Source organism: Xenorhabdus mauleonii, assembly GCF_900113945.1.
Taxonomy (GTDB): Bacteria; Pseudomonadota; Gammaproteobacteria; order Enterobacterales; family Enterobacteriaceae; genus Xenorhabdus; species Xenorhabdus mauleonii.
In genome coordinates, this window is the sequence record NZ_FORG01000010.1 from 1 (window position 1) to 57,671 (window position 57,671).

Genomic DNA, 57,671 nt, shown 5'->3' on the forward strand with positions numbered 1-57,671 from the left:
TATAGGTCATAGCGCATTTTCCTTTGGCGAGAAAGATGCCTACTATAGCAACTGGCCGCCTTTCTTAGAAATTGCACTTATTAGGCGAATCCAAGTTTTAAATAGCTCTTAATAAATTCACAAAAAATCACTCCATTGAATGATTTTTCAAAAAGAAAAAATACAAACTAATTATTTGTAACGGAAAACAAATTTACGTTTAAAAGGCAATAATTAAATATCTAGATATATATTTTCTCTTGGCTAATCGTTTTATTTTATTTTTTATAAAAAATATCTCTAAAATCCATTTTTAATGGAGAAATAAACTAAAAATATCACTTTGTGATTTTTGACACATTTATTTGATTGAAAATTAACCAGCTAATGCCACAATAGATTGTCTCATATTTTCTGTTACTCCCCCAATAACCTGTAAGTTATTCATTCAATAATGGCAGCGCATATGTCAAAAAGAATAATAATGAGGCTGATTGGCTTTGGATGGGGCGGATTCATCATATTATCTGCACAAGCAGAACCACCGCCTTCTGGGTCAATACCCCAGCAAATACAACATATGGATACCTCTTCGGCGGCACTGGATAGCCAGCGTCAGCAACAAAAAGAACTGCTCGATGAGGCTCGACAACAACGGGAATATTTGCAAAACACGGTGTCATTATTTCCGCCATCTTCTGATCCAGTACCAGATACAGACACGAAGTGTGTGAAAATTAATGAAATCGAATTTCAGCAGGCCGAGTCATTATCTGATGCCGTTCAACGCATACTGGTTCAGCCTTATTTGCATCACTGTCTCACCTTATCTCAGATTAAGCAGTTGGTCCGTTCAACAACCAACACTTATATTGCGCAGGGCAATATCACTTCGCACGCCCAGTTACCTGCACAAGATCTCTCTACGGGTAAACTCCTGATCACGGTAACTGAGGGAAAAATAGAAGCAATTGAAATTGACGGTAACCCTCCGCGTATGACAACAATGCTGTTTCCCGACAAAGTAGGCCGTATTTTAAACTTACGGGATATTGAACAGGGTTTAGAGCATCTTAATCGCCTCAGTTCTTCCCGTTATACAATTGATATTCTACCCGGCACGCAGACAGGCTATTTCCTTATACACATTCGACAACAACCAGGTCATTTTCCGGGTAAGCTCCAGTTCAGTGTGGACAACAATGGTCAGAAAGAAACCGGGGAATATCAAGCCAGTGCCGAACTGATTTTGGATACACCATTAGGCTTAGGGGAGCAATGGTCAGTATCTTGGGCACAGGATACCGATTTTCGGTCAGCGCACTATAGCCGTAATCTGACAGTGTCTGTCAACATACCGTATGGTTATTGGAGTACCCGCTATCACTATTACTCCAACACCTCACGGCAGGCACTCAGGATCAATGATAAAAAATATCCCTATAACAGTGAAAACCAGACTCACCAGCTGGATATTAGCCGTATCCTTTATCGTGATGGTAAACAAAAACTGGGCTTACAGATCGGCGGTCGTTATAAGTCTGTCAATGTTGGTATTGCCGATCAGAAAATTTCAGTCTCCAGCCCAATTGTTAAAACGGTTTTTCTCAGTCCCCAATACAGTACAGTGCTGGGACAAGGCTATTTTACACTAAACCCCTCGCTTGAATACGGCACGGTGGTGACCGAGCCACCGGTCGTAACTCGCAATAAGTCCCGTAAATTCAACCTCAGTAGCAGCTATTACTGGCCTTTTGCAGCAAACGCTGCCTATTTTACGTCCTTTTTTAGCCAACTCAGCCCAGATGATTTGCCTTCTCCTGAACGATTATCGCTGGGAGGGCTGTACTCCGTTCGCGGATACAAAGCACAGTCCCTGAGTGGTAACCAAGGGGGCTACTGGCGTCAGGAAATCACCCATCAATTGAAAGACGGCCCATTTGGTTTGCTGACACTGACAGGCGCACTAGATTATGGCTATCTGGCGGGGCAGCGTCGTTACAATACAGAAAATATTCACTTACTGGGCACCGCGTTGGGTGTCACTCTGACACAACATTCCATGTCATCCCGATTCATGGTCGGAAAACCTTTGTATTACCCTGATTTCCTGAAACCGGATACTTGGTCGTTTTACGCCGCTTTCTCATTTGAATTTTAAGTTAACTCTAATAAGAAAAGGTTACCATTATGGCTAAACAACATCTTCCCAGAATGAAGTACCTGAGTTATCTGCTGATTTATGTGATGGGTGTGTTGCCATTGCACCCAGCAATAGGCGCTGGAATTGAGTCTGCCAATAATCAAACTCAGGTTATCCAACAAGGCAATATTCCCATCGTCAATATCGCCTCACCAAATAATGCCGGCGTTTCCCATAATACCTATCAAGATTTTAATGTCGGTGCAGCAGGCAGCGTATTGAATAATGCAACCAATGAGGTTCAATCTGTATTGGCAGGGCAAATTGGGGCAAATCCGAATTTCAAAGGAAAGGCGGCCGATTTGATTATTAATGAGGTAACTAGCTCTGGTTATGCCAGGCTGGAAGGTCAACTGGAGATTGCCGGGCAAAAAGCCAATCTACTGATTGCGAGTCCGAATGGAATTGACTGTAACGGTTGTGGTTTTATCAATGTGCCATCCGTCACCTTATCGACAGGGAAACCCGTGTTTGCACCGGATGGTGCATTACAGGCGCTGGAAGTCAAAGGTGGCTCCGTGTCTATTAACAACAACGGGCTTGATGCAACCCCACAGGATTATGTGGATATTATCACCGAACAACTGAATTTGGGTGGCAAAATTCAGGCTAAAAACCTGGCAGTTACAACGGGAAAGAACAAAATTGATTTCGAAAAAGCGCAGATTATTCCTTTGCCGGGAGAACAGAAGTTCATGGCGTCTATAGATACCGGGGATCTGGGGGGAATGTATGCAAATAAAATCCGACTGGTCAGTACTTATGCCCCGGGGGGGATGCGCCTCGCCAATGTTGCGACCCATATGGATGATATCACCCTGATATCGGATGGAGAAATTTTAGCACGGGGTGATATCACTGCTAAAACCGATCTTAACATCAGCGCTAAACGCGGTGTACTGATGCACCCAGAAATCAATGTAAAGGCAGGGAAAGATATTACGATTGCAGCGCTAGCGGTCCTTAACGCGGGTAAGGTGAGTGCAGAAGGAGGGGATATACGTTTATTTGCTAATGAATTCAATAATATGAACCCATACAATAAAGAGCGTGTTCGGGATAAACAAGCTCTTCTTCAGGCCAAAAATAACATATGGCTGCAAAAAGACGCACAAGGAAATGCAGCCCAATTCATTAGAAACACCACAGCGACCTTGCAAGCTCATGAGGGTGATATTGTTCTTCGTGCTAAAGAATTCAGTAGTACACATGGCGGCATTCTTAGCTCAGGTGCACATGCTTATATTAATGCGAATAACTTGTTGAATGTTAACAGCAAACTCATGGCAGGAAGAAATCTCATCTTGACGGGGAACACGTTTGGGAGTAATGCAGGGGAGCTTGTGTCTCCTGAGGGTAATATCGTGGCTGATTTCGGCAATGAATTTACGGGATCAGGATCAATGAAAGCAATGAATGTTTTGCTAAAATCCCCACAAATAAATATTAATTATCAGGCAGTTACAAACGACTTTTCGGCCCTGTCGGACAACTCTATTAAAATCAAGGACAGTGTATTAGGGGCAAACAATAATTTCATGTTGGCAGGGAAAGCGCTTATCGAAATTGATAACGCAAAGATTTTGGGCCGCAATGTGGATGTGATTTCAAGTAAAGGCGCTCTTCATTTTTTGAACAATAATACGCTTATGTCTTTAGGTGCGAGTCTGGGATTATCCTCAGCGCGTTCGATAGAAATCGATCCAAACACAAAACTGAGCGCGACAGATATCTCACTTTTTTCATCTGAGGGCGGGATTAAGCTGCATAATACTAAATCGATTGTGTTGAGAAATAGTTTAAAGCTCAGTGCAAGAGATAATATTACCGCTAATGATGGGTTATTAACCTCTAATAATATTGAGCTTTACTCCCAGCAAGGAAGTGTTTTTTTACCCCGATTGCATGTTTTTGCTCTCAATAATTTAAGCCTATTTTCAAAGGGCCCTATCACGGCCGAAAAGCTTCAAGCGGATAATATTTTCTTAAATTCAGCGGGTACCATCGATATTAACCGTGCTGAGGCCACAAAAAATTTATCCATTACAACAAACCGATTGAGCGAAAGAGGCAACTGGAAAGGTGAGAATGTTGAATTTCATTTCCCCCGGGAGCATTTTTGGTTACAGCCTTCTTTGCATCCCATTTCAGCGCGAAATCTGACTATCTCTGCGGGGCAGGGGCTGTATGTAAAAGAAAAATTACCTAATTCTCTGCACAATGTTACGTTAATCGCAGGCAACGATCTTCAAATTAATTCTTCAGCCCCTGAACCTTTCTCAGAGGTGACAGGCAATATTAAGTTATTGGCCAGAAAAGATATTAATAGTGATGTTCCTGTTTTTGCTAAAAATAATATAGAATTAGTGGCTAATGAAGATATTCGCCTTTCACGTCTTCAAGCGAAGAATATTATTTTAAATGCAGGTAAATACCTTAACGCTTTCCATGCAGAGGCAACAAAAAATTTATCTTTAACAACCCATGATTGGGGACAAAATAACTATTGGAAGGGAGAGAATGTTGAATTAAATTTCCCTCGAAATAGTTTTCAATTAGATTCTCGTAACGTAAGCGTTTCAGCCAAAAACTTGACGGTTACTGCGGGAAAGGATCTGAAAGTCACTGAAAAATTATCATATCCTCTTCATAATGCTACGTTCATCGCAGGCAATAATCTGAGTTTCTCCCCAAAAATACCTTATTCTGGCGAAGGGACAACCTTATTGGAGGCATCAGGCAATATTAATTTATTGGCCGGAAATGATATCCATGCAACAAAAACCAACTTGATTGCAGGTCAACAAATCACCTTGAACGCGGGTCGTGATATTCTCATGCGGGATGACAATGCGGATGGAGCCTCCAATCTACTCCTCGAGGAAAGTAGCGGGCGTATTATATCTGGTGCTACCAAACTGATTGCCGGTGATAATCTGCAACTCAATGCAGGAAGAGATATCCTTGCCAGAAGTGCCTCATTAACATCGAAAGCAGGCGATATCTTCATGAATGCGGGTCATAACCTGGCACTGTCGGCTTTTGGGTACACAGACCTAAGCCATAACTATAAGTACCTGTCTACCCACCTCAATGCTGCCCGGAACTTGACGTTAGCTACCGCTGGACATTTATCAACATCAGGTGTCAACCTAACTTCCGGTCATAATATGGCAATTACTGCCGGAGGAAATATTCGTTTTGAATCGGTACAGGAATATCAAGAAGAGAAAAATAGTGCGCGTACTCTACAACGGCCGAGTCAGCTTAACAGCGGTGGTGCATTAAAGATTACCTCTCAAGGGAGTATTTTATTTCAGGCCACCTCGTTAATAGCCAAAGGAATGATGGACATAGCAGCAAAAGGGGGGGTTCTCTACGCACAAGCCATGAATGAGGATTACCAATGGGAAGAAACAAAGAAAAAATGTAATAGTTTCTTGGGTATTAGATCCTGTCGTGTTTTTGGTTCGAAAACAGAAACTCACAGAAAAGTAAGTTCAACAAATAAACCCACTGAGTTTATCGCAGGGGGTGACATTAATTTAATGGCCAAAGATGATGTGACACTGGAAGCCAGTCGGATTGAAACCAACAAAAACGCTAAAATCACCAGCCAGACAGGGCGCATCAACTTTAAGGCCATGCCGAATACCGCGTTTGAACAAACCGTTTCAACATCAAAAGGTTTTTTTATTACCCATCAAGATAAAGGCAGAGATGAAACAGTTTGGGCCATTCCTTCTGTACGTGTCGGTGGCACATTGACAGTGGATGTTGCGAAAGGGATCAGTGCCGATGCCAAAATGAAAGAAGGACAAGCACTGGAAGAGGTATTGACAACACTGGGTAACACACCCGGCACTGAATGGCTGAAAGACTTGAAAGGGCGCGATGATGTCCAGTGGAATTTGGTGAAGGATGCGTACATTAGCTGGGATAAGAAAAGTGAACAGTTAAACCCGGTGGCGGGCGCGGTGATTGCGATCGCCGTGGCAGCAGTCACTTCCGGCTCCGGCCTTGCGGCGTGGGCAGGTAAAAGTGCTGTCGGGGCGACCGGAGCCACGGGTGCCGCAGCAAGCGCGATGTATGGGGCTGCTTACGGGGGCATGATAGGATTGACTACCCAAGCAGCTGTTGCTTTAGTGGAGAATAAAGGCAACCTGAGCGGCACACTAAAAGCGCTGGCAAAAAGCGATTCGGTGAAATCGTTGGTAACCCGAATGGCTGTAGGTGGAGCATTAGGTGGCTTAGACCACGCTATGGGATGGGGAAAATTAGTCGAAGATACAGCGCCTAATACAGCCATTGTCAATCCTGTCGACGTGCAGCTTCCATTATTGAATCATGGATGGGGAACAGTAGCTCAACGAGTCGCTGCACACTCTATCGTCAGTTCAATGTTGGGCACCGCGATGAATGGTGGCAGTTTTGCGGATAATCTGAGAGCCGAATTATTGAATAATCTAGGCAGTCAAGCACACGCTTATGGTGCCGGTTTAATTGGCGATAAAGGCGATATTCTCGGACATCCTGGCAAAGCAGTCAGCCATGCTGTACTCAGTGGTATGGTGGCTGAAATCACAGGCGGAGATGCGAGAGGTGCTGCTGTTGGTGCCTTGGCAGCGGAACTGGCAGCGATATCGCTGGGTGAAAATACGATTAAAGCTGAAGAGTGGGGAAAAACAGCAAATACACAAGCCCAAATTATCCGCGTGTTAGGCGGTTTTGCCGGAGCTGTAGTCACTGGTGAAGTGAGAGGCGTGAATAGTGGTGCCACGGCAGCCGAGACGACTTTCCGCTATAATTATTTAGCTCATCATCAAAAGGAACTGCGGGATAAAGAACTGGCCGCCGAATCCAACCCCCTGAAGAGAGGACTTATCCATATCAAATGGGGTCTGACCAGTGCAAACCAAGATGGCGTCGCACTGGCGGGAGTTGTGTCAGGCGTGCCGGAGGAACTTTCGGATACGGTAGTGGCCATTTTGGGGGCTGCGGCCAATTATAAAGAAACACTGCAAGCGTTAAAAAAACTGATGAATAGTGACAGTATCCTGAGTACTGTTTATCAAGCAGAAAAAGCCGATTTCATCAAACGGCTGGATACCATTGAGCAAGAGTATGAAAGAGCCGGTCTGATTGGTGCGTATAATCACGGAGTGGAGACAGGGAAATTAATCGCGAAAATGATTGGCTACGTAGCCGTGGTCAAAGGGGGAGCGTCAGCAGCAACCAATACATTCAGAACAGCCGGCAGCAAATTTTCAGGTCTGAAAAATACGGAAGGAATGGTCAGTATCAGAGATGTCGTTCGTATTGAGAAAGACGGGAGCAAAACGTCAATGTCATGGACAGAAGGAAATTACAAGCAAGGCTACCCGTTTGAGGATTTTGTGGGGAAAGAGTTAAAATTGCCAGAAAGTGCGCGCTTACCTTATGGTTCTGAGACGTTTGATTATTTTACACCTAACCGTCAGGCAATTAGTGTAAAAACGTTAAATACAACGACGGCTTCTAGATTACAAAAACCGGAGCAGATAAGCAGCCAACTAAATGGGTATATTAATGAGATGGTCAAATTTGAAAAAACGACTAAAGGTGAATTCAAAATAAATAATGATATGATCAAGCAGAAAACCCTGTATCTTGCCGTACCAGAGAAAACCACATCCACGCAATGGGCTGAAATTAATAAATCCATTAGTTACGCCGCAGATAAAAACATTGATGTCAAAGTGACTGTTGTAAGAGGTGAGGCCCCATGATTGAAGATACTGGCTTAGGTTTTAATGCATCCATTAATTTTAATGGAGATTTTTATTATGTGAAAACATGGTCAGGCTATCACTTTTTAGTTGTGGATCATGAGGCAGAAGTACTTTTTTTACCCAAAGATGCTAATGATAAAATATTAGGTGACGCAGTTCGACAGGCATTATCCCATAGCCGTATTATCGATCCATATAGAGATATTGATTTTTTTCACCGTGATATGATCGAAGCTCGTTATAAAAACTGGATTGCAGAAGCAATGGAAAAAGGTGGATATAAAACTAAACGGGCATTATTCAAAAAAATGAACCTGTGTCATGTAAAACAATTAGACGGCAAACTAACAATTACGCCAGAGGCTCATGAGAAACTTGATACTTGGGGAGGAAAAGGCATGTCAGCTGATTGCAATATCACCCTCCCAGATAATGTTACTGATGAAGAATTGGGCCAAGCAATAAAAGAAGCCTTTACCCGCTGTAAAAGCTTTGTTTACCTGCCATAAAATTCGCCGCATAGCCCCCATGATAGTGAAATGGGGGCTAACATTTAAGCCGTAAAGTCTGGCTGGCAATCAATTTTGCTCCACGGCGGTTTGCATACCTTCCAATGCAATGTTTTTTCCTTGATACTTTAAATCATTACTCCCTTCAACAATCGGGAATGTGCCCTTGCATTTTGGGCAGGTGACTAAATCACCTTTAGCCGCAACAGGCACATCCCGATAAACATAGCCACCGATAGCAGTAACAACCTGACCACCATGATCAGTCATGCCATTTAATCGAATAACGGATTTACCTGCCATAGCTTATACCTCTCTCAGTAACGGTAGAAACTGCAAATCCCGCAAGCAAATTTCGATATCATTGGCTTTATTGATATGCTCTTTATTTTCTATGTCAAAGACTTCTTTTGTAGTGATAATCAATGAACCAACCCGATCTTCTTTATCAGGGATAGATAAAATTTAGGTCATTACTCCAAAGAGTTAATAGGATATTTATCGATGGCGATTTTCCTGATGCATATTTTGGTCGGTTCATTACTCTTCTTTAGTGCTGATATAGATGTTTTTCACTTCAGAATACGCATCCAATATCATCTTATGGGTTTCACGTCCAAGCCCTGATTTCTTATAACCCCCGAAAGGAGTATGAGCAGGTAATTCGTGATAAGTATTAACCCACATACGGCCTGTTTTTACGGCCTTGGCTACGCGAATGGCCCGATTAATATCCTGCGTCCACACCGCACCAGCCAGCCCATATTCGGAGTCATTGGCCATTTCGATAACTTCGTTTTCATTGTCGAATGGAATGACACACAACACTGGCCCGAAGATTTCTTCCTGTGCAACCTGCATGTCATTGGTCACATTAGTCAGAATAGTTGGATGAATAAAGAAGCCATCATCATACCCTTCACCAGTCATGCGTTTTCCGCCAGTCAGAACGGTTGCTCCTTCCTGTTTTGCCAGATCGATATAACTCAGGATGGTGTTCATCTGCTCTTCGCTAACCTGACTGCCCATTTCAGTTTCTGAGTCCATTGGATCACCGACCCGAACGGATTCAAAAACAACTTTCAGTTCTTTCAGGAATTCATCGTGAATATCTTTATGCAGGAACAGGCGGGCACCAGATTCACAAGCCTGCCCTTGGTTCAGCAAAATAGCATTGGCTGCATATTTAACGGCCTTTTTCATGTTGGCATCTGGAAAGACGATATTGGCAGATTTGCCGCCCAATTCCAGCGTGGCCGGAATAAGTCTTTTCGCGGCGGCGGCGGCAACGTTGTAACCAACTTCTGTCGAACCGGTAAAAGCGACCTTGTTAATACCTTCATGGTCGAGGATTGCTTGGCCGACAACTGAGCCGCGCCCCGTGACAATATTGACAACGCCCGCTGGCAGAACTTGATTCAGGATGCGCCCTAATTCAAGTAGTGTTATTGGTGTCAGGCTTGCAGGATTGATGACAATGGTATTACCGGCTGCAAGGGCAGGGGCTATTTTCCAGGCCGCCATCAACAAGGGGAAATTCCATGGAATAATCTGCCCGACTACACCGATCGGCTCTCTGATGACCAAGCTCAATGTATCACTGTCGATAACATCACTTGCATCAGAATGAGCACGGATAACGCCAGCAAAATAGCGGAAATGATCAACAGAAAAGGGAATGTCAAAATGACGGCACAGAGCTTGGGTCTTACCACCATCCAATGTTTCGAGGACAATGAAACGTTCTGCTTCTGCTTCCAGTAAATCGGCGATTTTCAGTAATAGAGATTGCCTTTCTGCGGGAGATGTTTTGCTCCATGCTGGCAGGGCCTGTTGCGCAGCCTTGACGGCAAGTTCAACATCTTCAGTATTACCGGCTGCATATTCTGTCAGCAATTCCCCCGTTGCAGGGTTATAGCTTTTCATTGTATTTTTTGAAACGCTATCGACCCATTCTCCATTAATCAACATCTTATAATATTTTACGGGCAACAGTTCTTTGGCAATATCATGTAGCTTTTTCATTATATTCTCCGGGTACTGTGTTTTTTGTATATGCTAGGTCATATATTCAGGCGTGATTATCGGATAAAGTCTTAATTTTAAGAAAGTATGAGTTTAAATTTAAGAGTCCTATATCAATAAATGGAAAAATAAGCACATGCTTTATCGTTGTGATAATAGAGATATAAAACAATTTTTCATAAAATAATATTTATTGGCGGGATTTTCTTATTTTGTTGTTATTTATGAAGGTTGTTATTTTAGGTTATGATTTTTTTAGATGATTGTTATTGATGAACATGGCTATTGATAAACATGGCTATTGATATAACCTGTTATTCTGCGTATTTGCTATAGGAATATGCCCACTTAAAAAATAAGCAGGCATCAAACAATTAAGTGCTATTTTGCCGTTAGCCAAAAGACACCACTGCCATCAAGAGCGGTAAATGTTTTATGGACATAGATATTGTCGGCGTGGGGATCTATATCTTGGAACAGATCGGGATGCAGCCACTTCGCAATAGCTTCTACAGCAATAATATTGAATGGCGTATCATAGTATTGGTGATAAACCGCCATAACGTGTTTTTCACGATATGATTTCAATACATTTAATTTGGGACGAGAGAGCAATTTCTGGAAACGTTTCTCTGCCGTTGCCAATTCACCGGTGTAACCTAATGGAACCGATTGGCTATTTTCATGAACCGTATCCCAATTAGCCACAGTCATCAGATAGTAATCAGGGTTGGTCGTTAATAACTGTTCTTCATTAATTTTACCTCCCATACCAGAAAACCATTTGCTGCCCATATTATTGGCACCGGCGGCGGCAACAAACTCTCCAAAATTATTTGTAGCAAAGGTATTGCAGCAATCTTCCGCTCCCCGCATACCAGCATGGCGCTCAATAAAAATGCTGGGGAGCTGTTGGGGAGATAATGTTGCAATACGTTTTTTGATCAAAGACAAGCGATTTTCATAAAACTGGATAAATTTATTCGCGTTTTCTTCTTGCCCGAAAACTGTTCCCAGTAATTTCATGCTTGGGACAGTATTAGACAAAGGGTGTTGGCGAAAATCAATGAAGATGACAGGGATACCGCTCTTTGCCAATAAATCAACGGTGTTGCTACTGTCTAGTTTTGATTTTAAGCCGATATCGAAAATAACCAGATCAGGATTATAGGTTAAGGCTTTTTCAATACTGAAATCACTTGTGTAGGGGTTAGGAAATACAGGGATTTTCCTTAACTGAGGAAAGTCTTTTTCATAAGCGGTGGCAAGGTCAGGGGCTTTTTTTTCCAGAGCATTATCCCATGCGACAATACTCTTCAATGGCTCTGAGGGGTGCAAGATATTGAGTGCAATCAGAACACGGCTATCTGCCAGCATGGCTCGCTCAACGGGAGCGTTGATAACCACTGTTCGCCCGGCAATATCTTTGACGGTAATTTTTTCTGCCTGAGCGTATATCGGTAATAAAACGAGAAAAGCTGACAGAAGGTATTTCATTAAATAATGAATAACAGACATATTGATCCTTTTAATTTTAAGTTACATTAATAGTGAAATAAATATAACTTACTGATATTAAATAAAATTAATTCATTAATCTGTAATGTGAAATTTATAACGCCTTTTGTTCATATAGTGTTCAAGAAAGCCATGCTATTTTTGAAAGAGACTGAATAGCCATCGGAATGTTTCAAGAACAGTAAGGTCTTTCAGAAGACAGAATGTACTTTGAGAGCGGCATTTCCTGTTAAATTGAACGTTGGCAACGTATTGGAATTTTTTTCAAAATAGATGATAACGGTTATTATTCAAACTAATCAACGAATTTTACAATTTGACGAAATCAGTTTTCGTTATAGCGGTATGATTCTGCTAAAACTGGGCAAAAATGATGTGCATATCAGCATGGCAAAGCTATAAATAATTTAGTCATAAATATTCAAAATTTAATAAGAAAAATAGTTATTAAGACAACTTATTTATTCTTGTTCTGCTATTATTATCACTATCGGTAAGGGATGGGGTTGGTTATGAAAAAATTGTTAGTAATTTGTTTGCTTGGTTTTGCATTAACGGGGTGTGACAATCAACTTAAGATTGATGGTGCCAATGAAATAGCCTTGAAAACATCCATTGAAAATATCAGAGATACTTTATCAGAAGATAAGAAATTGAAATTTGATGAATCATTGTATATTACGATGCTGAATAGTATTAATTTCGATGATTTATTCAAAGACAATAAGAATGGCAATATTAATCATAAAGATATAGAGCAATTGGAACAGAAATATTTCCATTATCTTAATGGTAAAACGGCTGATCAAATCATTGCGGAAGCTGAGAAAATCAAAGAAACCAAGGTGGTTACCCAATAAGTGTTGTATTGGTGGATATCCGTTGAGCTAAGTTTTCAAGTGCCAGTTTTTAAATAAGCAATTTCTAAATAAGATGACAAAATGACAAGATGTTTCTGGCACCGGAGCATCTTGTTGGTTGCTTTGTTATTTGAAAAATAGTTATTTAGAAGATAGTTATTTGGATAATTATTTTTTGGCTGGCTCCAGCTTTTCCCCACATTGCCGACAAATGTAACAGCTTTTCCCTTTGAGAATTTTATTATGTTGTCTGATTGTCAGCTCATGTTGCTGACAGCGACAACTGTAATTGAATATTTGGCTACGGACAGAATGAACCGAGAACTGATGCGTTCGGTTCGCAGGCACTTTAAGCACAACTTCCATGATAAAACGCCACTCTTTTCCATGCGGCGCAACTTTGCCAAATTGATGATACGCCAGCAAATGAGCCAGTTCATGCGGGATCACTTCATCAATAAATGCTTGCTGGTTTTCTATCAATAAAACAGGGTTTAACCGAATTTCCCACTGTTGTAGCCGGGCGCTGCCTGCGATTGTACCGCGTTGCCGATAATTGATCTCAGGCTCGGGAAAGGTTACTTGCAGAAAATCACTTGCTTGTGCCAGTTTTTGTCGCATTGTGCGCATAACTGCTTGCTGTAAGGAAAGCGGAACTCTGACGGATTTCATCACGGTTACATACTTTATTTATACCCGATGGGGTTCGTGTTGTATCGAGGTGTCATGGGAGTGACAAAGATACACTTGAAAGATGACAAATATATTTTTCACTAAAAAAGCCCGCAGTGCATAAGGGCAGTGCGGGCTACATGAATTAGCAAAGGATTATTTTAATCCTGCTGCTGAACGTAGAATTTCAGCTTTATCTGTTGCTTCCCAAGGGAATTGCTCACGACCAAAATGGCCGTATGCCGCAGTTTCACGATAAATTGGTTGCAGCAGATTCAACATTTTAATCAGGCCGTAAGGGCGCAGGTCAAAGAACTCACGTACCAATTGAATCAGTGTTGAAGTAGATACTTTCTCAGTACCAAAAGTTTCAACCATGATAGACGTTGGCTCTGCAACACCGATCGCGTAGGAAACCTGAATTTCACAGCGATCTGCCAGACCTGCAGCAACGATGTTTTTAGCAACGTAACGAGCGGCATAGGCAGCTGAACGGTCAACTTTAGAAGGATCTTTACCTGAGAATGCCCCACCACCGTGACGCGCCATACCACCGTAGGTATCTACAATGATTTTACGGCCAGTCAGACCACAGTCACCCATTGGGCCACCGATAACGAAACGGCCGGTTGGGTTGATGAAATATTTAGTCATCGGAGTCAGCCATTCGGTTGGCAGAACTGGCTTGATGATTTCATCCATTACCGCTTCTTGCAGCGCTTTTTGGTTAATCTCTTCTGAATGCTGGGTAGAAAGCACAACGGCATCGATACCAACAATTTTGCCATTATCGTACTGGAATGTTACCTGGCTTTTTGCATCCGGGCGCAACCATGGCAATGTACCGTTTTTACGGACTTCTGCCTGACGTTCAACCAAGCGGTGTGCATAGGTGATAGGCGCTGGCATCAATACATCAGTTTCATTGGTCGCATAGCCAAACATCAACCCCTGATCACCAGCCCCTTGCTCCAGAGGATCTAATCGGTCGACACCTTGATTGATATCAGGGGATTGTTTACCGATCGCGCTGATAACTGCACATGAATTGGCATCAAAGCCCATATCTGAACTGGTATAGCCGATTTCGCGCACTGTGCGACGAGTGATCTCTTCAATATCAACCCAAGCACTGGTAGTGATTTCACCACCAACCATGACCATGCCAGTTTTAACATAAGTTTCGCAGGCAACACGAGCCTTGGGGTCTTGTTCTAAGATAGCATCAAGAACAGCATCAGAAATCTGATCAGCAATTTTGTCTGGATGTCCTTCTGAAACAGACTCAGAAGTGAAAAGGTGTGTAGTCATTATATTTCATTACCTTAAATATAATTTGGTTTAAGGGTGGATGGTAGTATAAGGGGGGATGTTTTACCATCTAGACGGCTAATTTTAATTGACTCTGGCTAAGGATACCAGTTTTTTTCATTTTAAATATCTTTCACCGTATAATTATTTTGGTTTTTCAACCTGAAACTGATAGAAAAATAACTCAATTTAGATAAATTTCATTTTGCATTTTTGTTGGATTACAGGTATAAACTGCGCGCGTAACATAAGACAGTTTTGTACTTGAAGTTACGGCGCTTGCAGGAGATTTCCATATGTCCTGCTTCTCAATTGAGAAACGGCTTGCGACAGGTAAGCCATGTGGGGGTGAATGGGGTTATGAACCATTATCTGCTGATTGCCAACGGCCAACAGCCACATTATGCCATTGATGTATCCACATCTTGTTCCTTCCTTTTAAATATGAATTCATTTCGATGTTACCCGTGTATACCTACCCTTTGAAAAACAACGGGTAAATGCGCAGGCAATATCGAGCTGGCATCATACTGCCACACAGTAAATATATTGTTTAGTTCCCTCTAAACGTACCTATAATTTAAGAGCATGCTGTTCCCTGACATTTTTTAATGCGCAAGATACGCACGATAAAACAGTGCCTTGGGTTATTGACTTTACAGGTGAAGGCAAACCTCGACTCCATGAAGGAGACTGCCATGAATGATAATATCGCTCGCAAAATGCGACAGACTTACAATATCGCATACTGGGGCGGCAGCTATTACTATGTCAATGATCTGGGTAATGTCAGTGTTTGTCCAAACCCTGATTTACCGGGAGCTCAAATTGAACTCGCTGATTTAGTGAAAAAAGTTCAAGAAGAAAAGGAACAGTTACGTTTACCTGCATTGTTTTGTTTTCCCCAGATTTTGCAACACCGCCTGCGTTCCATTAATGCAGCGTTTAAGCGTGCACGCGAATCTTATGGCTATAAAGGGGATTATTTTCTGGTTTATCCGATCAAGGTTAACCAGCAACGCCGTGTGATTGAAACACTGGCAAATGCTGATGAACCCGTCGGGCTGGAAGCAGGCTCCAAAGCGGAATTAATGGCAGTATTAGCTCATGCAGGCATGACCGGTACAGTCATTGTGTGTAATGGCTACAAAGATCGTGAATACATCCGTCTGGCATTGATCGGTGAAAAACTGGGACATAAAGTGTATCTGGTCATCGAAAAAATGTCTGAAATTGAGATGGTATTGGAAGAAGCAGAACGCATCAATGTGATCCCACGTTTGGGGGTTCGGGCACGTCTTGCCTCCCAAGGCTCTGGCAAATGGCAAGCCAGTGGCGGTGAAAAATCCAAATTTGGTCTGGCGGCAGCACAAGTATTGCAACTGATTGAGACGCTACGCTCTGCAGGGCGATTGGATAGTTTGCAACTGCTGCATTTCCATTTGGGTTCTCAGTTGGCGAATATTCGTGATGTGGCAACAGGTGTGCGCGAATCAGCCCGTTTTTATGTCGAATTAGCTAAATTGGGTGTAACAATCCAATGCTTTGACGTAGGTGGTGGGTTGGGTGTCGATTATGAAGGCACGCGTTCCCAATCAGAATGCTCAGTCAACTATGGCCTAAATGAGTACGCGAATAACGTGATTTGGGGCATCGGCGACGCATGTGAAGAACACGGTTTGCCTCACCCAACCGTCATTACTGAATCCGGTCGCGCACTGACAGCTCACCATACGGTATTAGTCTCCAATGTGATTGGGGTTGAGCGTAACGAATTCACGGAAACAACCGCGCCGGCAGAAGATGCAACACGCCCCCTGACCAGCCTGTGGGACACTTGGCAGGAAATGCAGTCTGACGGTAGCCGCCGTTCCCTGCGTGAATGGTTGCATGACAGCCAGTTTGATTTGCATGATGTACATACTCAATATGCCCACGGCATGTTGTCTCTGACTGAGCGGGCATGGGCTGAAGAACTGTATTTGAATATTTGTCGTCATATTCAGCAGGATCTTGACCCAAGCAACCGTGCGCACCGCCCAATCATTGATGAATTGCAGGAGCGCATGGCAGATAAATTCTACGTGAATTTCTCACTATTCCAGTCAATGCCAGATGCATGGGGTATCGATCAGTTATTCCCTGTCCTGCCGATTGAAGGGCTGGATAAGCCGCTGGATCGTCGTGCTGTCCTATTGGATATTACCTGCGATTCAGACGGCACCATTGATCATTATGTTGATGGTGACGGTGTGGCGACAACCATGCCAATGCCGGCTTATGATCCGAATAACCCGCCATTGATTGGCTTCTTTATGGTCGGCGCATATCAGGAAATCTTGGGCAATATGCATAACCTGTTCGGGGATACGGCTGCCATTGATGTTTATGTGTCAGAAACGGGTGAAGTCACTTATCAGCAGAGCGAAGAAGGTGATTCCGTCGCTAATATGCTCCAATACGTCAAATTGGAGCCACAGGTACTGCTCACCCGCTTCCGTGATCAGGTTAAATCAACGGATTTGGATCAAAGTTTACAGGAACAATTCCTGCAAGAATTTGAAAGCGGCCTATATGGTTACACCTATTTGGAAGATGAATAATCTTCTTGCATAAACAAGCCGCGCGCCACTGCTGCTACTTATAATTGGATAACGTGAACGGGTGGCGCGGGCTTTTGAGGATACATCATGAGTATTAGCTCCTTAGGAAATCAAATTGATAACTCTTTGGTTTCGAATGCCTTTGGTTTTCTGCGTTTTCCATTGAATTTTCAGCCTTATAGCAGTGATGCTGAATGGGTGATTACCGGGATCCCATTCGATATGGCGACATCGGGGCGTGCGGGCAGCAGACACGGGCCTGCCGCAATTCGTCAGGTATCAACTAACTTGGCATGGGAAAGCAGCCGCTGGCCGTGGAATTTTAGCCTGCGCAAGCGCCTGAATGTGGTGGATTGCGGTGATCTGGTATTTAACTTCGGTGATGCTCAGGACATGAGCGATAAGTTGCAGGCACATGCCGAAAAAGTGTTGGCATCGGGCAAACGGATGCTGTCTTTTGGTGGTGATCATTTTGTTACTTTGCCGCTTTTGCGGGCCCATGCTAAACACTTTGGCAAAATGGCGCTGATTCATTTTGATGCTCATACCGATACTTACCCTAACGGTAGTAAATTTGACCATGGTACGATGTTTTATCATGCGCCAAATGAAGGGCTTATCGATCCTCAACATTCCGTACAAATTGGTATTCGCACTGAACACGATACAGATAATGGCTTCACGGTGTTGGATGCCGGTCAGGTGAATGATCGCGGTGTTGAAGATGTTGTTGAACAAATCAAATCCATCGTAGGCGATTTACCGATTTATCTGACATTCGATATTGACTGCCTTGATCCGGCATTTGCTCCGGGGACAGGAACGCCAGTCATTGGTGGATTGACGTCAGATCGCGCATTGAAAATTTTGCGTGCCCTGCAACCGCTGAATATTGTCGGCATGGATGTCGTGGAAGTGGCTCCGGCTTATGACCAATCTGAGATTACTGCGTTGGCGGCGGCAACCATTGGCTTGGAATTACTGTATTTGCAGGCGTCAAAGAAAGCCGTTTAGCACACATGCAGTAAACGGATAGCTATTCTCGTTTGAGAATTTAAGGCTCACTTTTTAAGTGGGCCTTTATTATTTTTATTTGGAATAATATAAAAAGATGCGCCATTCTTAACTGTTAACAAATAAAAAATAGAGTTATTTTTCTTATTCAATAAAATCAATTGGATATAAAAATCAATGGTGCATAATTTTGATTCTGAAGCTATATAAATATTGTAAAAAGCAATAGCTCCAATATTGGTCAGTAAAAAATCAACGTTTTGTTTCAACAACTCTCGTACTAAGGAATAAGACAAATGAAACTAAAAAAAGTCAGTATGATAACCAGCTTTATATTTGGAATGAGTGTATTTGGTGCTCTAGCGGATGTAAATAAACCAACATCGGTGGAAGATAAAATTCAAATTAATTTTGAAGGAGAAATCATTGAGCCACCCTGCCAAATTTCGCCAACACAAGGAAAATTGCCCGTTAAATTTGATGTTGTCAGTCCTGAGTTTTTAAATAATGATTTTACTAATGAGAAAAATATAGTAATTGATTTTACTTGTAAAAGCAGTACCTACACAAATGTTACTTTGACATTTTTGGGTACTACAACCGCAAAAAACACTGAATTGGTTACGGAAAATGGCACTAATGTTGTGATTAAATTGAAAGATGAGAAAGGTCACGACATTATTTTTGGTAATGAGATGGGTTCTGAAAAATTAACGGGCGATGACTTCAGTTTGAAATTTACGGCGAGTATTCATAAGTCGACTGATAGCACTGTAGGTGCAGTTCAAGCTGGGAAATTTACAGGTGTAGCAAATGTAATGATAAAATATAGTTAAATTATATTGCAAACAACACTAAACATTTCATTAAACCAAAATATATAAGGTTTAAGTGGAACGTTAGACATATTCACGCACGAAATTTATCTTTATTACACAGCTTTCACAGCAATTAAAATCTATTTAATGCTAAGGAAAAGCCATGAGTAAAATAAATAAAAAAATAATACTTTATTCGTTTTTGTTTTTTTTGCTGGTAGCCATAAATAATGGAAAACCAAGAGCAGAAGAGAGCATAGAGTTTTATACCGATCTGTTGGATACAGAAGATAAACAACATATCGATTTATCACGCTTCTCTCAAGCTGATTATGTTATGCCGGGAAGGTATCAATTAACTTTTAGGGTTAATGGGCAAAGTATTTCAAAGGACACTGTTATTCCCTTTTACTCACGGCAAGTAGGGGAAAAAATAACATCAGAAGCCTGCATTTCTCCCTTGTTACTGGATAAAGTGGGATTAACGGAACGTATTCAGAATCGTATTAGCTTATGGCATGAAGGACAATGTGCAGATTTTTCTGTCCTGGAAGGGGTGAAAGCATTCGCAGATATGCCAGAACTGCAATTCAACCTTATCATTCCGCAAGCCTACTTAGAATATACCGATCCTTACTGGACTCCGCCATCGCGTTGGGATAACGGTATTCCAGGTTTATTGTTGGACTATAATGCGGATGCAACCCTGAGTAAGCCTGAACATGGAGGACATTCTCAGTCAGCGTGGATTAATGGAACTGTGGGAGCAAACTATGGTGCCTGGCGCTTACGGAGCAATTATCGGGGGAATTACAGCTATACCGCTGGGCAATCGAGGCAAAAGAGTACCTCGTTGGACTGGGATCGCATTTATCTGTACCGCGCATTACCCGCGTGGCGTTCAAAGTTGACGATTGGTGAATCGTCTTTTAGCTCTGATTTATTGCAGAGTTGGAGTTATACAGGACTGGCGCTTACCAGTGATGAACGTCAATTACCGCCAAAATTAAGGGAGTATTCCCCTGAAATTAATGGCATTGCGGATACCAATGCCAGAGTGACGGTCTCACAGCAGGGACGAATACTCTATGACAGCACAGTGCCAGCCGGGCCGTTTTCCATTAAGGAACTCAGTAGTTCCATTCGTGGAGAACTGGATGTCAAAGTCACTGAACAAGACGGTCAGGTAAAAACGTTTCAGGTTAATGCGACCTATGTGCCGTTTTTATCCCGCCCTGGTCAGTTTCGCTATAAATTTTTCTTGGGCCGCTCAAGGTATCAGTCCCATCAAACCGAAGGGCCAATATTCGGGGCGGGGGAAATAAGTTATGGCGTATCCAATTACTGGTCAGTTTATGGCGGAAGTATTATTGCGGGAAAATATAATGCGGCAGCATTAGGCATTGGTCTTGATTTAATGCGACTGGGAACCTTATCTCTGGATGCTACGCAGTCAATGGTCAAAACATTCCGAGATGAAGGAACCCAAATCGGGCGTTCATGGCGATTTAATTACGCTAAAAGTTTTGATGATATTGGTGCGAATATCTCTTTTACCGGATACCGTTTCAGTGAAAGTGACTACACGACCATGCAGCAATACCTCGATGAGCGTTATCGGAACTATACCTATAAAAATAATAATAAAGAGACATATACATTATCTTTGAGTCAGTATTTTTCTGAACAAAAGTTATCAATTGGTGGTTCTTATCATCGTCAAACTTATTGGGATCGAAATGATTCGACCAATTACAATCTTCGGGCAGATAAATATTTTTCGGCTTTTGGGGTAAATAATATTTCAGTGGGTATATCCGCAGCCCGGAACCGTTATTCTGATACCAATAAAGTTAATGATGAAATTTTCTTGCGTTTGTCAGTTCCTTTATCGTCGGGAAGTGTGAGCTATAACGGTTCTTATAATAACCAGCAATTCTCCCATACTGCCAGTTATTACAACCAAACAGAAAGAAATAATACCTATAGCCTGACTGCGGGAGTCACTCACAGCAAAGAAGGACAAACGGATGCACAACTCAGTGGTTATTACAGCCATGTAGGTGGAATAGCAAATACATCAGTCAATATGTCGGCAACCCAAGGGCGTTATTTTTCTGTCGGCGGTTCGGTTTATGGCGGCGTGACGATAACACCTGAAGGAGCGGCATTGCATTCAGGAGGATTTAATGGAGGAACCCGTTTGCTAGTGGATACGGAAGGTATTGCGAAAGTCCCTATCGATGATGGCCGAGTGATAACTAACTATAAGGGATTTGGGGTTGTTACAGATATCAACAGTTATTATCGAAATATCACTACTATTGATGTTGATGAGCTGACTGCTGATATGGAAGCACGGAATGCTGTTGTGGAATCGTTTTTAACCGAAGGCGCAATTGGGTATCGCAAATTTGATGTCGTGAAAGGTAAGCGTTTATTTGTGGTATTGAAATTGCAAGATAATGGTTCCCCGCCGTTTGGTGCCAGTGTGCGTAATGAAAAAGGCCATGAACTGGGGATTGTCAGTGATGGCGGGGTGGCGTGGATCAGCGGAATTCAACCAAAAGAAAAATTAACAGTGAATTGGAGTAAAAAAATATGTACGGCGGAATTACCGGAGCATATCGACTCTCTGTCACAGGTTTTATTGCCCTGTACTGAGCAAGAACAGATAAATATAAATGGATAAGGAAAGAACTGAAATGCTGAAAGCAAAATATCTGATAAAAACAGTAATTGGTGGTTTTATCGTATGTACGTTTTCAATACAGGCTGCAATTTCACTGGACAGGACGAGAATTGTATTCCCCGGCGATAAGCAGTCTATTGCATTGAATATTGAAAATGAGAATCAAGAGCTGCCTTATTTAGCTCAGGCTTGGTTAGAAAATGAAAATCAACAGAAAATAACCACCGGGCCGCTGGTTGCCACTCCGCCGGTACAACGTTTACAACCGGGGAAACGGGGATTGGTTAGGCTGGAAGCGACTCCTGCCGCCAATTTAATGGCTCAGGATCGTGAATCGTTATTTTATTTCAATTTGCGGGAAATTCCCCCCAAAGGTGATCAAGACAATGTATTGCAAATTGCTTTGCAAACTAAAATTAAATTGTTTTACCGCCCGAAAGCAATACAAAAAGAGCCTAATGCTGTCTGGCAGGATCAATTGATTTTACACAAGATATCCGGCGGATATCGCATTGAGAATCCGACCCCTTATTACATCACGATGATTGGTATGGGGAATAATCAAGAACAATCTGCGAAAGGGAAATTTGATACGGTGATGTTGGCTCCGTTTGGCAGTGAAACCGTGAAAAGAGGGCAATATACTACACCTAATCTGACTTTTATTAATGATTATGGTGGGCAGATTACACTGCAATTTCGATGTGATACAGACAGGTGCATTACGGGTGAAAATAAAAAATCGGATAAAAACAAAAAGCAGGATATAACATCATGAACCGTTATATCTGCATGGCTTTATTTTTCCTGCTGTTATGGAGCCGATGGGGGGATGCCAGACATATTGATATTACGGTGAAAGTGGCTTTACGGGCACCCACTTGTACCGTAACGAGTGAGGATAGAAAAAAATTAATCACAGTTTCATTTGGGGCAATGAGTGTTTTCGATGTGAGCACAAAAAAAAATGAAAAAGAAATTAAATTAAGAATCGAGTGTGATAGCTCTTCACCAAAAGATAAATTACTAAAGATGAGAGTGAGTGCAACACCATATGATAAAAGTAATACAAAGGATAATAATATTATGAAAACTTCAATGGATGGATTAGGGATTGGGTTGACTAAGGGGAGTAAACCTGTTTCTTTGAATAGTTGGATTGAAATTGATGATATTAATATTCACGAATGGCAACCGGGAGGCGTAATAACGTTAACAGCAAGCCTAATGCCAATAAAGCCCGATATATTAAAGTCGGGGGTATTTAATTCATCAGCTAACGTGGTTTTAAATTATGAATGATGAACGTCATTAGCCACAATTCAAGAACAATTTTATTTTTTGGTAAAGGTATCTGGTTAGGAGTAAGTGTGAAAAAATTTAATTTTATATTTATTTTTTGTTTGTTGATTGCTTATCATGATTTTTCTTATTGTAATACAGGGGGTTGGCATTTTTATATCTCATCGGGGAATTCTAATTTTAATGGTAATTATGCCGGGGTGAGCCCCAGAGATGGAACATTACCAATTAAATTTGAGCTTCCATCCCAAGTTTTTGGGAGAGTTTCTATAAATAATGCTAATAAATGCACTGATAAAGTTAAAGTAAATAATTACGCCGTTTTGAATTTGGAGAATAGTGTGAAATTCAGATTCAATGGCGCTGTGTATAATGCTAATTTGGCAATGAGTGACAGTGATCTGAGTATAATAAAAAATGAAAATTATTATTATGAAAATCCTGGCTTTGTTACCATTTTGAGTAATGGTTATTATTCTGATGTTAACTGTATGAAAAATAATTCATATCAATCATTTGAGAATAGAATTAAAATGCCAGGGTCCATAAAATATAAAATAGAAGGTGAAATCCCATTTGGGGTTCATAGAGGTAGTATAGTTATTGGTAAATTAGGATACTATGGAGAACCCACCCCTCAAGCATATTGGGAAAAGTATACAAAAAGTCTATCTTACGGCACAATTTTAAACCTAAATTACATCATCAATATCACTAATTCATGCGCTGTAGTACTACCTGATAAAATAGCTCTTACACATGATAGTTTAACAACGACGAATTTTGAAGATCACAATATGGCATATCAATATCATATTCAATGTCAGAGTCCTGTTCCGGTTAATTTTTCTCTCACTGCTAATAATACAGTTAGTACGTTCGAGGATGGTAAAATAAAATTAAAACTACCATTTAATAATCAAGGTGTTGAAAGTTTATTAGTTTTAGAAGGATATGATCCAATGTTGAAAGGTAAGAACAATATAGCCCAAATAAAGGTGGGTTCAGGGGGCGAGTTGTTAACCTTAAGCAGTACATTAATAAAAAAATTGGATGTTGTAACCCCTGGAACCTATTCAGCGAAAGCAGTATTAGAAGTATGGATAGATTAACTGTGTTTACAGCAAAATCACCCACTTATTCGTGGTGATTTTGCTGAACGGTTTACGCCACAATATACGTCAAGACTTGCTGTTGTGGCATCAACACAAACTTTCCATGAAATGGTAAGCCAGCCTGATACTGTTCGGATAATGTTTGCAGTAGTTTGATGCTTACAGTGTGGGAATGGCAATCAATTGCAGTAATTTCAGCCGCATGAAAATCAAAAAAGCATTTTACGTGGGGATAGAGTGCCTTAAACAGACTCTCCTTGATGGAAAATGCAAGCGTAAATGCCTGTTCTAAGGTTAATGTGCATACCGTCAATAATGCTCTTTCGGCATCATTAATAATGCTGGCGGAAACATTCTCGATCGTATCAGGTTTGATTTCCTGCTCAATATCGATACCAATAATTCGGTAGTGATCACAAGAAGCGGCAAAAGCAATAGCACAATTGGTTGAATGCGAAATAGAACCGCAAATGTTGTCAGGCCAGATGGGAGAGCGATCCACCGCGTTGGTTACCTGAAAATGTGGATAGTTCAGATGATTCAATACGTACTGTGTACAGTAGCGGGCAGCCAGATACTCAGAACGTCGTTTGTTAACCGCTTTTTGCAAGTTGACGGGAAACGTGATGCCATGTTCATCAAATAATGTATCTCGGTAGAAAGCCTGAGAAAAATAAGCCAGCATGACTTGAACATCCGGATGTTCAGGCAATGAGCCGGTTTGTAAATCTGCGAAAAAAGGATCATTTGCAGAAGAAGCTTGGACAGAGGTAAAGGTAATTTTTTTCATCATCAGTTTTGATTGTTGGGTAACAGATTGCTAAAAATGATTGTCCGCATTCTGCCATACTTTAATTTCGGTTCACTAATGTGCAGACTCTTTTTATACTCTCGTAGCTATCATTTTTAAAAAGGGCTTAATGTGGAAATATTAGTGACAGGCGGAATGGGGTATATCGGCAGCCATACCTGTGTTCAAATGATGGAAGCAGGCATGACGCCAATCATCATTGATAATCTGTGCAATGCCAATCGTGAAGTACTGGCTCGCATTGAAGCGTTAACGGGGACGAAGCCTCTGTTTTATGAAGGCGATATTCGTGATGAGCCATTTCTTGATACCATTTTTTCCCGCCATAACATTCAATCCGTGATCCATTTTGCAGGTTTGAAAGCCGTTGGCGAATCGGTTGACAAGCCTATCGAATATTACGATAACAATGTCAACGGAACGCTGGTGCTGGTGCGCAGCATGCATAAAGCGGGTGTAAAAAGTATCATTTTCAGTTCATCTGCCACGGTCTATGGCGATCCCGATGTCGTGCCCATTACGGAAGACTCCACAGTCGGCAATACCACCAATCCTTACGGAACCAGTAAATATATGGTCGAGCGTTGCCTGTCTGATCTTCATCATGCAGAAAGTGATTGGTCTGTTGTGCTGTTGCGCTATTTTAATCCGGTTGGCGCGCATCCTTCAGGCACAATGGGCGAAGATCCACAAGGCATTCCCAATAACTTGATGCCTTATATCGCTCAAGTTGCGGTAGGTCGCCGGGAAAAACTGTCTGTTTATGGCAATGATTACCCGACACCTGATGGCACAGGAGTTCGCGATTACATCCATGTGATGGATTTGGCTGATGGGCATATCGCGGCATTGAATGCCGTCGGCAAGAAATCAGGCCTGCACATCTACAATTTGGGCACCGGAAAGGGCACCAGTGTGCTGGAAATGGTGGAAGCCTTCAGTCAGGCTTGTGGTAAACCGGTTCCCTATGAAATATGTCCCCGCCGTCCGGGAGATATTGCTGAATGTTGGTCAAGCCCGGAGAAAGCCGAACGTGATTTAGGCTGGAAAGCTCATCGGACGGTGGTTGAAATGACGGCAGATGCGTGGCGTTGGCAGTCCCAGAATCCTAATGGCTATAAATTGAAGTAGAAAGAAACTGAAGTAGAAAGAATTGAAATAGGACGAGCGGAAATAGAGCGTTTTTTAATCGTCTGTGGGATGTGGTGCAAACAGAGAGGCCCCCATGATGCCAAAGATGCAATTCAATCCAATTGATTATCCACATCGACGGTATAACCCTTTGACGGGTAAATGGGTTATTGTGTCACCACATCGAACCAAACGTCCGTGGAGTGGAATTGATGAAAAACCGCTCCACAGCTCGTTGGAAAGTTACGATCAGCACTGTTTTTTATGCCCGGGAAATCCCCGTGCTTCCGGTGACATCAACCCAAATTATCCGGATGTCTACGTATTCCAGAATGATTATTCAGCCTTACTGCCAGAGCTTTTTGATTTGCCTCCGGCAGATAATCCATTATTTAAAATTGAGCCGGTAAGTGGTGTTTGTCGGGTACTCTGTTTTTCTCCTGATCACAGTAAAACCTTGCCAGAGCTGCCGTTGGCACAAATCCGCCGGGTTATTGATGAGTGGAACGCGCAGATTGAAGAGTTGGGCCAGCGTTATATTTGGGTACAGGTTTTTGAGAACAAGGGAGAATTGATGGGTTGTTCGCAGCCTCATCCTCACGGGCAGATCTGGGCCAGTGATTTTCTGCCTGATGAATTACTCCGTAAAGATGAATTATTGCGGCAATATTATCGCCAGCACGGCACGAACTTATTGGTGGATTATGCCGGGGCTGAGCAGAAAGATGGCTCACGGACGGTTGTGGAAACAGAACATTGGCTGGCCGTTGTGCCTTATTGGGCAATGTGGCCGTTTGAAACGATGCTGCTGCCAAAGGCGCATATTCGCCGAATGAGTGAATTGACGGAAGCACAGCGTGATGATTTGGCTGTTGCTCTGCAAAAATTGACCAGCCGATACGATAATCTCTTCCAGTGTGCATTCCCTTATTCAATGGGCTGGCATTTTGCCCCCTTCATTAATAATGCCGACAGGCTTGATGCAGCTTCCTCTATCTCCTCCCAAGCCGCTTTAACTGACCAAGCATGCCATATGGAACATTGGCAATTACACGCGCTGTTTTATCCGCCGCTGTTGCGTTCAGCCACTGTACGTAAGTTTATGGTGGGTTATGAGATGTTGGCGGAGGCGCAACGTGATTTGACGCCAGAACAAGCTGCCGAGCGGCTGCGTGCAGTCAGCGATATTCATTTTAAAATGCGCTGATGCTTGATAAAGAGCGTATCGGTATAGAGAGAGGAACGCACTGTAATGAAACGTTTAATCCAAAATGTGACTGAATCATTTAATGCGGCATTTCTTTATTCTCCAACCCATTTCTTTCAGGCGCCGGGGAGAGTGAATCTGATCGGTGAACACACCGATTATAACGAAGGTTTCGTTCTGCCTTGTGCGATCAATTACCACACTGTCGTGGCCGCTGCCAAACGCGACGATACTAAAATTCGGGTTGTTGCCGTTGATTACAGTAATGAGCGCGATGAATTTGATCTGGCCCAGCCAATACTTTTTCAACAAAAGAAAATGTGGGCAAATTATGTTCGTGGGGTGGTGAAGTCTCTGGCAGAAAGCGGTTATGTATTTGGCGGCGTAGATATCGCAATCAGCGGCAATATTCCGCAAGGTGCGGGCCTGAGCTCTTCTGCATCGTTGGAAGTGGTGATTGGGCAAACATTTAAATCGCTTTATCAGCTTGATATCAGCCCTGAAAAGATCGCATTAAATGGACAACGGGCAGAAAATCAGTTTGTTGGTTGCAATTCCGGCATCATGGATCAGTTGATTTCAGCATGCGGAAAAGAGCGCCATGCCTTGCTGATTGATTGCCGAACCCTGGAAACTCAAACGGTAATCATGCCGGATGAAATGGTGCTGCTGATCATCAATTCGAATAAGCGGAGAGGGCTGGTAGACAGTGAATACAACATACGTCGGCAGCAATGCGAAGACGCTGCGAGTTTTTTCGGTGTAAAGTCATTACGTGATGTCTCTCTTGAAGATTTCAATGCCAAGCAGGCGCGGCTTAATCCATTGCTTGCCAAACGTGCCCGCCATGTGATTACCGAAAATTTACGCACCTTGGCAGCAGCAGATGCTTTGAGGGCCGGGGATTTATTGCGTCTGGGCCAGCTTATGGCCGAATCGCACATTTCTATGCGGGATGATTTTGACATCACTGTTAGTGAAATTAATGCGTTGGTGGCGATTGTAAAAAATGTGATTGGTGAGTATGGTGGAGTACGGATGACAGGCGGCGGTTTTGGTGGTTGTATCGTCGCAATGTTGGCCCCTGATTTAGTGGAAAGTGTGAAACAAGCTGTCGAACTTCAATATGAAACTAAAACAGGCCTGAGCGCGACGATTTATGATTGTCGGGCAGTCAATGGAATGAGTCTTATCTCCCCTCTCCTTGTTTAAATTTTGTCTTTTCAATGCAACACCTGAAATTAACCATGATGAAAGGAGTATGTTGTGAATACAGATCTACAGCAAACAGCGTTGCTGCAACAGTGGAGAAACGTCGATAACTATCTTCAAGACGCACTGTTACATCCATCTCCTAATCTTGATAACACCATTGAATACAGCAGAAGTCAGGGATTGCCTGCCATCGATGTCTCTCCATTGCAAGGGAAGTTTTTGCAAATGATGGTTCAGATTAGCGGTGCAAAACGTATTCTGGAATTTGGCACTTTGGGCGGATACAGCTCTCAATGTATGGCAATGGCATTGCCTGACGATGGCGTGTTAATCACCTTGGAAAAAAATCCCGATGTCGCTAAGGTGGCCCGGCATAATATTGAAAGATCGCAGCTCGACCACAAGATCAAAATTATCGTGGGTGATGCGAGAGAAACGTTGCCAACACTGCATGAAGAAGAGCCATTTGATTTGATTTTTATTGATGCCGATAAGGAAAGCAGCTTGGTCTATCTGGATTGGTCCATCAAGCTGGGACGGCCGGGCAGCATTATCATCCTGGATAATGTGGTCCGTGACGGTGCTATTTTGCATGAACAGCGCGACCTATCCACTGACGGGATTCGTCAGGCGTTGGATTCTATGCTTAATCGCCCTGAAATTACTGTGACGGCTTTACAAACTGTGGGTGAAAAAGGGTGGGACGGGTTTGCTTTAATGCGGATCAATACGAATAAATAATCTGCCCAATGAATTTTAATTTTCAGTAAAGCGTAGCGTGCAAAACGGATGGTTTATTGTTTATAAACCATCCTGAATAAACTAGGCAACGATAGTATTATTATTTTTTGGCTTCAGTTTTGGTGGTGGGGGTTGCTTTTCGTGCGTTTTGGCACGCTTTACGCTCATCTGGCTCACGTTTTTTGATGATTTTTGCTGTTTCATCCTGAGTAGAAAGAGGGAAGCCCATATCATCATAAGCGCCCATGCCAATTAAGCGGTAACCACTGAGCGGGCCATCCACAGGAATGCGAAACTCTTTTTTCTCCCCTGCTGCCAATGACTCAAATGGATGCACGACCAATTTGCTCGGCTCACATTTATCATTCAGGGGTAAAACAGCGATATATCCCCCAGCTACAGGTTGATCACCTTTGTTTTGCAGTGTGCCGCCCACGAAGAATTGGCCATTGGCCCCGAGTCCCATATGGAACAACAAATGTGCTTCTCCTTTTGCCCACAAAGCAGGTGTAAATAAACTACTTGCCAGCAAGATTGCACTATATACGCAATGACGTAATGCATGGCTACGTGATAAAGAACCACGGCTTTTCATTAGGATTCTCCTGTTTGTCAATGTATAACGTTTCCCAGCATGAAATAGGTATTACAGCGGTCGGCGGAAAAATCAAGTTATGTGGTTACAGGTGTACGCAAGGATCCTTTATCTTGGTATTTTTGCTGGACATAATTTTTTTATATTTGTCTAAATGTAACCTTGCGATATAACTCGCCAAGGTGTGGTTGCATGTCAGCCCTGAGGAAATATCCAAGCCATCCGGCGTATTGATATTGGTGATATGCAGCAGTGAAGAGTAGCCACTGATTTCCAGGGGAAGGTGTGGGATCAGATCATCAACGTAATTGAATATCTCGTAGTTGGCTGCGCCATGACAAAAATTTTCCTGAATGCTGAAAGAAAATACCTGATTTCCTGGGCGCGGGCAGGCAAATAAACAGGCATAATGATGCTGAATCAACGGTGCAATATCGTACATAAGGTAAGATGCCAGCGCAGAGCCAAGGCTGTGGCCCGTTATTGTTATGTTGAATCCGCCCCTTACTTTAATAAAATTGGCAAGCCCATCAGCTAAATTGAGCTGATTATAATTAGGGTTACTGTAATTACGGTAAGAGGCAAGCTCCCGAGGCTGGAATCTCAATGAGTTATATATCTGGAAAAAACCTTCATGCACTTGTTGATCTGGTACGTTGTTCCACGGTGAGATTAATTCTGTATCTATATCACGCAAGATCTCCATCAGGTTGCTTGTATCCGTCCCACGGATAGCAACTGCATACTTTCCTCTTGCACCTTTCATCTCGGCAAGATATCCATAGCAGACAGTTGTAGGCAATTGGAATAACTTTTTCTTATTCGTATCCGGATCCGTCGAGACAGACAGATCATTTCCCCAAATATAGCCGACAAGCTCCCATTCATCTTCTTCAATCCGTGGATCAGGGACGGGTGTTGGATTGTTGTAATATTGGCTATTCATATCCGATGCATACAGCACTAATGCAGCAAATTCAGCAGCTTCTTGATATGTATACATAATAACCTCTTTTTATTGTTGTAATTTTATTATTCATATTATGTTATTTTATTGTAGCTTATTTATTTTTCTTTTGGTTGTCGGGGATCGGAGTAGAAGATGAGAAGATAGAAAAATGGGGAAAATAGAAATAGGAAAGTAAATGAAACCAATAAGAAAGTGGTTTAAAAAACGACAAATATAGAATTAATTACCTTTTGTTATATGTAGTTTTTATTTGTTCTTTCAAATTGATTACGGCACAGCGTTATCCTCTCCCAACCTATATTCTCTTTTAATCTATATTCTTTTTTAATCTAAAAGTTTTATTTGTGAATCTTACCGATAATCAAGAGGCTAATATGGCAGCACCGCGTTCGGTTCTTGAACTGATAGGAAATACACCGTTACTGGAACTCACTCATCTGGATACGGGGCCTTGTCAGCTGTTTATTAAGCTCGAGAACCAAAATCCGGGCGGGTCGATTAAAGATCGTGTTGCACTTTCAATGATTGAGCAGGCAGAAAAGCAGGGAGTCTTGAAGCCGGGGGGAACTATCATTGAAGCTACGGCGGGCAATACAGGCATAGGGCTGGCATTGGTTGCCGCGATGAAAGGCTATAAATTGATTTTGGTTGTGCCGGATAAAATGAGTAGGGAAAAGATTTATCACTTACGTGCTCTGGGAACCGATGTACGCCTGACGCGCTCTGATGTGGGGAAAGGACATCCAGAATATTATCAGGATTATGCGTTGCGGTTATCGAAAGAGATTAGCGGCGCATATTATATTGACCAATTCAACAACCCCGCTAACTCCATAGCCCATACGACAACAACCGGCCCCGAAATCTGGCAGCAGATGGAACAGAATGTGGACGCCATTGTAGTTGGTGTAGGGTCTGGCGGCACGCTCGGCGGACTTAGCCAATACTTTAAGGAAGTTTCTCCTGAGACTGAATTTATCTTGGCTGATCCAAAGGGGTCGATTCTCGCCGATTATGTTGAACACGGCCACTATGACGATGCGGGGAGCTGGTTTGTTGAAGGCATTGGGGAAGATTTTATTCCGCCTCTTGGTGATTTTTCTCAAGTACGCCATGCTTACCGCATTACAGATGCAGAAGCTTTTTCCAATGCACGTAATTTATTGCTGACAGAAGGCATATTGGCGGGTTCCTCTTCGGGAACATTGCTGGCTGCCGCATTGCGTTATTGCCGGGCACAAACGACACCTAAACGCGTGGTGACATTTGCTTGCGATAGTGGCAACAAATATCTGTCGAAAATGTTTAATGACTATTGGCTGCTGGAACAAGGCCTGTGTTCCCAGCCGCAGGAAAATGATCTAAGCGATTACATCACTTACCGTTATCGTGATGGTGCGACGGTTTCTGTTGCACCGCAAGATACACTGCAAATCGCATATGGTCGCATGCGTTTGTATGATATTTCACAATTACCCGTGATCGAAAATGATCAAGTCGTCGGTATTATTGATGAATGGGATCTTATGCATACTATTCAGGCTAATTCCCGTAATTTTTCTCTATCCGTTACTGAGGCAATGACCAGCCAAATACAGACTCTTAATAAAAAAGCACCATTAGCGCAATTGATTGCGACCTTTGATGCTGGTCATGTGGCGCTGATTGTTGATGACAATAATCAATTCCTTGGCCTTGTTACCCGTACCGATGTGTTGAACGCATGGCGTCAACAACTTAATTGATCTCTTTCAGGAATAACTTAATGACCCAGTTTGATAAGACTAAGACTCATCATATTAAATTCGACACCAAGAGTGTCCATGCAGGCTATGTTCCTGATCATACAGGTGCTGTCATGCCGGCAATTTATGCAACATCCACTTATGCTCAGCCTGCACCGGGGCAGCATACGGGATATGAATATTCCCGCAGCGGAAATCCGACGCGTGATGTGCTGGAAAAGGCAATTGCGGAGCTGGAAAATGGAACGCGTGGTTATGCGTTTGGCTCTGGTTTAGCAGCCAGCTCCACTATTCTGGAATTATTGGATAAAGACAGCCATATCATTGCAGTAGATGATTTGTACGGTGGCACTTACCGTTTGCTGGAAAAAGTACGTCGTCGCACTGCGGGACTGCGGGTTACTTATGTTGAAGCAGGGGATATTGCAGCATTGGAAGCTGCCATTCAACCTGACACTAAAATGATTTGGGTGGAAACCCCGACCAACCCACTGCTGAAATTGGCGGATTTAGCGGCTATCGCAAAGATTGCCCAGCGCCACAATATCATTAGCGTTGCGGACAATACCTTTGCCTCGCCTTATATTCAGCGTCCGCTTGATTTGGGCTTTGATATTGTTGTTCACTCTGCAACTAAATATCTGAATGGTCATTCCGATGTTGTAGCGGGCCTGGCAGTCGTGGGCAACAACGCTGAATTGGCGGAGCAAGTTGCTTTTCTGCAAAATTCCATTGGCGGTATTTTGGATCCATTCAGTAGCTTCCTTGTATTGCGCGGTATCCGGACACTGGCACTGCGGATGGAGCGTCATATTGCCAGCGCAGAGAAAATTGCGCATTGGCTGGAACAGCAGCCGCAGATTGAGAAAGTGTACTACCCTGGCCTGACTTCTCATCCGCAGCATGAATTGGCAAAGCGTCAGATGCAGGGGTTTGGCGGCATGATCTCCATCGTGCTGAAAGGCGATGAAGATTATACGCGTCGGGTTATCCAAGAACTGCATTTATTCACTTTGGCAGAAAGCCTAGGCGGTGTTGAAAGCCTTATTGGTCAACCTTTTACCATGACCCATGCATCCATTCCTTTGGAAAAACGTCTGGCAGCAGGAATTACCCCACAATTAATCCGCATTTCTGTTGGTATTGAAAATGTAGATGATTTGATTGCTGATTTGGCTCAGGCGTTTGAAAAAGCAGCTTTGTAATAAAAAATATTGTCATAAAAAATAAAGTAAGCAAGTAATAATCAAAAAGTGCGCCAGCCGGTTTTCTCCCGGCTGGCGTTTTTATATGATCCCGAATGGATTTCAATTTGCAGTATTGACCACAAAACGATAATTTTAAGATAACAGGTTATATATACTTTAGGGTACATAATTAGCCAGATTAAAAGAGGGTATTGATTATGGCAATTCTAGACATACTCACCATTCCAGATGAAAGGCTGAGACAAAAATGTGTCGATGTCACTGATTTTGACAAAACTCAAACATTGATTGATGACATGCTGGAAACCATGTATCACACCGACAATGGTATCGGTTTGGCAGCACCGCAGGTTGGCCGGAAAGAAGCCGTATTAGTCATTGATCTTTCTCCAAACCGTGATCAGCCGATGGTTTTGGTTAATCCGAAAATTGTTGAAAAAGAACGCCGTGTCGTGAATCAGGAAGGCTGTTTGTCGATACCTGGATATTACGCGGATGTTGAACGGTTTGAAAAGGTGAAAGTAGAAGCTTTGGACAGGCATGGTCAACCGGTGACTATCGAAAGCGAAGATTTTTTATCGATTGTTATGCAGCATGAAATTGATCACTTACAAGGCATTATTTTTATTGATTACTTATCACCGCTAAAAAGACAAATGGCACTTAAAAAAGTCAAAAAATATATTAGTGGTAAAAAGTAGCAGAAAGCGTTAGCTGTTACTTTATGATTTCATATGATTATTATTTTAATAAATTATCACACATCTTAATATTATGGTTTTATATGTTACTGTTATCTAAATTATTAATGATAACCATGAGTAATAAAGATTAAAATTACTTAATTGAAGTAAGTAAAGTTTTTGAAAGACGAAAAATATATCTGATGGAGTTTAAATGATTTGGTGGTAATCCTACAAGCAGGGGAAATATTGTGAGCATGACAACTGATACAACGTACTATCAACAACCTAATTTTTCCATTGATTTTAATCTGATAGATACAACTGATGCTAAATCAGGTAATTATTTAATGATACTGGATGCCGAGGGACTCAGAAATGCTCAAGTTTCCTCGGTGAAAGTCGGCAGTAAAATGGAGTATGTCCAGATTTCATCAACGGCCAGTAGCAATGAACTAGCGTGCGCTATTTATATCAGAAATCAAAGCAATCACAGTTACCCGTTGATTGGCACCATGTACATTAACTACCACCCATTATCCGGCATTGTGGATATTACCTCAGTAAAGGTTTCTACAGAATCTCAGCTGGATATTGATGTTGATAGGGTGGACCACGCAAAATTTGATTTTAAACTAACAGCGAAACAAAGTGATTATACCTTATGAAATTCGAGCCTTACCGAAGCGGCAAGGGAATGAATTTCCAATAAATTTCACATCACAGTAGGTGGCCATTTGGCGGGCCACCCAATATATAATTTATTATTCCATAATAATCAATTATATATTAAGAAAATCTATATCTTTTGAAGTTCATTGAGTATACGTTTAAAAACGTACGTTATTATTTGGTTAGTTATTTAAAATATAACTAAATAACGTAGAGTTTAATAGGTGATGTTATATTGATAACTACATGTCATGATTGATAAATTTACAAATTTAATCAATTCATTAATGTGTTAAAAGGTAAATGATATGGCACGCAAATATGCAAAAATTAACCATAATAGTGAAATAAATGCAACTGTATTTATTGAATATCCATCTAATAAAAACCCAAAGGGCAAATTGGGTCTGTGTATTGGCAGAATTATTGATGAAAATGGTAGGCTTCTGGATATGGCTTCTCTTGAAAGATTAAATAGAATTGTGAGTTTTGAAAAACCTAATTTCCCAGCAGGGCTGGACTCTTTTACTGAACGCCACAAATGGAGCAAAGATAATATCTGGGCCGGAAGAGCATTTACGGCTCCAGTAAGTAATTTATTTAGCACTGATATTAAAAAACTGGTGAACAATGCAGATGAAATATACGAAATAACAAATTTAGATGAAGAGAAGATGATAATGCGACAACATGAAGAAAAAATGAAAGAAGGTAATATTATGGAGTTCAATAGTGATTATATTGTGCATAGGGTTCTTTATGCGGGAGGAATATGGAGCTTATTGTCATCATTTGACACATTTATAATAGGCAGACATAATAACCCTGTGAAATTCATAGGAAAATTGTGTAAGATTCTGTGTGACAAAAAATATGCACGGGCACGCGGAAGTAAAGAGTGCACAAGAAATAATGGTCGTATTATGAGTTTTCTTCATAATGCATTTAAATAATATTTACTGGAGCAGTAAGTAGGTAAATAACGACATATTTAATATGCTTTTTAAAACTAATCTATTTCACTAATAGGCACCATATGATGGTGTGCTGCATTATTTATTTATTTTTTAAGTCTATTTTTTATGGGAAAGATTGAATTGAGAGCTAGTTTTTGTTGGTGAAAGCGTTTACATCTGAGTAACTTTATTTATACATAATACTTACTCTTCAAGATTGGTCATTAATAAAAAGGTGTCTACGCCACAATGATTTCTAATGTAAAAAAATAATAATGTAGAAGGTAGAGTTATGTCGTTCTCTTATCTAATTATTAACAATAAGGATTAAGTGAATACGATAGTATTTATTGAATATCTGTCTGATCATCATTTATCTGGCAAATTTAATATATACTGGCAGTATTCTGGATTTCAATGGTTAATTGAAAAACAAGATAGCCTCTCAAACACAGAGGATCAAAAACTGTCACATTATAAAAATGTAAGGCAAATATGCCTGACTCTAAAAAGAGAAATGACGCGCCAATAATGGGGCTGTAAAGTTTTTCTTCAAATAAAACCCCCTGGGTAGGGTCATTATTGGTTGACCATATTCTCCAATGGCTTCTGTTAGTGCTTTGCTGTTGGCTGCTTTGGGGCGCAATTGCAATACTTCACCATGACGGGCGGTGATACTCTCAATTTTGCCCAACACAATGAGATCCATCAGTTCTTCCCAATCACGCCTGAGCAATTCTTCCTCAATGGCGTTCGGGCTCCAAAGCAATGGAGAACCAATCCGTCGTTCAGAAAGCGGAATGCTTCTTTCTCCTTCAACGGGGATCCACAATACGCGAGATAATTTGCGCCTGACATGACAGTTTTCCCATGTAATTCCACTGTTGCCTGTTAGAGGGGCGACGCAAACAAAAGTTGTTTCCAATGGCGTGCCCTTATTGTCCACAGGGATCGTTTTCAACTCAATGCCGAGATGCTCAAAATCTTGCTCAGGCTTACTTCCTGCACTGGCACCTAAATAGTACTCAAGCAGCATACCTACCCAACCTTTGTCGCGTTTTAAATTGGGAGGGATAGGGAGGTTAGCGAATGCTGCAAGTTCTCCCATGGATAAGCCAGCCAAAGCGTGGGCGCGTTCGAGTAATTGTTGTTCGTTTTCAGGTGGTGCCGGTGGTGTGAAGTTCATGTGATTGAGTATATTTTTATCTGGTTAAAAAATGCTCATGCGAATAATTCAAAGTCATTATTAACTTATCATTGCCATGATTGCTTTGATAATAGCATGATATAAAAGATTTTTTCATTCATGTTCTCTACATTGGAATGAAAGTTATTATGATTGTTCACCTATTTACAGAGATAATAAACAGGATCTTACACCATGTTATCCACAGATTTATGGGATAAGTGATAAAAAGTGAGAGCACTGGTTTGATTTACAGCCCTAATGGATCTCGTTTTCTACAAAAATAGGCGATTTTTGTTTAACTAAAAGGCATATCCTGTGGATAAAATCGCCACTGGTTGATATTTGCTCAGTATGAGCGACGATAAAAATTTAGAGGAGTGATCCGTATTGTAAAAAGGGGTATAAAATGTATTAACGTGATGAAAAATAATGATTATTTGTTTTTATGCATGGACGGGCATAAAATACATAATAAAAGTATACCCGTTTTACCCCTTACTTTTTCACATACATATCCACAGAAAAAGTGAATAAAATGGTTGTTATCAGGCAATAAATGTTTATAACTTTAGCTTTTTCTGTGAATTAACCCTCCGAGGGAGTGAACCAAGCAGATTTGAAATCGAACCATCCGAAGGTGTTCATTTTTACTCCTTTCATGCTGCGTTGACCCTGTAATTCCAGCCAATGATGAAATAATGGGTGCAACAAGTGTTGATCAATGATGTTTTTGCACCATGTTTCAACGGGGAGATTGTTTTTTCTCCATAGAGAAACTTCCTTGGTTAAATCACTTCCCAAACATTTTTTCAATAATGGCATCTCATAAAGAGTGGCAAACAACGAAAAATCCAACGGTTTGTAAAAATTCGCGGTTGCCAGCCAGATATCACTTTCAGCATCGCCATTGAACCATGTGTCGTAATCGACAATTTTTATGACTAAATCAACGCCATATTCAGCCAGAATAATTTTCAGGATCTGGCTTATCGTATGGTATTCATGGTGTTGGTGATACAGAGTCACAGTCAGCGTTGTGATATCGGATGGTTTGGGATGTGTTGGTACTAATTTGCTGTGATGCCAGCGCAATAATAATCCATAGGCAGGTGACCAATGGCGCTGGTAGAAAGGATCACAATGTGCCAATAAATTAATGGGCGTGAATAGGCTGCACAGCCAGCCACGGACGTCCTCTCGAGAACACTTGGGAGAGCGTTGGTCGTTAAGCAGAAAATAACAGCCTTCTTCCATTCGGCTGTCCAGTGAATTGTTGCTGCTGTTGTCACTTTCCAAATGCAACGTGGTACAAACCAGCTTCTCCGTCAATTCAGGGTGTATCCAGATATTCACTTCATCCAGAAGCGCCCTGAAACCAAAATAGTGATCGAATGCCTTGATTTTGAGTTTTTGCGCATCGTTGGCAATAACCTGATAAGGCCCCGTTCCTATGGGAAAACGGGAAAAATTGGGCAGTGTCTTCCATTCTTGCGGCAAGATCATGGCATGAGGGCTTCCCATAAGAAAATCAAATCGTGAATCGGCTTCATGGAGGAAAATATCTACAACATGCGGAGTATCGGACGTAACATTTTTAATATGAGAGAAAAGCGGAAGGGTTTTCAGATGTTCCAGAGAGCTGATGATATCTGTCATTTGCAGCTCTCGCCCATGATGGAAATGGATGGCAGGGCGAAGATAAAAACGCCAGTGGTTATCCGTCATTTTTTGCCAATGATGGGCCAGGTCACCTTCTATTTCCTCTTTTTCCTCATTTATCCGGAGCAACCCATTAAATATTTGGCGAATAAGGTGAACTTCAGAGCGTCGAAGGGGCGTACTGGGCAGTAAATTGGGAAATGGCCGGTAATAAATGATGCGCAGAGTATTTTTCCCTTGCCGAAAGTTACGCTCAAGTTGGGATAATACCATTTGGCGCACTGTATCTTTATCTCCCATCATATGGACAAGCTGCTCTATGTTCTCCTGTTCAAACAGTTTTTCCGCCTGTTGCTGCTGGAGTTCTAATCCACTGCGCAGGAAATGCAGTTGGGAGCGCTTTCCCCGTCCTGCTTCGGCATCCCATTGCAACCAACCAACATGCTGCATGTTATTGAGTAGAGAACGGACATGGCGGCGTGAGCAATGCAGGATATCGGCCAGAGATTGCAGGGTAGTTTCAGCCTTTTTACCTTGATAGTGCTGCCATAATCGAATGAACTGTTGTTGCAAGCGAGGGCTCGACATAAAAGAGGAACTCCACTGGTTTTTTCATCAATTTTTGTTTTCTTATTTAAGCGGATAATGGGGTGGAATTAAAGTAGTTCAGGAGAGAGAAGGTTTCTCTCTGGCTCCCGATTTTTTTGAGTAATGGTATCTTGCCAGCCAGTAAGTCATCTTACTGGCCTTTTTCGTTAGGTATTAAGCGGGGAAAAAGCTCCCTCGATATTACGCAGTTAGCAAATCGAGTATTCAGGAATTATGTTCAGCAATAATATAGTGGGCGATGATATCCCCCATTTCATCGGTAGTCACGGCTTTGCCGGCACCTGCCAGATCTGCGGTACGATAACCTTTTTCCAAAGCATGGTTGATGGCCTGCTCAATAGCGTCTGCGGCATCATTGCGCTCAAAACTGTAGCGCAGCAAAAGTGCTACAGATAAAATTTGCGCTATCGGATTGGCGATATTCTTGCCTGCAATATCAGGTGCCGATCCCCCCGCGGGTTCGTATAAACCGAAACCTTTTTCATTTAGGCTGGCCGAAGGCAGCATTCCCATTGAACCCGTGATCATGGCACATTCATCAGACAAAATATCGCCGAAAATATTGGAACACAGCATGACATCAAACTGAGCCGGGTCTTTAATCAATTGCATGGTAGCATTGTCGATGTACATGTGATTAAGCTCAACATCGGGATAATCATTGGCAATTTCGCTGACAACTTCTCGCCATAGTATTGAACTTTGCAAGACATTTGCCTTATCAATTGATGTCACTTTATTCCGGCGCTTGCGGGCAGATTCAAAGGCAATGCGTGCGATCCGCTCTATTTCAAAACGATGGTAAATTTCAGTATCAAAGGCACGTTCGTATTTTCCTTCGCCTTCACGCCCCTTGGGTTGCCCAAAGTAGATGCCCCCAGTCAGTTCACGGACGCATAAGATATCGAAGCCTTTCTCAGCAATATCTTGGCGAAGCGGGCAAAAAGATTCCAATCCGGCATATAAACGTGCCGGTCGTAAATTGCTGAATAGCTTGAAATGCTTGCGCAATGGCAATAACGCTCCACGCTCCGGTTGTTTCGCCGCGGGTAAATGTTCCCATTTGGGGCCGCCTACGGAGCCAAACAAAATAGCATCAGCTTTTTGGCAACCCGCAATAGTCTCCTGAGGGAGCGGGCTGCCATGGCGTTCGATAGCAATCCCGCCGATATCGTATTCACTGGTTGTAATACGCATATTGAAACGATGGCGGATAGCTTCCAGTACTTTATAGGCCTGTTTCATAATTTCAGGCCCAATGCCATCCCCCGGCAAAACAGCAATGTGGTGGCGGGTTTCCGGCTTGACTGACGTTATCGTATTTGAAGGCATAATTAGGCACGCTCCTCAGTGTTGTTCTCATTACCTGCTTGGTGTTTGGAGATACGCTGCTTTTCTTTTTCTACTTGCTCTGCTTGCCAAATGCTGTTCAATACGTGGATCATGGCCTTGGCGGACGATTCTATGATGTCAGTTTCCAATCCCATACCGTGGAAACGGCGACCGAGGTATTCGACGATAATATTCACCTGACCGAGAGCATCTTCCCCATGACCTTTGCCGGATAATTGGTAAGAGATCAATTTGAGCTGATAGCCTGTAATACGGCTGATAGCCTGATAAATGGCGTCAACCGTACCATTTCCTGTAGAGGCTTCAGATTTGACGTCATCTCCGCAGGCCAAGCGTACAGTTGCGGTAGGCACGACATTGGTTCCGGACTGGATGCTGAAATAATCCAGACGGTAATGCTCATTCTCTTGTTGTTGCTGGTTGATGAACACCAAGGCTTCCAAATCGTAATCGAATACTTGGCCTTTTTTATCCGCCAATTTTAAGAAGGATTGATATAAGGTATCCAGATCGTAATCATGATCCTTATAACCCATTTCAGACATACGATGTTTTACGGCGGCACGTCCAGAACGTGAAGTCAGGTTTAACTGAGTATCTTTCAGGCCGATGGATTCCGGTGTCATGATTTCGTAGGTTTCACGGTGCTTCAGCACGCCATCTTGGTGAATGCCGGAAGAGTGGGCAAATGCATTGCTGCCTACAACCGCTTTATGAGCCGGGATTGGAGTATTGCAAATTTGGCTGACTAACTGGCTGGTACGGTAGATTTCCTTGTGATTGATATTGGTATGCACACCCAACATTTGCTGGCGTGTTTTGATAGTCATGATCACTTCTTCCAGTGAACAGTTGCCCGCTCGCTCTCCCAATCCGTTGATTGTCCCTTCAACTTGTCGTGCGCCTGCCTGAATGGCGGTAATGGAGTTTGCAACAGACATGCCCAAATCATCATGGCAATGAACAGATATGATGGCCTTATCAATATTGGGTACGCGATTAAATAACGTACTGATAATTCCGCCGAACTGATAAGGCGTTGTATAACCAACGGTATCAGGAATATTAACGGTTGTAGCACCGGCTTTGATTGCTTGCTCGACAATTCTGCATAAATTGTCAATATCTGTTCGGCCTGCGTCTTCACAAGAAAACTCAACATCATCGGTGTACTTGCGCGCCCGTTTAATGGAGCGGACAGCCATTTCAACGACATCGTCAAATGTTCTCTTTAACTTATGGCTGACATGCAGATTGGAGGTTGCCAGCACCATGTGCAGGCGGAAAGCTTCAGCAACTTTCAAGGCTTCTGCGGAGACGTCAATATCATTATCAACACAACGTGATAAGGCACAGATCCGGCTATTTTTAATTTCGCGGGCAATGGTTTGAACGGATTCAAAATCACCAGGAGAAGAAACGGGGAAGCCTGCTTCAATGACGTCGACTCCCAATCTTTCTAATGCATAAGCGATTTGAAGTTTTTCTTTTACAGTCAAGCTGGCTTGTAATGCCTGTTCACCGTCACGCAATGTTGTATCGAAAATAATAACTTGCTGGCTCATGTTGTTGTGCTCCTGTCAAATTGGCAATGATGTTTTGTTTTTAGGCGCCGAGCAGGCAAAAAAAAACCGCGCGGTGCGCGGGTTTTTTTTGCTTTCTGTGGGGGTTAGCCTAATTTTGTTTCTCACCCACAAGCATACCGCGCACATTAAAGGCGATAAGTAGTAGACTTAGTAGGTGAGTAGAGTGAAACATGTAAGCTAACCTTTGTTAATTTGTTAAATGAGTTTTAACTATCAGTGTATTTTTTTATAAATACGCCATTTGAAAAATAATGTCAAGCTGCACGGGAAGAAATCTAGAGTGAATCATGCTCGTAACTGGTTATTTTTTACTCTATTTTTGGTGCGGGTGACTATTTTTTACATTTTTAGTGATGTTTTTATCTATTTTTCATATCTATATATGAAGTAGAATCAGACCCTGATGGATGATAAATACGATGTCTGTTACTTTGCTAAAGCTGCTTGATGCGATTGTTTTAATCAGATTGTCTTAGATTTGAACACTCAAATGCGATTAGCTTTTAATAAGGATACGAAGTTTTAAAGGACAAAGATTAAGATGGATGTTAATCATGATGTGACAGGGTTAGATAAAACATAACCATATAGAATATTAATAAATTGTATCTCGATATATTGGAAGAACTAATTACTAATTAATACTTTGAATCATTTTCCTGATAGATAATATTAATAGAAGGTTCTGATAATTAGTTGGAATATAGCCATTTTATTATGAATTGTTTCTACTCCTCATTTTGCTATTACGAGCTGATTGCCTTTAGGCGTAAGTTGTTAATGTAAATCGAGTCATTCTATTCATATATAGCGCATTAATATTCATGCTTATAAAAATATTACGACTAAGTAAATGAGACTGCATTGGTTATGCATATTTATTTTTGTACAAGAACGGAGCTCAATTTACTTTTCAAGAAATTGGAATAAATGATCTTATTAACTAACCAGACTATTTATGGTGTCTAAATGTTGCATTTAGATCCCCTCAATAATCCATTCTTTAATAAGAGCGATGCTATAAGTTTAGTGGAGTGAAATAATGACTGAATACAACTCAGTAACTACAGGAAAAAAAGAATCGTGCGATGTTCATCTGCGCAGTGTAGACCTGAATCTGCTTACCGTATTTGATGCAGTAATGCAAATGCAGAATATCACTCGCGCAGCTCAAGCGTTAGGAATGTCACAGCCGGCTGTAAGTAATGCGGTAGCACGTTTGAAAACGATGTTTGATGATGAATTATTTGTCCGTTATGGACGAGGTATTCAGCCGACAGCAAGAGCAAAACAGCTCTTCGGGCCGCTCAGGCAAGCACTTCAGATTGTGCATAATGAATTGCCGGGGGTGGGATTTGATCCCGATAATAGCACAAGAGTATTCAATCTTTCTATTTGTAGCCCGCTTGATATTCGCCTTGCCGCTCAAATTGTTGGGCAAATTAAAAAACATTCTTCTAATATTGAAGTTGTCATTAAAACACAAATTAGCGACGACATTGAGAAGCAATTAAAATACCAGGAAATGGAATTTGTCATCAGCTATAACCAATTAGAACAACCTAATTTCCATAATTACCCGTTGTTTAATGATGAATTGGTTCTGGCTGTTTCTAAAAATCACCCAAGAATTGGAAAACGAATTACTCAACAACAATTGCTGGAAGAAAGACACGCTATTGTTGCTTTGGATAATGCATATTCATTCAGTAAACCATACTATGAAAGTAACGAATTATTACGTTCGGTTTCTTATCAGGGAACAGATTTAAATAGTGTTCTTAATATTGTTTCCCAGACTTATTTAGTCGCCATTGTACCAAAATGGATGGTTGAACATTATTCAGATCCATTAAATATCTGTTCAGTTCCTTTGCCAAATGGTCTGGTTTATCGTCCTTGCTATTTAATATGGCATGGTTCAACCGATAGGGATAAAGGCCATCAGTGGATGAAATCGTTGCTGAGTCATTTAGGTAAACAAGAGTAAAAAAGTATAGGGCCTATTCCAACGCATTTATTGGATAGGCTCTGAATCTAAATGCCAGTGGTGTCACGCAACGGTAATACACTTGTTGCCGGTCACTTTCATTGCCCTTATTTCTTTTGCTATGTTCGTGTTTTTTGAAACAGCATTGTTACGCTTTACAAGCGTGTCCATGACAGGAATTTCATCACGTTTGGCACGATATTTATCTCCATTTACCTCTTATTATCTCCTCCTTAAGAGGGAGGTGATTTTGAAAATACACTTTCCCCTTTTACCAGGAATGGGTAGACTGCGCCAAAATAGCTAACATCTGTAAGCTGAAAAGTAGGCGTTATGCTTACTGAATATGCTGACGAAAAATATTTATACAGGAATATATTGTGATAACAGATTCTCTGCATGCCTATCACTTGGTTAACCGATTGAAAAAGCAGCTGGTTGAACAACCAGAGAAAATTGCTTTTCAGCAATGGTCGCCATCCAAATCAGACCAGCTTGAAATGAGTTGGCAGGAAGTTGGGCGCACAACGGAATCCTTGGCGAAGGCATTGCTGGCACTGGGAGTGGAAGTGCAGGGAAAAGTCGGCATATTTGCACAGAATTGCATGGCATGGTCATTGGTTGATTTGGCTATTCTTCAGCTCCGGGCAGTGACAGTACCGCTTTATGCTACCAGTACCCGTGATCAGCTGGCATTTATTATGAATGATGCGGAAGCTCGAATACTGTTTGTGGGCGGGCAGGAGCAATATGATATTGCAGTGACGCTCGCTGAATTGTGTCCGGGGCTTGAACACCTAATTGTGATGGATGAGTCTGTGGATTTGAAAAATTATCCGCAGGCACAATATTTATCTGCTTTTATTTCCGATGCGAACAATCATTCTGACGCCAATGCACAAAATCAGTCGGAATTTGACCGCCGTATCGCAGCTCAGGATCTGGACGATCTTTTTACGCTAATCTATACCTCCGGTACGACGGGAGAGCCAAAGGGTGTCATGTTGGATTACCGCAATATCGCGGCGCAGCTTTATTTGCATGACCAACGATTGACATTAACGAAGCAGGATGTGTCGCTCTGCTTTCTGCCGCTATCGCATATTTTCGAACGTGCCTGGAGTTATTATGTCATGCATACTGGCGCGCTGAATGTCTATCTGACTGACACAAACTTTGTACGTGAAGCGATGAATGATGTGCGTCCAACGGTGATGTGCTCTGTTCCCCGCCTGTACGAAAAAATGCATGGCGCGATTGTAGATAAAGTCGCTCAAGCCCCTCTTTTGCGCAGAATTATCTTTAATTGGGCATTAAAGCAGGGCGAAAAATACTGGATATGCCAGACACAGAATAAAAAAGGCTGTCCTTTCACGCGCTTTGGCTATCGGCTGGCCGATAAGCTGGTATTGAGCAAGCTTCGTGGTTTATTGGGCGGGAAAACGCGCTTCCTGCCGGTGGCGGGTGCACGTCTTGATGACGCTATTGCTCGCTTTTTTCTGTCCATCGGCCTGAATATTAAATATGGCTATGGCATGACTGAAACCTGTGCCACCGTCTCCTGCTGGGAAGAAAAAGGATATCGTTTAGGTTCTATTGGTACGCCATTGCCGAATATTGATATTCGCATCAGCACAGAGGGCGAAATTCAGGTTCGTGGCCCTATTGTGATGAAAGGCTACTTTAACCGCCCAGAAGAAACGGTTCATGCTTTCACTGAAGATGGATGGTTACGTACCGGGGATGCCGGGGGGTTGGATGATAATGGCAATCTGTTCATCACCGAACGCCTGAAAGACTTGATGAAAACATCAACAGGCAAATATATCGCTCCACAGATGATTGAGGGAACGTTGGGGCAGGATCGCTTTATTGAGCATATTGCAGTTATCGCAGATGCCCGTCAGTTTGTTTCAGCACTGATTGTTCCCAGCTATGAAGCACTGGAAGAATATGCGAAATCAATCCAGCTGCACTATCGAGATCGCCTTGAATTGCTGCGCAATCACCAAATCATTGAAATGTTTGAAAAGCGTTTGAAAGAGAGGCAACAAAACATTGCTAAATTTCATCAGGTTAAGCGGTTCATTCTGTTACCAGAAGCATTTTCCATGGAAAAAGGGGAATTGACGCCGACCTTGAAGTTGCGTCGTAAAGTTATTTCACAACGCTATCAAAGTGAAATTGAATCTATGTATCAAAGCTGAATATAGATACATGGCTCCTCTTTCATTATAAAAATGTTTCCAATGTGTAAATTGGTGTTTGCTAAGGATAGTATCTAACGTTATGTTAGTTAACCTGACGTTATCAAAGTACGTCAGGAAATATTCATTTAATACTTGTAACCTTTCAAGTTGCAGCTTTTTTGGCCGCGCTCGTTCCTTTGCTGTCGTGCTGCATCTTGAAACTCATGAGTATATATAATTGGGTATATATAAATAAGAAATGGAATAAATAAGGCTATTTTTAGTCATAGCCTTATTAAATTCCGACGATTAACTTGCAAACAGAGCCTGGAGGCAAACTCAATGGAGATGTTGTCAGGAGCCGAAATGGTCGTCAGATCGTTAATCGATCAAGGCGTCGAACATGTGTTCGGTTATCCGGGCGGGGCTGTACTGGATATTTATGATGCCCTGCATACGGTTGGAGGAATTGAGCATATCCTGGTTCGCCATGAGCAGGGTGCTGTTCATATGGCGGATGGTTATGCCCGTTGTACAGGAAAAGCTGGGGTTGTTTTGGTGACATCCGGGCCGGGAGCAACGAATGCCATTACAGGTATTGCAACGGCATATATGGACTCAATTCCTATGGTGGTACTGTCTGGTCAGGTTGCCAGCAGTCTGATTGGCAATGATGCTTTTCAAGAATGCGATATGGTTGGTATTTCCCGCCCTATCGTGAAACATAGTTTTCTGGTGAAAAAAGCCGAAGATATCCCGGCTATGATCAAAAAGGCTTTTTATCTGGCGGTCAGTGGTCGTCCAGGCCCCGTTGTTATCGACTTTCCCAAAGATACCGTCAGTCCCGCACTGAAATTTCCATATGTTTATCCTGAAAAAATTAATATGCGTTCCTACAATCCTACCGTTCAGGGGCATAAGGGGCAGATTAAGCGCGTATTGAAAACCCTGATGGGTGCGAAAAGACCCGTGATTTACGTCGGGGGTGGCGCTATTAACTCGGAATGCTCAGGGGAATTGTTAAAGCTGGCTGAACAGTTGCATATTCCGGTCGTCAGTTCATTGATGGGATTAGGCGCATTTCCTGCAACGCATAAGCAAAGTTTGGGCATGTTGGGAATGCATGGCACTTTTGAAGCCAATAAAGCCATGCACAATTCGGATGTGATTTTTGCAGTGGGTGTGCGCTTTGATGATCGTACGACCAATAATCTGGAAAAATACTGCCCGGGCGCAAAAGTGTTGCACATTGATATCGACCCGACCTCGATTTCTAAGACAGTGGTGTCAGATATTCCTATCGTTGGCGATGCCAAAAATGTACTGGGCCAGATACTGGAAGTTCTGGATTCGACAGAAGATACCCAAGATCCGGATGCTTTGAAAGATTGGTGGCTTACTATCGAACAATGGCGTAGCCGCAAGTGCCTTGATTATGACCGTAAAACGGTGAAGATTAAACCACAGGCTGTAATTGAAGCGCTTTATCGTTTAACGGCAGGTCAGGCGTATATTGCGTCAGATGTTGGTCAGCATCAGATGTTTGCCGCCTTGCATTATCCGTTTGATAAACCAAGACATTGGATCAATTCTGGTGGTTTAGGAACCATGGGGTTTGGTCTGCCCGCAGCGCTCGGCGTGAAGCTGGCAAAACCGGATGCCACCGTTGTGTGTGTCACGGGTGACGGCAGTATCCAGATGAATATTCAGGAATTATCCACGGCCTTGCAATATGGTTTGCCTGTTTTGGTATTGAACCTGAATAACCGCTTCCTCGGAATGGTAAAACAGTTGCAAGACATGATATACGCTGGCCGTCATTCTCAATCTTACATGGAATCCTTGCCTGATTTTGTCAAATTGGCTGAGGCTTATGGCCATATTGGTATTTCTATCGAAACTTACGAAGAATTAGAACCTAAATTGTCTCAGGCTCTGAAAGAAGTCACAGAAAATCAGCGCCTTGTTTTCGTGGATGTTACCGTTGATGAAACAGAACACGTTTATCCAATGCAAATCCGCGGGGGCGCAATGGATGAAATGTGGTTAAGCAAAACTGAGAGGACTTGATCATGCGTCGGATTTTGTCTGTATTACTTGAAAACGAATCGGGTGCATTGTCCCGCGTAGTTGGCTTGTTTTCTCAACGGGGTTATAACATTGAAAGCCTGACAGTGGCGCCGACTGAAGATCCCACACTGTCACGCATGACCATCCAGACCAAGGGAGATGCCAAGGTTCTGGAGCAAATAGAGAAACAACTGCATAAATTGGTAGATGTGCTGCGGGTGAGTGAATTGACCGCGGGGCCTCACGTTGAACGTGAAATCATGCTGGTGAAATTGCAGGCTAGCGGATATGGCCGGGAAGAAATTAAGCGCAGCGCAGATATCTTTCGCGGGCAGATTGTGGATGTAACTTCAACGCTGTATACCGTCCAGTTAGCGGGCACGAGCGAAAAGCTGGATGCGTTCCTTGATGCCGTGAGAGATGTGGCTGAGATTATGGAAGTTGCGCGTTCAGGCATCGTTGGTGTTTCCCGCGGAGATAAAATTATGCGATGAAAAATCGCAATCTGAGGATTAAAATACAGATATTTATTGGGCCCTACTGTAAAGTAGGGCTTTTTAATCATATTACTGAGGGGTTAATGTGAAACTGGATGAGATCGCCCGCTTAGCAGGTGTTTCACGTACTACGGCCAGTTATGTTATCAATGGTAAAGCCAAACAGTATCGGGTCAGTGATAAAACAGTAGAAAAAGTGATGGCAGTGGTCAGGGAGCATAATTACCATCCTAACGCTGTAGCCGCCGGTCTTCGTGCAGGGCGCACTCGCTCGATTGGTTTAGTCATACCCGATTTGGAAAACACGAGTTACACTCGGATTGCCAATTATCTTGAACGTCAGGCGCGCCAACGTGGATACCAGCTCTTGATTGCATGTTCTGAAGACCAGCCTGACAATGAAATGCGTTGTGTCGAGCATCTTTTGCAACGTCAGGTTGACGCTATTATCGTTTCCACAGCCTTGCCTCCTGAACATCCTTTCTACCAACGTTGGGCAAATCGTTCATTGCCGATTGTTGCACTCGATCGTGCACTGGACAGTGAGCACTTTATCAGTGTCGTCGGGGATGATCTCGAAGATGCAAAAATGTTGGCACAAGAGTTTCGTCAGTTTCCGGCTGAATCGGTGCTCTATTTGGGAGCATTGCCTGAATTATCAGTCAGTTTCTTGCGTGAACAAGGTTTTCGTGAAGCATGGCAGCATGATCCACGGGAAGTGAATTATCTGTATGCAAATAGTTATGAACGCGAGGCTGCGGCTGAAGCATTTGCGTCATGGCTGGAATCAAACCCGGTTCCCCAAGCGTTGTATACCACTTCGTTTGCCTTGCTCCAAGGCGTCATGGATACCCTCCTAAAACGCAATGGTCGCTTGCTTGACCAGCTGGTTATCGCCACATTTGGCGATCATGAATTGCTCGATTTTCTTGAATGCCCCGTTTTGTCTGTGGCGCAGCGGCATCGCGATGTGGCAGAGAGAGCCCTTGAGTTAGTTTTAGCCAGTTTGAATGAAAAACAACGGCCTGACCCCGGAATTACCCGGATGCGTCGTCATTTATGCCGTCGTGGTAAGTTAAGTCGCAAAGCTTGATTGAGTGCCCTCATTAAAGATGAGGGTGCTGCCAGTTCATCTAAGATCATAGAAATTTGTTAATTTAAATAACTTTAAGATTATTCTTACTAAAATCGTCTTAAACAGAAATTTTTGACCATTATAACTGATAACATGTTGTCATAATGAATTTAATGGATAATTTCTAATCTTATATTACATTTCTTATATAATTTACCTTTGTTTAGTATGTAATGATTATTTATTTGATATATATAACCTTTTTATTTTGAGATTGTATCTTGTTTTAAATAGTTATCATTTATTATGCTACTATGACTTGGATGTAATTTTATTATCGATATGTTTTAGTCGGTTAACAATTAGACAACAATGAGACATGAGTTACATAAATTAATTTAAGTGGTAATTATTTTCTCCAGAACGCCCTTCTGGTGGGGCTTTCTCCAAATTTATTAAATTATTCAAAATTATCAGAGTGTTATCCATTCTTGTTATAGCCAAAATTGAAAATTCTCTCTTTTTCTCTACTGAAACTTTCTGTAAATCTAGCTAAAGCGCACTGGCTCTGGCTTGACAAGGTTTTCATACCATCCGTAAACTCTTAATTGTGGTGATTTGTGGGATAATGTGGAGATTTGAGCCATCAAGGGGTAACCTGAGTATGTTTCGTGGAGCAACGCTGGTTAATCTCGATAGTAAAGGGCGGCTAACCGTACCTGCCCGATATAGAGAAACGTTGAATGAAGAATCAATGGGTCAAATGGTTTGCACAATTGATCTCCATCAGCCGTGCCTGTTGCTTTATACATTACCCGAATGGGAAATCATCGAAGAAAAATTATCTCGCTTATCCAGCATGAATCCAGCCGAACGTCGCGTTCAACGTTTGTTATTGGGACACGCCAGTGAATGTCAAATGGACAATGCAGGGCGTCTTTTATTAGCTAATACACTGCGTCAACACGCAGGGCTAACAAAAGAGGTCATGCTGGTTGGGCAATTTAATAAATTTGAATTGTGGGATGAGCGAGTTTGGTATCAGCAAGTACAAGATGACATCGCGGCGGAGCAGTCCACACAAGAACCTTTATCAGCACGGCTACAGGATTTATCACTATAACTATGGAAAATAGTCATTTTAAGCATACCAGCGTATTGCTGGATGAAGCTGTCAATGGACTGAATATCCAGGAAAATGGAATTTATATTGATGGAACATTCGGGCGCGGAGGGCATTCTCGCCTGATTTTATCTAAATTGGGGCCGCAAGGGCGCTTATTGGCAATAGATCGAGATCCAGAAGCTATTGAAGCGTCAAAAGCGATTACCGACACGCGTTTTTCTATCACTCACGGGCCATTCTCTGAACTGGCAACTTATGTAGAAGATGCGGGGTTAGTTGGGAAAATTGATGGTGTATTGCTGGATTTAGGGGTTTCTTCCCCACAACTGGATGATCCTGAACGTGGTTTTTCATTTATGCGTGATGGGCCGCTGGATATGCGAATGGATCCGACCCGTGGTCAGTCTGCCTCTGAATGGTTGATGAAAGCCGAAGCAGAAGACATTGCATGGGTGTTGAAGACATTTGGCGAAGAGCGTTTTGCCAAGCGAATCGCAAGAGCTATTGTCGCTCGGAATCAGGAACAGCCAATGACGCGAACTCGCGAACTGGCAGAACTCATTGCCCAGGCAAGTCCAATTAGGGAAAAACATAAACATCCGGCAACACGCAGCTTTCAAGCTATTAGGATTTACATTAACAGTGAACTGGAAGAGATTGAGCGTGCATTGAATGGTGCATTGCGCGTTCTGGCGCCACAGGGGCGATTATCAGTCATTAGTTTCCACTCGTTGGAAGATCGCATAGTGAAACGCTTTATCCGACAACATAGCCAAGGGCCGCAGGTTCCAGCAGGTCTACCTCTGACTGAAGCACAATTAAAAATGCTGGGAGGAAAGAGCTTGAAATCTATCGGCAAAATGAAGCCTTCAGAAGATGAAGTGGCGATAAATCCAAGGGCACGTAGTTCGGTTTTGCGATTTGCTGAAAAGGTGGATGAATAATGGCTGGTGAGCGTCACGGGTTAGTCGGGGTGATTGGCAAGGATTTAATCCGCAATGCCAAACTCCCACTGATTTTGCTGGTGTCTGTTGTGGTTTCAGCCATCAGTGTTGTGACGGTCGCGCATCAGACCCGCTTATTGACCGCGGCAAAAGAGCGTCAAGTGATTCAACTTGATGCTCAGGACATTGAATGGCGTAACCTGCTCCTTGAAGAGAATGCTCTGGGTGATCACAGTCGGGTTGAACGGATTGCAACTCAAAATTTACAGATGCAACACGTTGATCCGGCAAAAGAAAATATTGTGATAACCCATTGAGTCCAGTTGACAACCAAAAGGTAGGCGATGAAAGCTGCACGCTCTTTAAAGTTGAAAAAGCAAGAAGATAAAGCAAGTTTTGTAAGCTGGCGTTTTGCCTTGCTGTGTGGGGGCATTGGGTTTGCTTTAATCGGGCTTTTGATTCGTGTTGCTTATTTGCAGATCATCAATCCGGATCGTTTGGTAAAAGAAGGGGATTCGCGTTCACTGCGAGTCCAATCTATTCCAACCGCCCGTGGCATGATAAACGATCGCAATGGGCGTCCGCTGGCTGTCAGCGTGCCCGTTGATGCTATCTGGGCAGACCCGAAAGAAGTGTTTGAAAAAGGCGGTATCACAGAGGATACCCGGTGGAAAGCGTTGGCTGATGCGCTGTCCATTCCCGTCGAACAACTCAGTAAAAAAATCAGCGAATATCCCAATGGGCGCTTTGTTTACCTTGCCCGTCAAGTAAATACCTCTATAGGCGATTATGTCCAGAAATTAAAATTGCCTGGTATCTATTTGCGTCAAGAATCCCGCCGTTATTACCCGGCCGGGCAGGTAACCGCTCACATTATTGGTGTAACCAATATTGATGGTTCGGGAATTGAAGGTGTTGAAAAAAGTTTTGATAGCTGGTTAACGGGAATGCCGGGCAGCCGGACGGTTCGTAAAGATCGCACAGGACGGGTCATTGAGGATATTTCATCCACGGACAGTAAAGCTGCCCATGATTTGTCGCTCAGCATTGATGAACGTCTCCAGACACTGGTCTATCGCGAACTGACCAAAGCCGTTTCGTTGAACAAGGCAGAATCGGGTACGGCGGTATTGGTTGATGTGAATACCGGCGAAGTCTTGGCGATGGCTAACAGCCCATCCTACAACCCGAACAATTTGGCGGGAACACCGAAAGACGCCATGCGCAACCGCGCCATCACCGATATTTTTGAACCGGGTTCTACCGTAAAACCGCTGGTGGTGATGAGTGCACTGAACAGTGGAATCGTCAAAGAAAATACGGTGTTGGACACCCGGCCATATCGATTGACTTATGGTTCCAGAGGGCACGAAATCAAAGACGTTGCCCCTCGTAAGGAATTGACCATCACCGGAATTTTACAGAAGTCGAGTAACGTTGGTGTTTCCAAACTGGCGTTAGCGATGCCCGCCTCAGAGCTGGTAGATGTTTATTTACGCTTTGGGATGGGAAGGCCAACCAATTTGGGGCTGGTCGGAGAAAGTAGTGGCTTATTTCCAAAAAATAAACAACGGTGGTCTGATCTTGACAGGGCCACCTTTTCTTTCGGCTACGGGCTGATGGTAACACCGTTACAGTTAGCGCGAGTCTATGCAACGATCGGCAGCTTGGGGATTTACCGCCCGCTGTCAATTACCAAAGTTGATCCCCCCGTACCAGGAACCCGCGTATTCCCTGAACCGATTATGCGAACAGTCGTGCATATGATGGAAAGTGTGGCATTACCGGGTGGTGGTGGTGTACGGGCGGCGATAAAGGGTTATCGCATTGCGATTAAAACCGGTACGGCCAAAAAAGTTGGGCCGGATGGTAAGTACGTCAATAAATATATTTCCTATACCGCAGGGGTTGCGCCTGCAAGTAATCCTCGATTTGCGCTGGTTGTGATCATCAATGACCCACAAGCAGGTAAATATTATGGCGGTGCGGTTTCTGCGCCCATCTTTGGCACCATCATGAGTGGTGTGCTACGTACGATGAACGTTGAGCCGGATGCATTGCCTGTGGACGATAAAAACGAATTTGTGATTAATTAATAAAGAGGATAAAAGTGGCAGATCGTAATTTACGCGATTTACTGGCTCCATGGGGTGTCGATACACCGGAGCTTCCGCTACGCGAAATGACATTGGACAGCCGTAAGGCGGCTGCCGGAGATCTGTTTGTTGCTGTTCAAGGGCATCAGACAGATGGTCGAAAATATATTCCTCAAGCCATCGCTCAGGGTGTCGCTGCGGTGATTGCAGAAGCGAAGGGAAAAGCTGATAACGGTACGGTGCAGGTAATGCATGGCGTACCTGTTATCTATTTGGATGATTTAAATAATAAATTATCAAAGCTGGCTGGTGAATTTTATCAACATCCCGGCAATAAACTGAAGCTGGTCGGTGTGACCGGAACCAACGGAAAAACGACTACAACACAGTTATTGGCACAATGGAGCCAAGGGCTTGGGGAAACAAGCGCTGTAATGGGCACGGTAGGAAATGGTCTGTTGGGTATGGTCGTTCCAAGTGAAAATACGACCGGCTCTGCCGTTGATATTCAGCTTGATTTGCAACAGCTGGTTAATCAAAACGCGACTTTCGCTGCAATGGAAGTCTCGTCGCATGGTTTGGTTCAGGGAAGGGTAGCGGCGTTACCGTTCCAGGCTGCCGCTTTTACTAATTTAAGTCGTGATCACCTTGATTATCATGGTGATATGGAAAATTACGAAGAGGCGAAATGGTTACTGTTCAGTAACCATGAGGCAAAGCAAAAAATCATTAATGCCGATGATGAAATCGGACAGAAATGGTTATCCCGCCTGCCTGAAGCGATTGCCGTGACGATGGAGAACCGCCTGCCAGAAAACTGGCAAGGGCGTTGGTTATCGGCCAATGAAGTTTATTATCACGACAAAGGCGCAACTATTGCGTTTACTTCCAGTTGGGGCAGCGGCACGCTGAACAGCCCTCTGATGGGGGCATTTAATGTCAGTAACTTGTTGTTGGCGCTGGCGACGTTGTTATCACTGGAATACCCTCTGGATAAATTGCTGGCGACCGCCTCTTGTCTGGAGCCGGTTTGTGGGCGCATGGAAGTTTTTGCGGCCACTGGGCGTCCTACCGTGGTTGTAGATTATGCCCATACCCCTGATGCCTTGGAAAAAGCCTTATCTGCTGCACGGCTGCATTGCAAAGGACAACTCTGGTGTGTCTTTGGCTGTGGTGGCGATCGTGATAAAGGCAAGCGTCCGCTGATGGGCGGCGTCGCAGAACATGGCGCTGACCGCGTGGTTGTCACAGATGACAATCCCCGCAGTGAAGAACCGCAGGCAATTGTGGCAGATATTCTGGCTGGATTTATCGATCCTGGCCGTGCGATGGCAATTCATGGCCGCGTTGAAGCTGTAACCAGCACCATTATGCAGGCAAATGCAGAAGATGTTGTTTTGATAGCAGGCAAAGGTCATGAAGATTACCAATTGGTCGGCAACCGTCGGCTGGATTATTCAGACCGCTTGACCGTTGCCCGTTTGCTGGGGGTGATCGCATGATCTCATTAACACTCCAGCAATTGGCACAATTAACGGATGGAACACTCCATCATGTTACTGAGCAGCAATCTGAATCCCTCCAACTTAATGCGGTAGAAACTGATAGCCGCAACGTGGTACGCGGGAGCCTGTTTATCGCCCTGGAAGGGGAAAAATTCGATGCCCATAATTTTGCTGCCGATGTAGTGAAGTTGGGAGCCGGTGCTTTATTGGTCAATCGTCCTTTGGCGGTTGATTGCCCGCAGGTGGTCGTGAAGGACACCCGCTTGGCAATGGGAAAACTGGCGGCTTGGGTTCGTCAGAAAAGCAAGGCAAGAGTCGTGGCCTTGACAGGTTCATCCGGAAAAACATCTGTAAAAGAGATGACGGCGGCTATTTTGCATCAATGTGGCAACACGCTTTATACCTCTGGCAACTTCAATAATGACATAGGCGTGCCGTTAACGTTGTTCAGGCTCACTGAAGAACACCAATTTGCCGTGATTGAACTGGGTGCCAATCATATTGGTGAAATTGCCTATACCACCGAAATGACACGTCCGGAAAGTGCTCTGGTTAATAATCTATTTTCTGCCCATTTAGAAGGGTTCGGGTCGTTAGCTGGGGTGGCAAAAGCCAAAGGTGAAATCTTTGAAGGGCTTGCACCGAACGGAACCGCGATTATCAATATGGATAGTCATGATTGGGATAACTGGCAAAACAATATCCACAATCAGCAGACAGTGTGGCGTTTTTCCATTTCCCCGGCAGACGGTGCAGATTTTTACGCAACACATATTGCAGAACAACCATTGGCAACGCACTTTTGCCTCCACACCCCCATTGGGGAAATCGAACTGACCTTGCCATTGCCGGGTAAACACAATATTGGCAATGCGCTGGCGGCCAGTGCCCTTGCGATATCTGTTGGCGCATCGCTGGAGAATATCCGTGCCGGGTTATCAGAATTGAACGCTGTACCAGGGCGTCTATTCCCCGTTCATCTGGCGACGGGAAAAGTAGTGCTGGATGACACTTATAACGCCAATACCGGCTCCATGATTGCCGCAGCAAATGTGCTGTCGCAAATGTCCGGTTACAAAGTCATGGTGGTTGGCGATATGGGCGAACTGGGGGAACACGCAATTGAATGCCATCGTGAAGTCGGCAGCGCCGTGGCCTCAACCAGCATCGATAAAGTTCTTAGCGTTGGTGTTCTCAGCGCTCATATTAGTGACGCAAGTGGCAAGGGGCAGCATTTCTCGAATAAAACTGAATTAGTTTCAACGCTGCTTGCTTTATTGGAACAACACGAAATGATTTCCATATTAATTAAAGGTTCACGCAGTACCGCGATGGAAGAGGTTGTGAACGCACTGAAGGAGAACTTCCAATGTTAGTTTGGCTGGCCGAATACTTGGTTCAATATCATACAGGTTTTAACGTCTTTTCTTACTTGACGTTCAGGGCTATCGTCGGCT

The 57,671-nt window shown here is 42.9% G+C and carries 44 protein-coding genes and 1 pseudogene (1 of these 45 running past the window's edge); 32 read left to right on the forward strand and 13 right to left on the reverse strand.

Features of this window, described 5'->3' with window-relative positions:
- The first annotated feature begins 559 nt into the window (after nucleotides 1-559).
- From BM100_RS11065 to BM100_RS11075, 3 genes are read left to right on the forward strand one after another with little or no spacing between them, the layout of a single operon-like run.
- Nucleotides 560-2,140: a ShlB/FhaC/HecB family hemolysin secretion/activation protein gene (locus tag BM100_RS11065; protein WP_175494943.1), complete on the forward strand. Its 1,581-nt coding sequence runs from the start codon at nucleotides 560-562 to the stop codon at nucleotides 2,138-2,140.
- A 29-nt stretch (nucleotides 2,141-2,169) separates the two neighbouring features.
- The gene (locus BM100_RS11070; RefSeq protein ID WP_092510898.1) at nucleotides 2,170-7,950 is read left to right on the forward strand and encodes an endonuclease toxin domain-containing protein; all 5,781 of its coding nucleotides are present in this window, start codon (nucleotides 2,170-2,172) and stop codon (nucleotides 7,948-7,950) included.
- Complete coding sequence (locus BM100_RS11075) at nucleotides 7,947-8,462, forward strand: contact-dependent growth inhibition system immunity protein (RefSeq protein ID WP_092510900.1); 516 nt, start codon at nucleotides 7,947-7,949, stop codon at nucleotides 8,460-8,462. The genes BM100_RS11070 and BM100_RS11075 overlap by 4 nt, the downstream gene beginning before the upstream one ends.
- Before the next feature lie 69 nt (nucleotides 8,463-8,531).
- On the opposite strand, the gene BM100_RS11080 is transcribed toward BM100_RS11075, so the two are convergent.
- The 3 genes from BM100_RS11080 to BM100_RS11095 all read right to left on the reverse strand — a co-directional run bounded on the left by BM100_RS11080 (nucleotide 8,532) and on the right by BM100_RS11095 (nucleotide 12,005).
- Nucleotides 8,532-8,765: a PAAR domain-containing protein gene (locus BM100_RS11080; RefSeq protein ID WP_092510902.1), complete on the reverse strand. Its 234-nt coding sequence runs from the start codon at nucleotides 8,763-8,765 to the stop codon at nucleotides 8,532-8,534.
- A 237-nt stretch (nucleotides 8,766-9,002) separates the two neighbouring features.
- Nucleotides 9,003-10,487, reverse strand: coding sequence for an aldehyde dehydrogenase family protein (locus BM100_RS11090; protein ID WP_092510906.1), 1,485 nt, complete (start codon nucleotides 10,485-10,487; stop codon nucleotides 9,003-9,005).
- A gap of 381 nt (nucleotides 10,488-10,868) precedes the next feature.
- Nucleotides 10,869-12,005 (reverse strand): ABC transporter substrate-binding protein, encoded by a 1,137-nt coding sequence (locus BM100_RS11095; RefSeq protein WP_092510908.1) that lies wholly within the window; start codon nucleotides 12,003-12,005, stop codon nucleotides 10,869-10,871.
- A 512-nt stretch (nucleotides 12,006-12,517) separates the two neighbouring features.
- Here BM100_RS11095 and BM100_RS11100 point away from each other — a divergent pair.
- A complete protein-coding gene (locus BM100_RS11100) occupies nucleotides 12,518-12,865 on the forward strand; it encodes a DUF6694 family lipoprotein (protein WP_092510910.1) in 348 nt (115 codons plus the stop codon).
- A 168-nt stretch (nucleotides 12,866-13,033) separates the two neighbouring features.
- Here the strand turns inward: BM100_RS11100 and BM100_RS11105 are convergent, their stop codons facing one another.
- Entirely contained in the window at nucleotides 13,034-13,537 is a 504-nt protein-coding gene (locus BM100_RS11105; RefSeq protein WP_092510912.1) for a SprT family zinc-dependent metalloprotease, read from the reverse strand.
- A gap of 156 nt (nucleotides 13,538-13,693) precedes the next feature.
- Nucleotides 13,694-14,848, reverse strand: coding sequence for a methionine adenosyltransferase (metK, locus tag BM100_RS11110; protein ID WP_092510913.1), 1,155 nt, complete (start codon nucleotides 14,846-14,848; stop codon nucleotides 13,694-13,696).
- A 698-nt stretch (nucleotides 14,849-15,546) separates the two neighbouring features.
- On the opposite strand from metK, the gene speA reads away from it, so the two are divergent.
- Together speA and speB are read left to right on the forward strand one after the other, a co-directional pair.
- Nucleotides 15,547-17,451, forward strand: coding sequence for a biosynthetic arginine decarboxylase (speA, locus tag BM100_RS11115; RefSeq protein ID WP_092510914.1), 1,905 nt, complete (start codon nucleotides 15,547-15,549; stop codon nucleotides 17,449-17,451).
- A gap of 87 nt (nucleotides 17,452-17,538) precedes the next feature.
- Nucleotides 17,539-18,465, forward strand: a complete 927-nt coding sequence (gene speB / locus BM100_RS11120) for an agmatinase (RefSeq protein WP_092510916.1) — start codon at nucleotides 17,539-17,541, stop codon at nucleotides 18,463-18,465.
- 47 nt (nucleotides 18,466-18,512) lie between these two features.
- On the opposite strand, the gene BM100_RS11125 is transcribed toward speB, so the two are convergent.
- On the reverse strand, nucleotides 18,513-18,734 hold the full coding sequence (locus tag BM100_RS11125; protein ID WP_099139504.1) for a hypothetical protein: 222 nt from the start codon (nucleotides 18,732-18,734) through the stop codon (nucleotides 18,513-18,515).
- Between the two features lie 27 nt (nucleotides 18,735-18,761).
- Between BM100_RS11125 and BM100_RS11130 the strand changes: the two genes are divergently transcribed.
- The 5 genes from BM100_RS11130 (at nucleotide 18,762) to BM100_RS11150 (ending at nucleotide 24,389) form a co-directional block, all read left to right on the forward strand.
- Entirely contained in the window at nucleotides 18,762-19,301 is a 540-nt protein-coding gene (locus BM100_RS11130; RefSeq protein WP_092510920.1) for a fimbrial protein, read from the forward strand.
- 145 nt (nucleotides 19,302-19,446) lie between these two features.
- Nucleotides 19,447-21,975, forward strand: coding sequence for a fimbria/pilus outer membrane usher protein (locus BM100_RS11135; RefSeq protein ID WP_092510922.1), 2,529 nt, complete (start codon nucleotides 19,447-19,449; stop codon nucleotides 21,973-21,975).
- A gap of 13 nt (nucleotides 21,976-21,988) precedes the next feature.
- Nucleotides 21,989-22,753, forward strand: a complete 765-nt coding sequence (locus BM100_RS11140; RefSeq protein ID WP_092510923.1) for a fimbrial biogenesis chaperone — start codon at nucleotides 21,989-21,991, stop codon at nucleotides 22,751-22,753.
- Complete coding sequence (locus BM100_RS11145; RefSeq protein WP_092510924.1) at nucleotides 22,750-23,277, forward strand: fimbrial protein; 528 nt, start codon at nucleotides 22,750-22,752, stop codon at nucleotides 23,275-23,277. Before BM100_RS11140 ends, BM100_RS11145 begins: the two co-directional genes overlap by 4 nt.
- 68 nt (nucleotides 23,278-23,345) lie before the next feature.
- Nucleotides 23,346-24,389, forward strand: coding sequence for a hypothetical protein (locus BM100_RS11150; protein WP_139216952.1), 1,044 nt, complete (start codon nucleotides 23,346-23,348; stop codon nucleotides 24,387-24,389).
- 52 nt (nucleotides 24,390-24,441) lie between these two features.
- Here the strand turns inward: BM100_RS11150 and BM100_RS11155 are convergent, their stop codons facing one another.
- The gene (locus BM100_RS11155; protein ID WP_244590559.1) at nucleotides 24,442-25,185 is read right to left on the reverse strand and encodes a 4'-phosphopantetheinyl transferase family protein; all 744 of its coding nucleotides are present in this window, start codon (nucleotides 25,183-25,185) and stop codon (nucleotides 24,442-24,444) included.
- Nucleotides 25,186-25,314: 129 nt separating this feature from the next.
- On the opposite strand from BM100_RS11155, the gene galE reads away from it, so the two are divergent.
- The 4 genes from galE (at nucleotide 25,315) to BM100_RS11175 (ending at nucleotide 29,497) form a co-directional block, all read left to right on the forward strand.
- A complete protein-coding gene (galE, locus tag BM100_RS11160; protein WP_092510926.1) occupies nucleotides 25,315-26,334 on the forward strand; it encodes a UDP-glucose 4-epimerase GalE in 1,020 nt (339 codons plus the stop codon).
- Nucleotides 26,335-26,431: 97 nt separating this feature from the next.
- Nucleotides 26,432-27,541, forward strand: a complete 1,110-nt coding sequence (locus tag BM100_RS11165; protein ID WP_092511155.1) for a UDP-glucose--hexose-1-phosphate uridylyltransferase — start codon at nucleotides 26,432-26,434, stop codon at nucleotides 27,539-27,541.
- A gap of 45 nt (nucleotides 27,542-27,586) precedes the next feature.
- Nucleotides 27,587-28,753, forward strand: coding sequence for a galactokinase (gene galK, locus BM100_RS11170; RefSeq protein ID WP_092510928.1), 1,167 nt, complete (start codon nucleotides 27,587-27,589; stop codon nucleotides 28,751-28,753).
- A 54-nt stretch (nucleotides 28,754-28,807) separates the two neighbouring features.
- On the forward strand, nucleotides 28,808-29,497 hold the full coding sequence (locus BM100_RS11175; protein WP_244590558.1) for an O-methyltransferase: 690 nt from the start codon (nucleotides 28,808-28,810) through the stop codon (nucleotides 29,495-29,497).
- Nucleotides 29,498-29,597: 100 nt separating this feature from the next.
- Here BM100_RS11175 and BM100_RS11180 read toward each other — a convergent pair whose 3' ends face one another.
- Together BM100_RS11180 and BM100_RS11185 are read right to left on the reverse strand one after the other, a co-directional pair.
- Nucleotides 29,598-30,092, reverse strand: a complete 495-nt coding sequence (locus BM100_RS11180; RefSeq protein WP_092510930.1) for a membrane-associated Zn-dependent protease 1 — start codon at nucleotides 30,090-30,092, stop codon at nucleotides 29,598-29,600.
- Between the two features lie 85 nt (nucleotides 30,093-30,177).
- The gene (locus tag BM100_RS11185; protein ID WP_092510932.1) at nucleotides 30,178-31,095 is read right to left on the reverse strand and encodes a lipase family protein; all 918 of its coding nucleotides are present in this window, start codon (nucleotides 31,093-31,095) and stop codon (nucleotides 30,178-30,180) included.
- Between the two features lie 341 nt (nucleotides 31,096-31,436).
- On the opposite strand from BM100_RS11185, the gene BM100_RS11190 reads away from it, so the two are divergent.
- From BM100_RS11190 to BM100_RS11210, 5 genes are all read left to right on the forward strand, one after another.
- On the forward strand, nucleotides 31,437-32,807 hold the full coding sequence (locus tag BM100_RS11190; protein ID WP_092510934.1) for a pyridoxal-phosphate dependent enzyme: 1,371 nt from the start codon (nucleotides 31,437-31,439) through the stop codon (nucleotides 32,805-32,807).
- 20 nt (nucleotides 32,808-32,827) lie between these two features.
- Nucleotides 32,828-34,012 (forward strand): trans-sulfuration enzyme family protein, encoded by a 1,185-nt coding sequence (locus BM100_RS11195; RefSeq protein WP_092510936.1) that lies wholly within the window; start codon nucleotides 32,828-32,830, stop codon nucleotides 34,010-34,012.
- Between the two features lie 200 nt (nucleotides 34,013-34,212).
- Nucleotides 34,213-34,716 (forward strand): peptide deformylase, encoded by a 504-nt coding sequence (def, locus tag BM100_RS11200; RefSeq protein WP_092510938.1) that lies wholly within the window; start codon nucleotides 34,213-34,215, stop codon nucleotides 34,714-34,716.
- A 239-nt stretch (nucleotides 34,717-34,955) separates the two neighbouring features.
- The gene (locus tag BM100_RS11205; RefSeq protein WP_244590571.1) at nucleotides 34,956-35,366 is read left to right on the forward strand and encodes a hypothetical protein; all 411 of its coding nucleotides are present in this window, start codon (nucleotides 34,956-34,958) and stop codon (nucleotides 35,364-35,366) included.
- A gap of 312 nt (nucleotides 35,367-35,678) precedes the next feature.
- Nucleotides 35,679-36,323 carry a hypothetical protein gene (locus BM100_RS11210; protein ID WP_092510942.1) on the forward strand — a complete coding sequence of 215 codons (645 nt, stop codon included), beginning with the start codon at nucleotides 35,679-35,681 and terminating at the stop codon, nucleotides 36,321-36,323.
- A gap of 508 nt (nucleotides 36,324-36,831) precedes the next feature.
- Here the strand turns inward: BM100_RS11210 and mutH are convergent.
- The 4 genes from mutH to leuA all read right to left on the reverse strand — a co-directional run bounded on the left by mutH (nucleotide 36,832) and on the right by leuA (nucleotide 42,701).
- A complete protein-coding gene (mutH, locus tag BM100_RS11215) occupies nucleotides 36,832-37,512 on the reverse strand; it encodes a DNA mismatch repair endonuclease MutH (RefSeq protein WP_092510944.1) in 681 nt (226 codons plus the stop codon).
- A gap of 588 nt (nucleotides 37,513-38,100) precedes the next feature.
- Nucleotides 38,101-39,762 carry an HTH-type transcriptional regulator SgrR gene (gene sgrR / locus BM100_RS11220; RefSeq protein ID WP_092510946.1) on the reverse strand — a complete coding sequence of 554 codons (1,662 nt, stop codon included), beginning with the start codon at nucleotides 39,760-39,762 and terminating at the stop codon, nucleotides 38,101-38,103.
- A 225-nt stretch (nucleotides 39,763-39,987) separates the two neighbouring features.
- Nucleotides 39,988-41,115 (reverse strand): 3-isopropylmalate dehydrogenase, encoded by a 1,128-nt coding sequence (gene leuB / locus BM100_RS11225; protein WP_092510948.1) that lies wholly within the window; start codon nucleotides 41,113-41,115, stop codon nucleotides 39,988-39,990.
- 2 nt (nucleotides 41,116-41,117) lie between these two features.
- Complete coding sequence (gene leuA / locus BM100_RS11230) at nucleotides 41,118-42,701, reverse strand: 2-isopropylmalate synthase (RefSeq protein WP_092510951.1); 1,584 nt, start codon at nucleotides 42,699-42,701, stop codon at nucleotides 41,118-41,120.
- A 1,063-nt stretch (nucleotides 42,702-43,764) separates the two neighbouring features.
- On the opposite strand from leuA, the gene leuO reads away from it, so the two are divergent.
- The 12 genes and pseudogenes from leuO to mraY all read left to right on the forward strand — a co-directional run.
- Nucleotides 43,765-44,712 (forward strand): transcriptional regulator LeuO, encoded by a 948-nt coding sequence (leuO, locus tag BM100_RS11235; protein WP_092510953.1) that lies wholly within the window; start codon nucleotides 43,765-43,767, stop codon nucleotides 44,710-44,712.
- A 380-nt stretch (nucleotides 44,713-45,092) separates the two neighbouring features.
- Nucleotides 45,093-46,919 (forward strand): AMP-dependent synthetase/ligase, encoded by a 1,827-nt coding sequence (locus tag BM100_RS11240; RefSeq protein WP_092510955.1) that lies wholly within the window; start codon nucleotides 45,093-45,095, stop codon nucleotides 46,917-46,919.
- 324 nt (nucleotides 46,920-47,243) lie between these two features.
- Entirely contained in the window at nucleotides 47,244-48,971 is a 1,728-nt protein-coding gene (gene ilvI, locus BM100_RS11245) for an acetolactate synthase 3 large subunit (protein ID WP_092510957.1), read from the forward strand.
- Between the two features lie 2 nt (nucleotides 48,972-48,973).
- Nucleotides 48,974-49,465, forward strand: coding sequence for an acetolactate synthase small subunit (gene ilvN, locus BM100_RS11250; RefSeq protein WP_169924654.1), 492 nt, complete (start codon nucleotides 48,974-48,976; stop codon nucleotides 49,463-49,465).
- An 88-nt stretch (nucleotides 49,466-49,553) separates the two neighbouring features.
- The gene (gene cra, locus BM100_RS11255; protein WP_092510959.1) at nucleotides 49,554-50,561 is read left to right on the forward strand and encodes a catabolite repressor/activator; all 1,008 of its coding nucleotides are present in this window, start codon (nucleotides 49,554-49,556) and stop codon (nucleotides 50,559-50,561) included.
- A 646-nt stretch (nucleotides 50,562-51,207) separates the two neighbouring features.
- Nucleotides 51,208-51,666, forward strand: a complete 459-nt coding sequence (gene mraZ / locus BM100_RS11260; RefSeq protein ID WP_092510961.1) for a division/cell wall cluster transcriptional repressor MraZ — start codon at nucleotides 51,208-51,210, stop codon at nucleotides 51,664-51,666.
- Between the two features lie 2 nt (nucleotides 51,667-51,668).
- Nucleotides 51,669-52,613: a 16S rRNA (cytosine(1402)-N(4))-methyltransferase RsmH gene (gene rsmH / locus BM100_RS11265; RefSeq protein WP_092510963.1), complete on the forward strand. Its 945-nt coding sequence runs from the start codon at nucleotides 51,669-51,671 to the stop codon at nucleotides 52,611-52,613.
- The gene (ftsL, locus tag BM100_RS11270; protein ID WP_169924660.1) at nucleotides 52,610-52,930 is read left to right on the forward strand and encodes a cell division protein FtsL; all 321 of its coding nucleotides are present in this window, start codon (nucleotides 52,610-52,612) and stop codon (nucleotides 52,928-52,930) included. The genes rsmH and ftsL overlap by 4 nt, the downstream gene beginning before the upstream one ends.
- 27 nt (nucleotides 52,931-52,957) lie before the next feature.
- Nucleotides 52,958-54,737, forward strand: a pseudogene (locus tag BM100_RS11275) (peptidoglycan glycosyltransferase FtsI).
- The gene (gene murE, locus BM100_RS11280; RefSeq protein WP_092510968.1) at nucleotides 54,724-56,211 is read left to right on the forward strand and encodes a UDP-N-acetylmuramoyl-L-alanyl-D-glutamate--2,6-diaminopimelate ligase; all 1,488 of its coding nucleotides are present in this window, start codon (nucleotides 54,724-54,726) and stop codon (nucleotides 56,209-56,211) included. Before BM100_RS11275 ends, murE begins: the two are co-directional and overlap by 14 nt.
- Nucleotides 56,208-57,590: a UDP-N-acetylmuramoyl-tripeptide--D-alanyl-D-alanine ligase gene (gene murF / locus BM100_RS11285; RefSeq protein WP_092510970.1), complete on the forward strand. Its 1,383-nt coding sequence runs from the start codon at nucleotides 56,208-56,210 to the stop codon at nucleotides 57,588-57,590. The genes murE and murF overlap by 4 nt, the downstream gene beginning before the upstream one ends.
- A protein-coding gene (gene mraY, locus BM100_RS11290) for a phospho-N-acetylmuramoyl-pentapeptide-transferase (RefSeq protein ID WP_092510972.1) crosses the window boundary here: on the forward strand, nucleotides 57,584-57,671 show its start. 995 nt of this gene lie beyond the right edge of the window; 88 of the gene's 1,083 nt are visible here — the first part of the coding sequence; it begins with the start codon at nucleotides 57,584-57,586; the stop codon falls past the right edge of the window. Before murF ends, mraY begins: the two co-directional genes overlap by 7 nt.

Coding starts and splice junctions, on each gene's coding strand:
- BM100_RS11065 (WP_175494943.1), top strand. CDS start 560: ATGGATACCTCTTCGGCGGCACTGGATAGCCAGCGTCAGCAACAAAAA.
- BM100_RS11070 (WP_092510898.1), top strand. CDS start 2,170: ATGGCTAAACAACATCTTCCCAGAATGAAGTACCTGAGTTATCTGCTG.
- BM100_RS11075 (WP_092510900.1), top strand. CDS start 7,947: ATGATTGAAGATACTGGCTTAGGTTTTAATGCATCCATTAATTTTAAT.
- BM100_RS11080 (WP_092510902.1), bottom strand. CDS start 8,765: ATGGCAGGTAAATCCGTTATTCGATTAAATGGCATGACTGATCATGGT.
- BM100_RS11090 (WP_092510906.1), bottom strand. CDS start 10,487: ATGAAAAAGCTACATGATATTGCCAAAGAACTGTTGCCCGTAAAATAT.
- BM100_RS11095 (WP_092510908.1), bottom strand. CDS start 12,005: ATGTCTGTTATTCATTATTTAATGAAATACCTTCTGTCAGCTTTTCTC.
- BM100_RS11100 (WP_092510910.1), top strand. CDS start 12,518: ATGAAAAAATTGTTAGTAATTTGTTTGCTTGGTTTTGCATTAACGGGG.
- BM100_RS11105 (WP_092510912.1), bottom strand. CDS start 13,537: ATGAAATCCGTCAGAGTTCCGCTTTCCTTACAGCAAGCAGTTATGCGC.
- metK (WP_092510913.1), bottom strand. CDS start 14,848: ATGACTACACACCTTTTCACTTCTGAGTCTGTTTCAGAAGGACATCCA.
- speA (WP_092510914.1), top strand. CDS start 15,547: ATGAATGATAATATCGCTCGCAAAATGCGACAGACTTACAATATCGCA.
- speB (WP_092510916.1), top strand. CDS start 17,539: ATGAGTATTAGCTCCTTAGGAAATCAAATTGATAACTCTTTGGTTTCG.
- BM100_RS11130 (WP_092510920.1), top strand. CDS start 18,762: ATGAAACTAAAAAAAGTCAGTATGATAACCAGCTTTATATTTGGAATG.
- BM100_RS11135 (WP_092510922.1), top strand. CDS start 19,447: ATGAGTAAAATAAATAAAAAAATAATACTTTATTCGTTTTTGTTTTTT.
- BM100_RS11140 (WP_092510923.1), top strand. CDS start 21,989: ATGCTGAAAGCAAAATATCTGATAAAAACAGTAATTGGTGGTTTTATC.
- BM100_RS11145 (WP_092510924.1), top strand. CDS start 22,750: ATGAACCGTTATATCTGCATGGCTTTATTTTTCCTGCTGTTATGGAGC.
- BM100_RS11155 (WP_244590559.1), bottom strand. CDS start 25,185: ATGATGAAAAAAATTACCTTTACCTCTGTCCAAGCTTCTTCTGCAAAT.
- BM100_RS11165 (WP_092511155.1), top strand. CDS start 26,432: ATGCCAAAGATGCAATTCAATCCAATTGATTATCCACATCGACGGTAT.
- galK (WP_092510928.1), top strand. CDS start 27,587: ATGAAACGTTTAATCCAAAATGTGACTGAATCATTTAATGCGGCATTT.
- BM100_RS11180 (WP_092510930.1), bottom strand. CDS start 30,092: ATGAAAAGCCGTGGTTCTTTATCACGTAGCCATGCATTACGTCATTGC.
- BM100_RS11185 (WP_092510932.1), bottom strand. CDS start 31,095: ATGTATACATATCAAGAAGCTGCTGAATTTGCTGCATTAGTGCTGTAT.
- BM100_RS11190 (WP_092510934.1), top strand. CDS start 31,437: ATGGCAGCACCGCGTTCGGTTCTTGAACTGATAGGAAATACACCGTTA.
- BM100_RS11195 (WP_092510936.1), top strand. CDS start 32,828: ATGACCCAGTTTGATAAGACTAAGACTCATCATATTAAATTCGACACC.
- def (WP_092510938.1), top strand. CDS start 34,213: ATGGCAATTCTAGACATACTCACCATTCCAGATGAAAGGCTGAGACAA.
- BM100_RS11205 (WP_244590571.1), top strand. CDS start 34,956: ATGACAACTGATACAACGTACTATCAACAACCTAATTTTTCCATTGAT.
- BM100_RS11210 (WP_092510942.1), top strand. CDS start 35,679: ATGGCACGCAAATATGCAAAAATTAACCATAATAGTGAAATAAATGCA.
- mutH (WP_092510944.1), bottom strand. CDS start 37,512: ATGAACTTCACACCACCGGCACCACCTGAAAACGAACAACAATTACTC.
- sgrR (WP_092510946.1), bottom strand. CDS start 39,762: ATGTCGAGCCCTCGCTTGCAACAACAGTTCATTCGATTATGGCAGCAC.
- leuB (WP_092510948.1), bottom strand. CDS start 41,115: ATGCCTTCAAATACGATAACGTCAGTCAAGCCGGAAACCCGCCACCAC.
- leuA (WP_092510951.1), bottom strand. CDS start 42,701: ATGAGCCAGCAAGTTATTATTTTCGATACAACATTGCGTGACGGTGAA.
- leuO (WP_092510953.1), top strand. CDS start 43,765: ATGACTGAATACAACTCAGTAACTACAGGAAAAAAAGAATCGTGCGAT.
- ilvI (WP_092510957.1), top strand. CDS start 47,244: ATGGAGATGTTGTCAGGAGCCGAAATGGTCGTCAGATCGTTAATCGAT.
- ilvN (WP_169924654.1), top strand. CDS start 48,974: ATGCGTCGGATTTTGTCTGTATTACTTGAAAACGAATCGGGTGCATTG.
- mraZ (WP_092510961.1), top strand. CDS start 51,208: ATGTTTCGTGGAGCAACGCTGGTTAATCTCGATAGTAAAGGGCGGCTA.
- rsmH (WP_092510963.1), top strand. CDS start 51,669: ATGGAAAATAGTCATTTTAAGCATACCAGCGTATTGCTGGATGAAGCT.
- murF (WP_092510970.1), top strand. CDS start 56,208: ATGATCTCATTAACACTCCAGCAATTGGCACAATTAACGGATGGAACA.